The 57,671-nt window shown below is 34.1% G+C and carries 57 protein-coding genes (2 of these 57 running past the window's edge); 28 read left to right on the forward strand and 29 right to left on the reverse strand.

Features of this window, described 5'->3' with window-relative positions:
- Nucleotides 1–824: the final stretch of an ATP-dependent helicase gene (locus tag RC62_RS03615; protein WP_082421208.1), read on the forward strand. 1,579 nt of this gene lie to the left of the window's left edge; the window shows 824 of its 2,403 coding nt (coding positions 1,580–2,403); its start codon lies beyond the left edge, outside the window; its stop codon occupies nt 822–824.
- Between the two features lie 14 nt (nt 825–838).
- Here the strand turns inward: RC62_RS03615 and RC62_RS03620 are convergent, their stop codons facing one another.
- From RC62_RS03620 to RC62_RS03650, 7 genes are all read right to left on the reverse strand, one after another.
- A complete protein-coding gene (locus RC62_RS03620; RefSeq protein ID WP_082421209.1) occupies nt 839–2,296 on the reverse strand; it encodes an MFS transporter in 1,458 nt (485 codons plus the stop codon).
- Nucleotides 2,297–2,359: 63 nt separating this feature from the next.
- On the reverse strand, nt 2,360–2,884 hold the full coding sequence (locus RC62_RS03625) for a PPC domain-containing DNA-binding protein (RefSeq protein WP_055092690.1): 525 nt from the start codon (nt 2,882–2,884) through the stop codon (nt 2,360–2,362).
- A 54-nt stretch (nt 2,885–2,938) separates the two neighbouring features.
- Nucleotides 2,939–5,176, reverse strand: a complete 2,238-nt coding sequence (locus RC62_RS03630) for a xanthine dehydrogenase family protein molybdopterin-binding subunit (RefSeq protein WP_055092692.1) — start codon at nt 5,174–5,176, stop codon at nt 2,939–2,941.
- 26 nt (nt 5,177–5,202) lie between these two features.
- Complete coding sequence (locus tag RC62_RS03635; protein WP_055092694.1) at nt 5,203–6,222, reverse strand: FAD binding domain-containing protein; 1,020 nt, start codon at nt 6,220–6,222, stop codon at nt 5,203–5,205.
- Nucleotides 6,215–6,700, reverse strand: a complete 486-nt coding sequence (locus RC62_RS03640; RefSeq protein ID WP_055092696.1) for a (2Fe-2S)-binding protein — start codon at nt 6,698–6,700, stop codon at nt 6,215–6,217. Before RC62_RS03640 ends, RC62_RS03635 begins: the two co-directional genes overlap by 8 nt.
- A gap of 249 nt (nt 6,701–6,949) precedes the next feature.
- A complete protein-coding gene (locus RC62_RS03645; protein WP_055092697.1) occupies nt 6,950–9,070 on the reverse strand; it encodes a cation:proton antiporter in 2,121 nt (706 codons plus the stop codon).
- Nucleotides 9,071–9,073: 3 nt separating this feature from the next.
- On the reverse strand, nt 9,074–9,649 hold the full coding sequence (locus tag RC62_RS03650; RefSeq protein ID WP_055092699.1) for a hypothetical protein: 576 nt from the start codon (nt 9,647–9,649) through the stop codon (nt 9,074–9,076).
- 333 nt (nt 9,650–9,982) lie between these two features.
- Between RC62_RS03650 and RC62_RS03655 the strand changes: the two genes are divergently transcribed.
- The 4 genes from RC62_RS03655 to RC62_RS03670 all read left to right on the forward strand — a co-directional run bounded on the left by RC62_RS03655 (nt 9,983) and on the right by RC62_RS03670 (nt 13,929).
- Complete coding sequence (locus RC62_RS03655) at nt 9,983–11,443, forward strand: FAD-dependent oxidoreductase (protein ID WP_055092701.1); 1,461 nt, start codon at nt 9,983–9,985, stop codon at nt 11,441–11,443.
- 185 nt (nt 11,444–11,628) lie between these two features.
- A complete protein-coding gene (locus tag RC62_RS03660; protein ID WP_055092703.1) occupies nt 11,629–12,435 on the forward strand; it encodes an AraC family transcriptional regulator in 807 nt (268 codons plus the stop codon).
- 59 nt (nt 12,436–12,494) lie between these two features.
- Nucleotides 12,495–13,301 (forward strand): inositol monophosphatase family protein, encoded by an 807-nt coding sequence (locus tag RC62_RS03665; protein ID WP_055092705.1) that lies wholly within the window; start codon nt 12,495–12,497, stop codon nt 13,299–13,301.
- A gap of 1 nt (nt 13,302) precedes the next feature.
- Nucleotides 13,303–13,929, forward strand: a complete 627-nt coding sequence (locus tag RC62_RS03670) for an NAD(P)-dependent oxidoreductase (RefSeq protein ID WP_055092707.1) — start codon at nt 13,303–13,305, stop codon at nt 13,927–13,929.
- 79 nt (nt 13,930–14,008) lie between these two features.
- On the opposite strand, the gene RC62_RS03675 is transcribed toward RC62_RS03670, so the two are convergent.
- From RC62_RS03675 to RC62_RS03690, 4 genes are all read right to left on the reverse strand, one after another.
- The gene (locus RC62_RS03675; protein ID WP_055092709.1) at nt 14,009–15,403 is read right to left on the reverse strand and encodes an aldehyde dehydrogenase family protein; all 1,395 of its coding nucleotides are present in this window, start codon (nt 15,401–15,403) and stop codon (nt 14,009–14,011) included.
- A gap of 148 nt (nt 15,404–15,551) precedes the next feature.
- Nucleotides 15,552–15,854 carry a putative quinol monooxygenase gene (locus RC62_RS03680; protein WP_055092711.1) on the reverse strand — a complete coding sequence of 101 codons (303 nt, stop codon included), beginning with the start codon at nt 15,852–15,854 and terminating at the stop codon, nt 15,552–15,554.
- Between the two features lie 95 nt (nt 15,855–15,949).
- Nucleotides 15,950–16,741, reverse strand: coding sequence for a type 1 glutamine amidotransferase domain-containing protein (locus RC62_RS03685; RefSeq protein ID WP_209435085.1), 792 nt, complete (start codon nt 16,739–16,741; stop codon nt 15,950–15,952).
- A gap of 128 nt (nt 16,742–16,869) precedes the next feature.
- Nucleotides 16,870–17,439, reverse strand: a complete 570-nt coding sequence (locus RC62_RS03690; RefSeq protein ID WP_055092713.1) for a Crp/Fnr family transcriptional regulator — start codon at nt 17,437–17,439, stop codon at nt 16,870–16,872.
- Nucleotides 17,440–17,608: 169 nt separating this feature from the next.
- Here RC62_RS03690 and RC62_RS03695 point away from each other — a divergent pair, with 169 nt between their 5' ends.
- Together RC62_RS03695 and RC62_RS03700 are read left to right on the forward strand one after the other, a co-directional pair.
- The gene (locus tag RC62_RS03695; protein WP_055092715.1) at nt 17,609–18,481 is read left to right on the forward strand and encodes an AraC family transcriptional regulator; all 873 of its coding nucleotides are present in this window, start codon (nt 17,609–17,611) and stop codon (nt 18,479–18,481) included.
- Between the two features lie 78 nt (nt 18,482–18,559).
- Nucleotides 18,560–19,678 (forward strand): FAD-dependent monooxygenase, encoded by a 1,119-nt coding sequence (locus RC62_RS03700; protein WP_055092717.1) that lies wholly within the window; start codon nt 18,560–18,562, stop codon nt 19,676–19,678.
- Between the two features lie 90 nt (nt 19,679–19,768).
- On the opposite strand, the gene RC62_RS03705 is transcribed toward RC62_RS03700, so the two are convergent.
- The 3 genes from RC62_RS03705 to RC62_RS03715 form a co-directional block, all read right to left on the reverse strand.
- Nucleotides 19,769–20,767 carry a VOC family protein gene (locus RC62_RS03705; protein WP_055092719.1) on the reverse strand — a complete coding sequence of 333 codons (999 nt, stop codon included), beginning with the start codon at nt 20,765–20,767 and terminating at the stop codon, nt 19,769–19,771.
- A gap of 45 nt (nt 20,768–20,812) precedes the next feature.
- Nucleotides 20,813–21,670, reverse strand: a complete 858-nt coding sequence (locus tag RC62_RS03710; RefSeq protein ID WP_055092962.1) for an SDR family oxidoreductase — start codon at nt 21,668–21,670, stop codon at nt 20,813–20,815.
- A gap of 163 nt (nt 21,671–21,833) precedes the next feature.
- Complete coding sequence (locus tag RC62_RS03715; RefSeq protein ID WP_055092721.1) at nt 21,834–22,412, reverse strand: Crp/Fnr family transcriptional regulator; 579 nt, start codon at nt 22,410–22,412, stop codon at nt 21,834–21,836.
- A gap of 228 nt (nt 22,413–22,640) precedes the next feature.
- Between RC62_RS03715 and RC62_RS03720 the strand changes: the two genes are divergently transcribed.
- The 6 genes from RC62_RS03720 to RC62_RS03735 all read left to right on the forward strand — a co-directional run bounded on the left by RC62_RS03720 (nt 22,641) and on the right by RC62_RS03735 (nt 24,918).
- Entirely contained in the window at nt 22,641–22,883 is a 243-nt protein-coding gene (locus RC62_RS03720; RefSeq protein WP_055092723.1) for a hypothetical protein, read from the forward strand.
- Nucleotides 22,884–23,049: 166 nt separating this feature from the next.
- Complete coding sequence (locus RC62_RS22820) at nt 23,050–23,190, forward strand: hypothetical protein (RefSeq protein WP_157472335.1); 141 nt, start codon at nt 23,050–23,052, stop codon at nt 23,188–23,190.
- Between the two features lie 24 nt (nt 23,191–23,214).
- Nucleotides 23,215–23,379: a hypothetical protein gene (locus tag RC62_RS22825; RefSeq protein WP_157472338.1), complete on the forward strand. Its 165-nt coding sequence runs from the start codon at nt 23,215–23,217 to the stop codon at nt 23,377–23,379.
- A 137-nt stretch (nt 23,380–23,516) separates the two neighbouring features.
- Nucleotides 23,517–23,789 (forward strand): hypothetical protein, encoded by a 273-nt coding sequence (locus RC62_RS03725; RefSeq protein ID WP_055092725.1) that lies wholly within the window; start codon nt 23,517–23,519, stop codon nt 23,787–23,789.
- A 334-nt stretch (nt 23,790–24,123) separates the two neighbouring features.
- Nucleotides 24,124–24,333 carry a hypothetical protein gene (locus tag RC62_RS03730; RefSeq protein WP_055092727.1) on the forward strand — a complete coding sequence of 70 codons (210 nt, stop codon included), beginning with the start codon at nt 24,124–24,126 and terminating at the stop codon, nt 24,331–24,333.
- A 210-nt stretch (nt 24,334–24,543) separates the two neighbouring features.
- On the forward strand, nt 24,544–24,918 hold the full coding sequence (locus RC62_RS03735) for a response regulator (RefSeq protein WP_055092729.1): 375 nt from the start codon (nt 24,544–24,546) through the stop codon (nt 24,916–24,918).
- Between the two features lie 46 nt (nt 24,919–24,964).
- On the opposite strand, the gene RC62_RS03740 is transcribed toward RC62_RS03735, so the two are convergent.
- On the reverse strand, nt 24,965–25,201 hold the full coding sequence (locus RC62_RS03740; RefSeq protein ID WP_055092731.1) for a hypothetical protein: 237 nt from the start codon (nt 25,199–25,201) through the stop codon (nt 24,965–24,967).
- Between the two features lie 170 nt (nt 25,202–25,371).
- Between RC62_RS03740 and RC62_RS03745 the strand changes: the two genes are divergently transcribed.
- Both RC62_RS03745 and RC62_RS03750 read left to right on the forward strand, forming a co-directional pair.
- The gene (locus RC62_RS03745; RefSeq protein ID WP_055092733.1) at nt 25,372–28,656 is read left to right on the forward strand and encodes a chemotaxis protein CheB; all 3,285 of its coding nucleotides are present in this window, start codon (nt 25,372–25,374) and stop codon (nt 28,654–28,656) included.
- 24 nt (nt 28,657–28,680) lie between these two features.
- Nucleotides 28,681–29,124 (forward strand): hypothetical protein, encoded by a 444-nt coding sequence (locus tag RC62_RS03750; protein ID WP_157472341.1) that lies wholly within the window; start codon nt 28,681–28,683, stop codon nt 29,122–29,124.
- A 93-nt stretch (nt 29,125–29,217) separates the two neighbouring features.
- On the opposite strand, the gene RC62_RS03755 is transcribed toward RC62_RS03750, so the two are convergent.
- From RC62_RS03755 to RC62_RS03775, 5 genes are all read right to left on the reverse strand, one after another.
- Complete coding sequence (locus tag RC62_RS03755) at nt 29,218–30,057, reverse strand: DUF4249 family protein (RefSeq protein WP_055092737.1); 840 nt, start codon at nt 30,055–30,057, stop codon at nt 29,218–29,220.
- Between the two features lie 4 nt (nt 30,058–30,061).
- On the reverse strand, nt 30,062–32,680 hold the full coding sequence (locus RC62_RS03760; protein WP_055092738.1) for a TonB-dependent receptor: 2,619 nt from the start codon (nt 32,678–32,680) through the stop codon (nt 30,062–30,064).
- A gap of 102 nt (nt 32,681–32,782) precedes the next feature.
- The gene (locus RC62_RS03765; RefSeq protein ID WP_245176773.1) at nt 32,783–33,652 is read right to left on the reverse strand and encodes a FecR family protein; all 870 of its coding nucleotides are present in this window, start codon (nt 33,650–33,652) and stop codon (nt 32,783–32,785) included.
- The gene (locus RC62_RS03770; protein ID WP_055092740.1) at nt 33,637–33,846 is read right to left on the reverse strand and encodes a hypothetical protein; all 210 of its coding nucleotides are present in this window, start codon (nt 33,844–33,846) and stop codon (nt 33,637–33,639) included. Before RC62_RS03770 ends, RC62_RS03765 begins: the two co-directional genes overlap by 16 nt.
- A 46-nt stretch (nt 33,847–33,892) precedes the next feature.
- Nucleotides 33,893–34,414, reverse strand: a complete 522-nt coding sequence (locus RC62_RS03775; RefSeq protein ID WP_055092743.1) for an RNA polymerase sigma factor — start codon at nt 34,412–34,414, stop codon at nt 33,893–33,895.
- Nucleotides 34,415–34,744: 330 nt separating this feature from the next.
- Between RC62_RS03775 and RC62_RS03780 the strand changes: the two genes are divergently transcribed.
- Nucleotides 34,745–35,533 carry a hypothetical protein gene (locus tag RC62_RS03780; protein ID WP_157472345.1) on the forward strand — a complete coding sequence of 263 codons (789 nt, stop codon included), beginning with the start codon at nt 34,745–34,747 and terminating at the stop codon, nt 35,531–35,533.
- A gap of 65 nt (nt 35,534–35,598) precedes the next feature.
- Here the strand turns inward: RC62_RS03780 and RC62_RS03785 are convergent, their stop codons facing one another.
- Nucleotides 35,599–36,234: a GNAT family N-acetyltransferase gene (locus RC62_RS03785; RefSeq protein WP_245176774.1), complete on the reverse strand. Its 636-nt coding sequence runs from the start codon at nt 36,232–36,234 to the stop codon at nt 35,599–35,601.
- Nucleotides 36,235–36,658: 424 nt separating this feature from the next.
- Between RC62_RS03785 and RC62_RS03790 the strand changes: the two genes are divergently transcribed.
- Nucleotides 36,659–37,996 (forward strand): lytic transglycosylase domain-containing protein, encoded by a 1,338-nt coding sequence (locus RC62_RS03790; RefSeq protein ID WP_055092747.1) that lies wholly within the window; start codon nt 36,659–36,661, stop codon nt 37,994–37,996.
- Nucleotides 37,997–38,164: 168 nt separating this feature from the next.
- Here the strand turns inward: RC62_RS03790 and RC62_RS03795 are convergent, their stop codons facing one another.
- Together RC62_RS03795 and RC62_RS03800 are read right to left on the reverse strand one after the other, a co-directional pair.
- The gene (locus RC62_RS03795; protein ID WP_055092968.1) at nt 38,165–39,193 is read right to left on the reverse strand and encodes a rod shape-determining protein; all 1,029 of its coding nucleotides are present in this window, start codon (nt 39,191–39,193) and stop codon (nt 38,165–38,167) included.
- Between the two features lie 289 nt (nt 39,194–39,482).
- Nucleotides 39,483–41,717, reverse strand: coding sequence for a DUF6055 domain-containing protein (locus RC62_RS03800; protein WP_055092750.1), 2,235 nt, complete (start codon nt 41,715–41,717; stop codon nt 39,483–39,485).
- 529 nt (nt 41,718–42,246) lie between these two features.
- On the opposite strand from RC62_RS03800, the gene RC62_RS03805 reads away from it, so the two are divergent.
- The 3 genes from RC62_RS03805 to RC62_RS03815 all read left to right on the forward strand — a co-directional run bounded on the left by RC62_RS03805 (nt 42,247) and on the right by RC62_RS03815 (nt 45,553).
- Nucleotides 42,247–42,630 (forward strand): hypothetical protein, encoded by a 384-nt coding sequence (locus tag RC62_RS03805; RefSeq protein WP_055092752.1) that lies wholly within the window; start codon nt 42,247–42,249, stop codon nt 42,628–42,630.
- Between the two features lie 217 nt (nt 42,631–42,847).
- The gene (locus tag RC62_RS03810; RefSeq protein WP_055092754.1) at nt 42,848–43,585 is read left to right on the forward strand and encodes a hypothetical protein; all 738 of its coding nucleotides are present in this window, start codon (nt 42,848–42,850) and stop codon (nt 43,583–43,585) included.
- Between the two features lie 426 nt (nt 43,586–44,011).
- Nucleotides 44,012–45,553, forward strand: coding sequence for a hypothetical protein (locus RC62_RS03815; RefSeq protein ID WP_055092755.1), 1,542 nt, complete (start codon nt 44,012–44,014; stop codon nt 45,551–45,553).
- Between the two features lie 84 nt (nt 45,554–45,637).
- On the opposite strand, the gene RC62_RS03820 is transcribed toward RC62_RS03815, so the two are convergent.
- Nucleotides 45,638–46,021, reverse strand: a complete 384-nt coding sequence (locus tag RC62_RS03820) for a GreA/GreB family elongation factor (protein ID WP_055092757.1) — start codon at nt 46,019–46,021, stop codon at nt 45,638–45,640.
- Nucleotides 46,022–46,531: 510 nt separating this feature from the next.
- The gene (locus RC62_RS03825) at nt 46,532–46,891 is read right to left on the reverse strand and encodes a nuclear transport factor 2 family protein (RefSeq protein ID WP_262494062.1); all 360 of its coding nucleotides are present in this window, start codon (nt 46,889–46,891) and stop codon (nt 46,532–46,534) included.
- Nucleotides 46,892–47,100: 209 nt separating this feature from the next.
- Between RC62_RS03825 and RC62_RS03830 the strand changes: the two genes are divergently transcribed.
- Complete coding sequence (locus RC62_RS03830; RefSeq protein WP_055092759.1) at nt 47,101–47,505, forward strand: winged helix-turn-helix transcriptional regulator; 405 nt, start codon at nt 47,101–47,103, stop codon at nt 47,503–47,505.
- A 90-nt stretch (nt 47,506–47,595) separates the two neighbouring features.
- Here the strand turns inward: RC62_RS03830 and RC62_RS03835 are convergent, their stop codons facing one another.
- Together RC62_RS03835 and RC62_RS03840 are read right to left on the reverse strand one after the other, a co-directional pair.
- Complete coding sequence (locus RC62_RS03835) at nt 47,596–48,696, reverse strand: SDR family oxidoreductase (RefSeq protein WP_055092760.1); 1,101 nt, start codon at nt 48,694–48,696, stop codon at nt 47,596–47,598.
- Between the two features lie 85 nt (nt 48,697–48,781).
- On the reverse strand, nt 48,782–49,366 hold the full coding sequence (locus tag RC62_RS03840) for a Crp/Fnr family transcriptional regulator (RefSeq protein WP_055092762.1): 585 nt from the start codon (nt 49,364–49,366) through the stop codon (nt 48,782–48,784).
- A 228-nt stretch (nt 49,367–49,594) separates the two neighbouring features.
- Between RC62_RS03840 and RC62_RS03845 the strand changes: the two genes are divergently transcribed.
- From RC62_RS03845 to RC62_RS03875, 7 genes are all read left to right on the forward strand, one after another.
- Nucleotides 49,595–50,152 (forward strand): contractile injection system tape measure protein, encoded by a 558-nt coding sequence (locus RC62_RS03845; RefSeq protein WP_055092764.1) that lies wholly within the window; start codon nt 49,595–49,597, stop codon nt 50,150–50,152.
- A 25-nt stretch (nt 50,153–50,177) separates the two neighbouring features.
- On the forward strand, nt 50,178–51,098 hold the full coding sequence (locus RC62_RS03850) for a phytanoyl-CoA dioxygenase family protein (RefSeq protein ID WP_055092766.1): 921 nt from the start codon (nt 50,178–50,180) through the stop codon (nt 51,096–51,098).
- Nucleotides 51,099–51,143: 45 nt separating this feature from the next.
- Nucleotides 51,144–51,500 carry a hypothetical protein gene (locus RC62_RS03855; RefSeq protein ID WP_055092768.1) on the forward strand — a complete coding sequence of 119 codons (357 nt, stop codon included), beginning with the start codon at nt 51,144–51,146 and terminating at the stop codon, nt 51,498–51,500.
- Nucleotides 51,501–51,582: 82 nt separating this feature from the next.
- On the forward strand, nt 51,583–52,593 hold the full coding sequence (locus RC62_RS03860; protein ID WP_055092770.1) for a TQO small subunit DoxD: 1,011 nt from the start codon (nt 51,583–51,585) through the stop codon (nt 52,591–52,593).
- A 379-nt stretch (nt 52,594–52,972) separates the two neighbouring features.
- A complete protein-coding gene (locus RC62_RS03865; protein WP_055092772.1) occupies nt 52,973–54,439 on the forward strand; it encodes a glycoside hydrolase family 130 protein in 1,467 nt (488 codons plus the stop codon).
- A gap of 88 nt (nt 54,440–54,527) precedes the next feature.
- Nucleotides 54,528–54,962 (forward strand): META domain-containing protein, encoded by a 435-nt coding sequence (locus RC62_RS03870; RefSeq protein ID WP_055092774.1) that lies wholly within the window; start codon nt 54,528–54,530, stop codon nt 54,960–54,962.
- A gap of 181 nt (nt 54,963–55,143) precedes the next feature.
- Nucleotides 55,144–55,734 carry a hypothetical protein gene (locus RC62_RS03875; protein ID WP_055092970.1) on the forward strand — a complete coding sequence of 197 codons (591 nt, stop codon included), beginning with the start codon at nt 55,144–55,146 and terminating at the stop codon, nt 55,732–55,734.
- 163 nt (nt 55,735–55,897) lie between these two features.
- Here RC62_RS03875 and RC62_RS03880 read toward each other — a convergent pair whose 3' ends face one another.
- Together RC62_RS03880 and RC62_RS03885 are read right to left on the reverse strand one after the other, a co-directional pair.
- On the reverse strand, nt 55,898–56,344 hold the full coding sequence (locus RC62_RS03880; protein ID WP_245176775.1) for a VOC family protein: 447 nt from the start codon (nt 56,342–56,344) through the stop codon (nt 55,898–55,900).
- A gap of 88 nt (nt 56,345–56,432) precedes the next feature.
- Nucleotides 56,433–57,671: the 3' portion of an aminotransferase class V-fold PLP-dependent enzyme gene (locus RC62_RS03885; protein WP_055092778.1), read on the reverse strand. 243 nt of this gene lie beyond the right edge of the window; only the last 1,239 of its 1,482 coding nucleotides appear in the window; its start codon lies off the right edge, out of view; it ends in the stop codon at nt 56,433–56,435.

The following is a 57,671-nucleotide window of genomic DNA, read 5'->3' on the forward strand; positions in this document are numbered from 1 at the left end:
AAGAATATCTGCAAGAGGTTTCGCTATATACCGATCTCGATACTAATAATGAAAATCAGGACAAGGTAAAATTAATGACGATCCACATCTCAAAAGGGCTCGAATTTCCTTACGTGTTTCTCTGCGGATTCACTGAAGGCGTTTTGCCCAGTGCGATGTCTATAAAAGAAAGACGAAAACGTGCCATAGAAGAAGAAAGAAGGCTTACTTATGTGGCTGTCACGAGAGCCGAAAAAAGATTTTATATCACAGACTCTGAAGGATTTAACTTTACAACCGGTCTTAACAAATATCCTTCACGTTTTCTTTTTGAAATAAGTGAAGAATTCTATATTCGAAAAGGCAAATTAAGTCAGGAAATTATCGACAGCAGCAAACAGCTGTCAAACGCCATAAAAGCTGAAAACAGCACGGCTTTTAATGTTGGTGACTTCGTTATGCACGAAGTATGGAAAAAAGGAAAAGTGATGGAAATCAATGAGGATAAAAACGAATATATCATCGATTTCTTTGAAATTGGCAAGGAGAAACCAATAGATTTTTCTTTTCAGTTTCTACAAAAAATAGCCAATGAACAAGACAATTCTATTGCTGTAGAAATTGACAAACAAAAAGCTGCCAGAGATTTTGAACTTCATTTAGAATCTCAGGAAAATCCTTTTGAGGAACACACAAATGAAAAAGTAAATCCTGAAATACAACCTGCTCAGGAAATTACAATTGTTGATATTGCAAAACCTGAGCAAAAAATTGATTTTGACTCAGAAAGTGAAACAGAAAATTCTTCTGACACTGATAAAAAATGGTGGAAATTTTGGGATTAACAAACTTTTGGTTTTTAATCTGTGTATTCTTCCCCATCGGTTTTACTCAATCTGGAGAATGTAATACTCGAAAAAATAGTAAAAACGGCAAGTGTTATAAAAGTATACTGAAAAGCATGTTTGGTATTCATTTCGAAAATACCGGACTGAAATAACGAAAGTACAAGACTTGCCACAGATACCCCAAAACTTACTGATAACTGCTGCATGATAACCAGCATTGTATTTCCTCCGCTGGCCGTATTTTGATCCAGATCAGATAATGTTATCGTATTCATCGCCGACATTTGTATCGAAGTAAAAATTCCGTAAAAAACCATTAGAACTATATAATAACCAAGCGGCGTATCTTTTTCTACAAATCCCAGTATAATCAAGATTACACCCAGCATAATAGTATTGCTTATCAGTACATTTCTATAGCCCATAAATTTTATAATGCGCACCATAAAAGGTTTAATGGCAACATTTGCCAAAGCTGACGGCAACAACAAAAGCCCTGATACAGAAGCTGAGTAACCAAAACTGGTCTGAAGCATTAAAGGAAGCAATAAAGGAAGTCCGCCAATACCAAGCCTTGTGATCAAACTGCCTGTTAAGCCTATTTTTAGTGTTCTAATATTAAGCAATCGCAAGTCAATAATTGGTTTTTCTGTTCTTTTATAATGAATAAAATAAAACACAGAAAGCAAGCCTGACAAGAATAATAATCCCATAATGAGCATAATATGCATTCGGCCTCTGCCAATAAGCTCCAAAACCATAGTAATAAATATCAGCGCGAGACTAAAATAAATTAATCCCCTAAAATCAAATCTCCCCACGGCATGCTTAAAATTAGGCATAATCCTGTATGCCATAGAAATCCCGATAAAGCCAATAGGTACATTGACTAAAAATATCCAGTGCCAGGAAAAATTATCAGATAGAAATCCGCCCAGACTTGGTCCAACTACCATTCCTAATAATCCAAAAACAGTTATAAAGTTCATGGTTTTTAATAATTCTTTCTTGGGATATTGATATAAAATAGCGAGCCTTGCAACAGGAACCATCATAGAAGCACCAATTGCCTGCACCACTCTGGCAAGGTTAAACGTAGTTAAATCAACAGAAAGCGCACAAAATAGCGAACCGGTAACAAATAAGCCAACTGCAATCATAAACATTGTTCTTGTGCCAAATTTATCTGCCAGCCAGCCTGACAATGGAATAAACATCGCCAGCGTAAGTGTATAAGTAACAATAACCGAATGCATTTGTGTGGGCGAATATGCCATATCACGAGCTATGGACGGAAGTGAGGTATTTAAAATAGTACCATCAAGAGATTGAATGAACATTGCCACAGCGGTAACCCATGGCAGAAGATGCACAGCATTGTTTTCTTTTTGCTCTGTTTTAATAATCTCTGTTATATTGGTTTCTGTTGTATTGGTTTCTGTTGTATTGGTCTCTGTTTTATTTATCATAGTATAAGTAATCGAAAGCGGGAATGAATCACGCTTTTTTCATTTGTTGAAATTCGCGTTTTTCTAATTCAAACAAGGCAGCTGCAGTACATTGGCATTTAAAGGCTGTTCTATTTTTCTTTGAAGTTTTTCCTGATTCACTGTTAGGTATATTTCCATAGAACCAGTTCCTACCTGAAGCGCAAGAATATGTCCGCCATAAGCATCAAATTTTTCATCTGTGGCGATTCCGTGAATATGCAGTGATGGTTTTTCCTGATTCCATGCAATAGAACCCGTCAAATTTCCCATTTCGACTTTATGGAATGTTTTGGGGTTAAATTTCTTTTTGTCAAAGTCATAAAAACCAAAAGTTACTTCTTGTGCAAAACCAATACCGGTAAAGTTTGCCGAAGGAATTTGCTGCTCTTTTGCCAGATTTTCGATTAAAGCAAGTACATTATCTCCTTCTCTTAAAACCATCAAATAACCGTAAGATGTTTTGGTATAACGGCATTTTTCGCTATTTTCTTTTTGTTGCGCGCTCAATAAATTTACTGCCAGACAAAGCAATGCTCCGGCTATTATTTTTTTTGATATTAAAAACATAGGGATTCAATTTTATATAATTAATTAGGATCTTTTCTATAAAGGTTTAGTGTATTATAGAAGTTTATCAAAATGAATTGGTAAATCATTTATGCGTTTTCCCGTGGCATGAAAAATGGCATTTGCAATTGCGGGAGGCATTCCAACCACCCCAATTTCGCCAACACCTTTTACACCAAGATCATTTACAAAAGTATCATTTTCTTCTACAAAAATCACGTTCAGATCCTGAATATCCGCATGAACCGGAATATGATATTCGGCTAAATTGGGGTTCATGTATTTACCAAAGTTATGGTCTGTAATGGTTTCTTCGTGTAATGTTTTGCTGATTCCCCAGATCATCCCTCCCAAAATCTGACTTTCTGCTGTTTTTGGGTTTATAATTTTTCCTGCTGCAACGGCGGTTACAGCTCTTTTAACTTCGATTATACCTAATTCTTCGTCTACCTCAACCTCAACAAAAACAGCACTATGAACTGCTCTGGCTTTTTTGCCGTATCGTAGCGGGTTGGGCATCGAGGTATTCGTTGTTTTAATTTCCTTTCCTCCGTTTGCTGCAAAAATTTCTGCTATGCTAATTTTGGTTTCAGGATTATTTTTTACGATTATAAAGCCTTCACTAAAAATTACATCTTCAAATTTCATTTCACTTAAAACAGCATTTTTTAGATGTTTTGCTTTTCTAAATAGTTTTTCATTCAATGCTTTACAAGCTGCTTTTACAGCAGGTCCAACTGTTGCCGTAGTAAAAGAACCTCCTTGTATAGGTGCAAATGGCATTTTACTATCGGCGTATAAAAACGTAATATCTTCGAGACGTAATCCCAGTTCATCAGCTGCAATTTGCGTCATTATGGTTTGTGTTCCTGTTCCAATATCTGTAACGGCGCTTTTTATTGCTACCTTTCCGTCACTTGTCATGATCGCCTGAACACGTGCCAGAAGTCTGTTGGCATCCCAAATTCCGGTTGCCATTCCGTAACCCACCAATTTATTACCGCGTTTCATGCTTCGTGGTTCCGGGTTTCTATTGCTCCATCCAAATTTTTTGGCTCCTTCCAGATAGCAATTTCTCAGTTCTTTACTCGAATATTCTTTGTCTGAACTTTTATCTTTCTCAGAATAATTGATCAGCCGTAATTCCAGCGGGTCTATATTTAATTTATAAGCCAGATCATCCATTGTAATTTCAATAGCATGCATTCCTGTGCTTCCGCCGGGCGCACGCATATCAAGCGGAGAATAAACATCTAACGGAACAACCTGGTGTTCGAGCAGTGTATTTTCTGCCGGATACAGCATGTTGGCCCAGTTTACGACAATCTCTACATAATCTTCAAATTGCGACGTCTCTCCTATTGCTTTATGATATATGGCATTTACTTTTCCGTTTTTTTCAGCGCCAAATTTTGTAAACTGCACGGTTGGCGGTCGGTGTCCAAAAGTATACATTTGCGCACGGTCTAAAGTAACCCTGACATTTCGTTTTAGTTTAAGAGATGCCATTACCGCCATAAAAAGCTGGTATTGCGGTCGTAGTCCGGAACCAAAAGCCCCGCCTACAAATGGCGCAATAACCTGAACATTTTTCATTTTTAATCCAAAAACATTTGCTACATACATCTGGGAATTAATTGTTCCCTGCGTTTTGTCGTATATTTTTAATTGGTCTTTTCCTTCATAAATTACGGTCGTTGCAAACATTTCCATTGGATTATGATGTTCTGTTCCGTGTTTAAATTCTCCGGAACTCTGCACAAAAGAATTCTGATAGGCTTCTTCAAAATCTCCTGTAGGTTTGGGCGGAGGCGGTTTAAGCATAGATGCAAGTCCTTTTTTTGTATCTCTGGCTTTATGCAGGTTCGATTGTAAATTTGTTTCAAATTTTTCTTCGGTATAGGCTAACTTAATTTTTGTTGCGGCATATCTTGCCATTTCAAAGGTTGCTGCAACAACCAGCGCAATAGGTTGTCCGTTGTATTTAATGTCATTATCTTTTAATGGTTTAAAAACAGTTCCGGGAGGTGCATCCATATCTGCATATTGAAAATCAAACCATGCTGTCGAAGGTTTGTTTTCGTGGGTAAAAATCTCAATTACTCCTTCCAGGGTTTTCGCTTCTGTTGTATCAATAACCGTTATTTTACCTTTTGTAATGGTGCTGTTTACCACATACCCGTACAACAAATCCTCGGCTTCATATTCTCCTGCATATTTTGCACTTCCTGTTACTTTAAGACGGCCTTCTAAACGACTTATCGGTTTTCCTATTTGGGGTAATTTTGTCATTTTTACAATTTTTATGTGATACTAACTTATAGTGATGGTTTTGCACCCGGACGTTGTGATTCCGGATTTAGCGCCATAAAGCAATTGCGTATAATGGCTCTTTTTGCAAGCTCGATCTTAAACGCATTCTGTTGGTAACCTTTTGCACCTTCAAGCAAAATAGTGGCCGCGGCAGTAAAATTTTCGCGTGTTGGTTCTTTGTCTTTCAAAAAGTCTTCAGCTTCTGTATTTCGCCATGGTTTGTGCGCCACTCCGCCCAATGCAATTCTGGCTTCTTTGATACTTCCGTTTTCAATCTCAAAACCGGTTGCTACAGATACCAGGGCAAACGAATACGAACTTCTGTCCCGGAGTTTTAGATACGAGTAATTTTTCTCAAATCCCTGACGCGGAAGGTCTATACTGGTAATTACTTCTCCATGTTTAAGATTATTATCGATATTGGGAGTATCGCCCGGAAGTCTGTGAAATTCGGCGAAAGCCAGATTTCTTTCACCGTTGGGCCCCATGATATTTACAGTTGCGCTCAAAGCGGCCAAAGCCACACACATGTCTGAAGGAAAAACCGCGATACAGTTTTCACTTTGTCCCAAAATAGCATGAATCCTGTTATAACCCTGAATGGCAGAGCATCCGGATCCGGGATCACGTTTATTGCAAGGCGTATTAATATCATAAAAATAATAACATCTGGTGCGCTGCATCAAATTACCGCCATTGGTGGCCATATTCCTGATTTGCGCAGATGCACCGGCTAATATCGCTCTTGATAATAATGGATAACGCTCTTCTATAATGGGATCATAAGCGGTGTCTGCATTTGTATGTAAAGCACCAAGTCTTATGCCGCCATTGTCAAGACGTATTATAGAATTATTTTCGCTGACCGGGTTTATATCTACGAGTTTATCGGCTTTGGTAATAAAATATTTCAGGAGATCATTTATATTGGTTCCTCCTGCCACTATTTTATTTCTAATATCGCCATCGAGTTCTGAGATTGCTTCCTGTACATTGGAAACTTTTGTATATGAAAAATTATTCATGACAGCCTCCTTCCTTCACTTCCATAATGGCATTTATAATTCCTCTATTAGCACCGCATCTGCAAAGATTACCGCTCATTAATTCCTGAACTTCTTCTCTTGTCTGTGCTTTTCCTTCTTTTAGCATGCCAATAGCACTGCAAATTTGGCCGGGCGTACAATAACCGCACTGAAAAGCGTCATGTTCTATAAAAGCTTTTTGGATTGGATGCAGGTTTTCGCCATCAGCAACTCCTTCTATGGTGGTGATTGCTGACCCGTCTTTCATAACAGCAAGCGTTAAGCAGCTTAGTATTCTTTTGCCGTCAACGAGAACTGTGCAGGCACCACATTGTCCGTGATCGCATCCTTTTTTTGTCCCTGTAAGATGAAGCTCTTCCCGAAGAACATCGAGCAAAGAAACCCACGGTAAAATTTGTATTTGATAATTCGTGTCATTAACATTTAATGTTATGGCATGCGTTTCTTTTGGTTCCATATGATGACTTTTTTTATCCTAATAAAGAGCTTTTTACTGATAAATTCGATAAACTAAATTTACCGAATAACCATATGGGAAGACTTACAGTATTTTTTATTCTTATTACACAAATCCAACGCTACATTTTAGAGAAGTAAGCGTTGAGAAAAAGAGCTTTGCAATTTATCTAATAAAGCAAAATGTCTTTCATAAAAAAACTCCAAAATCAAATGACTTTGGAGTTGCTTTAAAAAAATAGTTGCGTTTTTATTTGAAAATTTTACCAATAATTTTTCCTATATCGGCAAAATCATCCAGATTACTTACCGCTCTTTTTTCGGTTTCGGTATTGTCAATTTTAGAGAACGGATAAATCAATATGTAATTGTTGCTGCTAAGATTTTCATTTAACATCTCGGGTACTTTCTGCATCTGCGGAAAATAAGAATGCATTCCTCGGTCTGCCATTAAAATAACCAGACCTTCATCTTCTTCTAAGCTACTTGCGGTATTTTGTGCTTCCTGCCAGGAAGTAACGGTATTAAAAACGGCTTCGATACTGGCTTTTTTAGCAATACTTTTTAATATAGCCACTGTTTTTTCATTTGCATAAAAATTCATTTTAGCTCCGGAATTTTTTCCAATATTCCATACCCTCAATAAAGAATGAAAAAATCCGGGCTCGCGCTCTGCATTTGCAGGAATAAGGACCACATATTTTTTTATGGTAGCAACTGGCTGAACGGCATGATATATAATAACATTGATTTGCTTGTTATGCAAATAGCCATTATAAAGGTTGTAAATAAAAGAAGATGAAAATCCTTTTTCTTCTTCGAGTCCTATAATCAAATCGGTAATATTCTGCTCTTTTACAACATTGTTTATACCTGCAATTACGTCATTATCGTGACGGGTTATAGGATTTAGTGTAATATCTGCAGCAGCGGCCATATTTACAGCAGCACTAAGTAGCCTTTCGGCATTTTTTGCAGAAGATTCACTCTTATCTTCATTAATCACATTAAGGGCAAAAAGCTTGTCTTTATTGGTTTGATTTTTAATAAGAAGTCCCAGATTAACCATTTTCTCGACGGTATGTTCATGATTAACAGCCAGCAGAATATTTTCGTCTTCATCGCCCGCTCCTGCTACTGTTTCTTCTTTATCTGCATCAGCAATTCTTTGTGCGCTTGCCATAGAAACAAATGATGAAATGGTACACGAAATCAGTATCAGTAAAATACTTCCGTTAAGGACATGCTCATTTAAAAGTCGGATAGGTTCCCCTGTTTCACTTTCAGAGAGGATAATATTATACCCCACCATTACAGATGCCAGTGTGGCTGCTGCAGATGCTGCACTCATTCCAAAAATAAGCCTGCCTTCATCATCTGTAAAACCAAAAGTTTTTTTGGTAAAAACAGCTGCAGCATATTTTCCGCCTATAGAAGCTACGAGCATAACTGCTGCTACACCAAGTGTTTCCCAACTCTGAATAAAAGCATTAAAATCAATCAGCATACCTACGCTAATTAGAAAAAAGGGAATAAAAATGGCGTTTCCCACAAATTCTACACGATTCATAAGCGATGACGTATGCGGAATAAGCCTGTTTAAGGCAAGACCGGCAAAGAATGCCCCAATAATCGCTTCAATTCCGGCGAGTTCTGCCAGTAAAGCTGCGAGATATATCATAACAATTACAAAAATGTATTGAGATATCTTGTCTTCGACATTCTTAAAAAACCAGCGTGCTATGATAGGAAATACCAATAAAACTATCAAAGCAAATACCACCATTGATAAGGACAGTTTAACCCAGAATGATGTTCCTACTTCTCCCTGTGACATTCCTACTACAACCGCCAATACTACCAGTGAGAGTACATCTGTAATCATTGTACCGCCTACAGTAATATTTACGGCTAATTTTTTAGCTATTCCCAGTTTGCTTACCATAGGATAGACAATAAGGGTATGTGACGAAAAAAGACTGGCAAACAATACTGCCGTCAAAAGGGAAAAATGCAATACATAATATCCTCCTATCAGTCCCAGGACAAATGGTACGATGAAGGTATATAATGAAAAAGTAATACTCTTCCATTTATTTTTTTTAAAGTCGCCCATATCAATTTCCAGTCCGGCTAAAAACATGATGTACAAAAGCCCTGTTGTACCGGTTACGACGACACTGCTGTCTCTGGCAAGAACATTAAACCCGTTGGGGCCAATTACTGCTCCGGCAATAATAAGTCCTAAAAGATGCGGCACTTTTATCTTATTTAATAAAAGCGGAATACATAAGATTATGATTAATTCGATAAGAAATTTTAACAGCGGATCCTCAATTGGAAGGCTGACGTGTTGTATACTTAATAACATACCTTATTTTTTTTGAGGAAGTGTAAGTTCTACTGAGAATCTCGCAGTACAGTTATCTTGTCCTGTTATGGTTTGTGTTCCTTTAATAACATTGCTTTTGATATCGTCAAGGACCACATTCATTTTTACTTTATTTTTTGAAAGACTGTCACTGCTGAATTCCAGCATTATTTTGTCCTCCATATATTTTGCTTTAAAAACACGTACCAGTTTGGTATTGTTTAGGACATTGGTATAAATTCCGGTAGAATCTGATACAAATTGCCAGGATTCATTGCGTTGATCGCCTATTACATATTGATTACAATTTGATTCTCTGCACAACATTTTACTGTTCCATATGCCACGAAGATTTTCCGGCCATTCTTTTACAGATACTTTTTTATCCTCTTCAGAATGCTTTTGTGACAGGATACTGTCCCGCATTAGTAGCAACGATTGATAATCTGCCTCTTTTTCTGCAAATTGTTCTTCTTTTAAAATGATGGCCTTCTCTCTGTTTTGAAGTTCAAGTTCTTTTTTATTTTCACATGAAATAAAAATGCCTGTGAGAATTAAAAGCAGCGATATCTTTTTCATAAATTTTTTTTTGGGTATACAATTTAGCCAAAATATACTGGGATACCAAAAAAAGAGGTATAAAACCCGCATAAAATAACCAAAAGGCAAAAATACAAACCTGATTTTTCATTGAGTTCTAACTCTTTTTAGGTAAAATTATAAGGTAGTTTTGTACTGGTAATCTTTTGTCTTAAATTTGCGCGACTTCAAAAAAGGCAAAATGCTGAAAAATATAAAGCTCTCACATCAAATTCTGTAGAAGTACTAAAATCAGTCTTACCGATTTTAGATCGGGCATGAATTGTATCGTCTAATTTTTCTATAAAGTGAAGTCAGGATCAAATAAAAAAAATGGAAGTAAAAAAAGGTGGAAATGAAGACGGAAGCTGGACTATTTGTGAGGAATGTCAGGGGCGTGGTAAAAAGAGCCGCAGACTCAGCAAGAAAGTTCGGCTTAACTACCAGATAGCTTTAGATCAATTCGAAAAAATGCAAGGCGAAGGAATAGCTCCGGTTCGTCCTAAAAGTCCTTTGTATTCATGCCAGAACTGTAACGGATCAGGATTAACTCATTCTTCCGAAAGTCCTGTGGCAGATCATGAAAATTATCCTCACGTTGCTATTATTGGCGGCGGCATAGGAGGCGTTGCCCTGGCTGTTGCCTGTTTGCACCGCGGAATTCCTTTTACGCTATTCGAACGTGACACGCACTTTGATGCCCGATCGCAAGGTTACGGACTCACCTTGCAGCAAGCCAGTAAAGCGATCGAAGGACTAGGTATTTTTTCATTGAAAGATGGCGTGGTTTCTACACGACATTTGGTTCATACCACAGAAGGAAAAGTGATTGGGGAATGGGGAATCAGAAAATGGATGCAATCTGATTTAAAAACAACTGCAAAACGTACAAATATTCACATCGCACGACAATCTTTGCGTTTAGCCTTACTGGAAGAATTAGGAGGACACGATAAAGTACAATGGGATCATCAGTTAATAGACTTTAAACAAAATGATGCTGAAGAAATTGTACTGCAATTTCAGGTAAACGGAGCAATAAAAAGCTGTAAAGCTGATCTTGTAGTTGGTGCTGATGGAATTCGCAGTTCTGTTCGCAGACTATTGATTGGTGAAGATAATACTCCTTTGCGTTATCTGGGCTGTATTGTAATATTGGGTATTTGTCCTTTAAGTGTTCTCGAAAATCTCAATAGTCCGTTACTGGATTCGGCTACAGTTTTTCAAACTGCCAATGGTAACGAACGTATTTATATAATGCCTTACACATCAGACTCGGTAATGTGGCAGCTTAGCTTTCCTATGTCAGAAAAAGAAGCGAAGGCTCTTAGCGCTCAGGGAACTCAGTCGCTTAAGGAAGAAGCGTGCCGCAGAACGCAATGGCACGATCCCGTGCCGCAAATTGTGGCCGCAACTCAGGAAGCCCAAATTTCCGGATATCCTGTATATGACCGCGAATTACCAACGCCGGAATTGTTGAATAAAAGCGGAAAAGTAACCCTGATTGGTGATGCAGCGCACCCAATGAGCCCGTTTAAAGGGCAAGGTGCAAATCAGGCACTGCTGGATGCACTTACACTCGCCCGCGGAATTTCGAAAGGCTGCAGACCTTTATCACAATGGAGAGAAAGCGGAATAAGAGAAAGTGTACTGAATGAGTTTGAAACAAAAATGCTGGAACGAAGTGCTGTAAAAGTAAAAGATTCAGCAGATGCAGCTCAATTCCTTCATTCAGAAATTGTACTTTATGAAGGCGATGAACCACGCGGACGCTGTTTAAAGAATAAAGAATAATTTTAATTTTATATCTTTAAAAAGAACCGGAAATGATATCCTGACAAATCTTATTGATAACAATTTGAAATTTTAATCTCTATTTTTGTACTAACCTAAGTGTTGTAATCCTGAAAAATCAAAACCAAAATATTAAGCAATTCGAACTTCCATCTTCTGCAAAGTCGGGAATCATCATTGTTAATATGGAGGATAAAAAAGAAGGGAATCACGATATCTCAAAGCCACACAGGGATAACCATTGTCAATTAATGCTCGCTATAAGCGGAAAGTTTAAATTAAACATTGATTTTGAGATTATCGAATTTACGGAACCTGCATTGCTTTGCATTTTTCCTGAAGAAGTACATCACATTATCGAAGTAAAAGATCCAAAAGGATGGATGATTAGTTTTGATCCGTCGCTGGTTAACAAAGAAGTGCTCCAGCTTTTAGAAAATAAAATCAATAACCCGTTTTTACCTCAGCAAGAATCTGCTTTTTTCAAACAGCTTGTTATGGTGATGGATCTTATTGAAAAAGTACAGTTGGAAAACCCGAATATCTACAGTCAAAAAACGATTCATTCCTTGTTAAACGCGCTTTTAAGTCTGATTGCCGGAGAAATTATTTCGCATTTACCACTTGAGAAAGAAAAAGAAAATCGCGGTATTATCATTAAGGAAAATTTTATAAAACTCACAAAAGAGCATTATAAAACCTGGAAACAGCCGGCACAATACGCATCGGCACTTTCTATCTCGACTTCACATCTAAACGATACTGTAAAATCAGTAACCGGAAGCCCTGTTTCTGTTCATATTCAGGAAGCATCGATTATGGAAGCTAAAAGGTTATTGTACTTTACAGATAATACAGTCAGGGAAATTGCTTATGAAGTTGGTTATGATGAGCCTGTTTATTTTGGAAAACTCTTTAAAAAAGTAACCAACCTTACTCCTCTTGAATTTCGGAAAAAATTCCGTGATCAGGACTATCCTTCCCTTCATTAAAACTATCATTCAGGACGCCCCTGTTACTAAATTTGCATTGTAATTAATACTATAATGATATGCAAAACAAAATCAACAATACAATCATACTCGATGCAGTACGAAAAGTGGGCGATGTCTTTTTGAAAGACTACAAGAAAAATTCCATACCACAAACTATGGATGAACTTTTAAAACAATTAGAAGATATCGATACCTTGTGTCTTACTTCTTTAAAAGAGGATTTATCTTCTGAATTTCCAAATACGCCGTGGCATATTGGAGATGAATTTGATACCAATTCACAAAGAAATCCCGCAGAACTTGAAGAATATTGGCTTTGTGATGCGATGGATGGCGCGATACAATATCTTCAGCATATTGCAGGATGGACAATAAATCTGGTACTTATACGCCATGGAAAACCTTTCTTTTCTATAATTTATGATCCCTTGGCCAATGAAATGTTTTGGGCAAAAGATGGTGAAGGTGCCTTTATGAATAATGAACCTCTAACAATTAGTCGAAAAACAGATCCGGCGGTTATGCTTGCTGTTTTTGATTACGGACATCAGGATAAATCCAATAATAACCTGAATGAGAAAATTGGTGCTACAGTAACTAAACTGCTGGGGAATTTTGGGATTGTTAGAAATTACGGTCCACACGGATTACAGTTGGCATATGTTGGCGCAGGAAGAATTGATATGTTTGTTCAGGAAGATATCGATACGTATAACTGGATTGCAGGTTTGCTGATCGCCAAAGAAGCCGGTGCCGAAATCCTGACAACAACCGGAACTTCATGGAAATGGGGAAGCGAGAGCTTGCTGGCAGGACAAAAAAGGAGTATTGAAAAATATTTGCAAATTAAATCTTCAAACTAAAATGAATATAGCAATTATAGGCGCCGGAGCAGGAATTGGATTAGAATCTGTTTTAAAAGCACTCAAAAACGGACATATTGTAACGGCGTTATCTACCAATACAGACAAGATCCCGAATCATCCTAACTTAATCAAAATAAACGGCAGTGCCACATCGCCAATAGATTTAAAAAATGCCATTAAAGGTTCTGATGCTGTGCTTATAACTGTGGGCACAAAAAATAAAAAAGCCACTACCCTATTTTCTGATATTGCGTCTGCATTGCTAAAAGTGGCCGATGAATTAAATTTTTCTTCTCCGGTTTTGGTGATTACAGGTTTTGGATCAGGGGAAAGTAAAGGTTATTTAAGCTTTTTTATGAAAACCGTGATTTCGTTATTCCTTAAAGATCAATACAACAATAAAACCATAATGGAAGAGCTGATCACAAAAAGCAAACTGAAATGGGAAATCGTAAGGCCGGGAATGCTTACAAATAAAGCCGCTACAAACTCTTATAAAGTATTGCCTAAACTGGAGAAAGGTATGAAAGTTGGAAAAATTTCACGGTTAGATGTTGCTCATTATTTAATTAATGAAGCCAAAAATCCAAAAATGCTGCATCAATATGTTGCATTAACGAACTAACTTTATCCAGAAGAAATTGAGAATTTGATTTAACCGCAAAGAATGCAAAATCTTGCATTCTTTGCGGTTATTTTTATTTCTATAACGATTTACTTTTAAAAACCATCATTTTTTCTCTCAACATATCTTCTATTGTATAGGAGATTCCTCCCATTCCTAAACCTGAAGAATCCCTTCCTCCAAAAGGCATCCAGTCTACTCTAAAAGCAGTATTGTCATTTACCATAACGGCAGTCGCATTTAGTTTTTTTGCAGTATCTAAAGCAATATCAACATTTTTTGTAAAAACAGCTGCCTGAAAATGAACTTCTAAAGCATTTGCTCTTTTTATGGCTTGTTCCCTGTCTGTAAAAGAATAAATACAAACCACAGGACCAAAGATCTCACTTGTAGATACTTTTGAATTTTCTGACGGGTTGAACAAAACTGTTGGCTGAAAACAAGTATCAGAAATTCGTTTTCCGCCTGTTATTAATGTTGCTCCTTCTTGTATTGCTTCATTAACCCATTGTTCAACGCGATCGACTTCTTTTGGCGTAATAAGCGAACCTACATCTGTTGTTTTATCAAACGGATTACCAACAATTAGTTTATTGGTTGCCTGTGAAAATTGTTCAATAAAACGATCACAAATTTCCTGATTCACATAAACTTTCTGTACTGAAACGCAAACCTGTCCTGCGTGATAAAAACCCCCTTTTACCAAATCCGGAATCATCTCGCTAAAATCAGCGTCACTTTCTACAATTACCGGTGCCGCGCCGCCATGTTCTAAAGCACATCTGGTTCCGGGAGACAATTTGCTTTTTAGGGACCAGCCTACTTTTGCAGAACCTATAAAAGTTAAAAAATGAATCCTGCGGTCTGTTACTAATAATTCTGCGGTTTCGTTATCACATAAAACCACTTGCAGCCATCCTGCAGGTAATCCGGCTTCTTTTAAAATATCTGCCAGTGCAAGACCTGATAATGGCGTACTGCTTGCAGGTTTAAATATTACAGGACAACCGGCAGCAATAGCAGTTGCAATTTGATGCACCGCTAAATTCAAAGGATGATTAAACGCACTTACGGCAGCAACAACACCTATAGGTTCTTTTGATGTAAAAGCAATCCTGTTTACAGATGCTTCTGTAAGTCCCATTGGTATTTGTTCCCCTTTTATTTGTGAGATGTGTTCTGCAGCTAACTTTACTCCTTTTATGGCTCTAAGTATTTCTGCTTTAGAATCTTTATATGGTTTTCCGCCTTCACTTATGGCAAGATGTATTAATTCCTCGCTTCTGTCATTCATGATCGAAGCTGTTTTTTCTAATATTTCAATTCTTTTATAAGCAGGAATCCAGCCGGATTGATTCTCAAATAAAGTATAAGCTGTATTGAGTATCGTTTCAACATCGTTTTTATTGATCATCGGCAATTCTTTTACCGGACTTTGGTCGTATGGGAATATTATTTGTGTCGTCTTTTCCATAATTATTTTTTATATAAGCTTAAATTTAGTCAAATTATCCCTGATCGCAATGTGAATTCATTCAAAAATCAACAATCAAATCATCCCAAAATCGAACAATCCAATAATTTAATAATCAAATCATCCAAAAATCGAATAATCAAACAATCTAATCTAAAGGAGTTGCCAGGACAATTTCTCTATTTTCTAATAAAGGAACTATTTTACCTAAAACCAATTCCTGAAAATAGGTAGAATTTCTATGCTCTGTAACGGCTGATTCGTTTATATATCCTTCAAATAAGATTAAAGTATCTGCATCTGAATTACTTTGATGAAGGGTATAAAACAGATTTCCTTTTTCTTTTACGCTTTCGGCTTGTACGGTTTTAAGTATATTTAAAACGTTTGTAAGCTGACCTTCTTTAACTTTCCATGTAGCAAAAACATGAACCGGATTTTGATTTTCCATTTTATATTATTTTTTAAATTAAATTAATCAATTATTTATGTTTAGTGAAATCTATTGATCTTCTTACTTAAAAGAAGACCAATAGAATCAGGATATTACTTTTTAGAAGATTCTAAAATTACAATCATTTTCTCTGCCACTCCTTTTGCCGAAGCAGGATTTTGACCTGTAACCAGATTACCATCAGCAATACTATGGGCAGACCAAATTGCTGCGGCATGAAATTTTGCCCCTTGTTTGGTTAAGGCAGTTTCTAATAAAAATGGCACATCTGCAATGGCGTAACCTCTTTCTTCTTCATCTGTAAACGAAGTGATATTTTTATCCTTTACCAGATAGTTTCCGTTGCTTAGTTTTACGTTTAGTAAAGATACGGGACCGTGACAAACTGCGCCTACAACTGCATTGCGTTCGTAGGTTTCTTTAATAACTTTTTTAAGAAGTTCGTTTTCAGGCATATCTACCATTGGTGCAAGTCCGCCCGGAACAAAAATCGCATCATATTTACCCGCATCCACATTTGATAATTTAACTGCTTTTTGCATTGCTTCCCATCCTTTTCCGGTTAGAAAAGCAAGATTATCAGGATCATTTGCCAAATTAAGGGCGTCTAAATAAGGCGTATCACCTGTTAGGCTTGCAAAATCTATTTGGTAATTTGCTTTGTCGAATTCAGCATAAGGATGTGCTACTTCAGGTAAAAATATTCCGGTTCTTCTGTTGTTTGGTCCAATTGCATTGGCATTAGACACAATAATTAAGATTCTCTTGTTCATTTTTGTTTCTTTTTTAAGGGTTGTTTGTTTTTGTGATGTGCTTTCTTTTTGGTTTTGTGCATACGAAGAAAAAAAGGCAAGTGCCATTGTTACGATCATAAGTTTTTTCATTGCTATAATTTTTTAGTTGTTATGAATTATTTACAAGGCAAATTTATGTCGGTACTCCACCTCAATACGAGGATCAAAGTCACAAAAAAAGTGTGATGGAAATCACACTTTAAGAATTAAACAGCTATTTATTTATTGTTGGAGTAAAGCCTGCTAAGGGTTTCACGGCTTACACCAAGATATTCTGCGATATATTTTTTTGGAATTTTTTGCATGAGATTGGGATAAAGGTCTGCAAATTCTTTATATCGCTGCTGCGGATTATTAGAAAGCAATGAGATTACCCTTTGCTGAAGCGCCATATACCCTTTGGTAAGTTTTACTCTAAAAAAGTGTTCCATTTTATGCAGTGTAACCGAGAGTTTTTCCCTTCCGTCAAGTGTCAGGCACAAAACTTCTCCAGCCTCCATGCAAACCACATACATATTTGCGGGCTTTTGATTGAAATAGGATATATAATCAGACATCCACCAGTTTTCTGTAGCAAATTGTACAATGTGTTCTTTGCCGTCTTCGTCCAGATAAAAAACCCTGAAAATACCGCTCATAATGATGTACTCATACTTGGCATCATCTCCTTGCTGAATAAGATATTGATTCTTTAATACCTTTCTGATGGTGAAAAATGGCTTGATCGACTCAAACTCTTCATCACTGACAGGTATAATTTCTTCAATATGTTTTCTAAGCTTTTCCATAGGTTATTTTTACATTTTCAAAGATAAAAGATTTAATTATTCTTTAATAACATCGGGAATATTTAAAATAGTCACTGTATTTTCTATAGGCTGGTTCATCACGAATACAGCGATGCGGTGCAGGATTAAAATTGCATTTTATTAACTTTGTAATCTGAACTGAAAACTAATGCGTAAAAAAACACAATCTATTCCTGTAAATCGTATGACAGAGGATATGGATGCAGGCATTGCCATTGAAAGGCTATGCTTTGAGGATTTAAGCATTGCTGAAAAAGCTTTCTTTGAAGAGGAAAATGAAGCACACAGACATGATCGTCATTCCTTTTTTTTACTTGAACAAGGAAATGTTGCTATCGAAATTGATTTTAAAAAGTATACAATAGAACCATCTTCTGTAATCTACATTCATCCCGATCAGGTTCATTATACTACCACAGCCAAAAATGTAATTGTAAGCAGTTGGGCAATCAATAATGAAAACCTGAATCCTGAATACCTGAAATTACTAAAAGATATTACTCCCGCAAAACCTTTATCGTTAGACAAAGAAACATTCTCTATTATGTCAGAAGCAGTTTCACTGGGTATAAGGATTTCTGGACGTAAAAATGATAAATTATATTCTTCTTTATTAAAAGACAGTTGTAATTCGTTAGTTGCACTGGTGATTTCGCAATATTTAAAACAGGATCAGTCTACAGCTAAAATTTCAAGGTTTGAGAACGTTACAAATGACTTCAGAGAAATGTTGGAAAGCAATTATACTTTAATTAAACGTCCTGCTGAATACAGTAAAAAATTAAACATCTCTACTCCTTATTTAAATGAATGCGTCAAAAATACAACAGGTCTTTCTGTTTCGCATCACATTCAGGAACGCATTATTTTAGAGGCAAAACGGCTTCTTTACCACTCTGATAAATCGGTAAAAGAAATTGCGTCAGTATTAGGTTATGATGACTATGCTTATTTTTCGCGTTTGTTTACCAAAGTTGTCGGAATGACCGCATTAACTTTTCGAAGCAAAAACCACGATTAGTCCAATACTTACTTTGATTGGCTATTTTATGTTCCTGGCATACCATGTTCCTTTGCATTAAACATAAAATGAAATAAAATGGAAACATTAAAAAATAAAAAAGTGCTAGTTTCAGGTGCTAGTTTTGCGGGACTTTCAATTGCTTACTGGATGAATAAACTAGGATACAAAGTAACCGTTGTTGAAATTGCAAAAGATCTTAAAATGGGCGGAACTCCTGTTGACATACGTGGAAACACTGTTGAGATTGTAAAACGAATGGGGATTTTTGAGCAGATAAAAGCAAACAGACTTAATCCCAGAACAATAGAATTTAAAAATGCCAGTAATATTACAGAAGGTTCCATGGCACATGATGCGGAAGAAATTTTAAGTGATGAAAGCGAAATTGAAAGGGATTTATTATTGAAAATTTTATTTGACACTATAAAAAATGAGGTCAGATTTATTTTCAACGATACTATTACAGCATTAAAGGAAACAAATGAAAGTATAGAAGTTTCGTTTAAAAATGGTTCTCAGGATTCATTTGACTTTGTTTTTGGCTGTGACGGAATACACTCGGCAGTACGAAAATTATGGTTTGGTGACGAAAGTAAATACCTCCATTTTCTTCAACAATACTTTTCTATTACTATTGTAAACAAACTATTGATTAAGGAAGATACGGCACATTTGTATAATGTACCCGGAAAAGCCATCATGCTTAATGCGTACAATAATAAAACGGATATAATTCTTTGTTTCCGTTCAGAAAAAGAAATTGAGTACAACTATCGTAACGAAGAACAACAAAGAGAAATCATTCTTGAAAAATTTATTGGAGAAGGCTGGCGAACAGATGAATTATTGAAAGAAGTACAACAATCAAAAACTTTTTATTTCGATAAATTCTGCCAGATAAAAATGCCTTCATGGACAAAAGGGCGCGTTGCATTAGTAGGCGATTCAGCTTATTGTACTTCTCCTGCCGCAGGAATGGGCGGATCTCTGGCAATTGACGGAGCGGCTGCATTGGCTGATGCTTTTCAAAATCATAACCAAAATTTTGAACTGGCATTTCAGGAATACAACGAGAAATTTCGTCCGTTTATTGAGGAAGTTCAGGCAAATGCAGTAAACTTTGGGCTAAAAATGCTCATACCGGGGACTGAAGAGGAAATTCGCGAAAGAAATACACAAACAGAACATTTATAGAAAGTTTTTAAATTCAAAAAGCCCTAAATCAGTTGGCTTAGGGCTTTTTGAATTTTTGTTTTTTATTATTGTTTAACAGAGCTTCAGGATTTATTTTGCATCTACAAACACATATAGTTTTTGAACTTTACCATTTTCAATCACAAATAAATCCATTCCGGTTACGGTTTCTGGTTTTGCTTTTGAACCAAATTGCCAGTAAAGACGTGCAACATTATGATTTGTTTCAATAGATTTAGCCGTAAATTTAAAATCCGGATTTTTTTGCTGCAATCCAATAATGAACGAACTTATTTCGTCGTTTCCTACTGCTATAAAATTTCGGTCAACCATTTCTATATCTGCTGCATAAATTTGGTTTAATAATGATACGCGTTTTGTCTGCTCTTTTTCATTCCAGACTTCAAGATGTTTTTCGATTAATGCTTTGTTCTTAGCCGAATCAAAATCAGTTGCATTTGCTTTATATGCAATTGCATTTTTTGGCGACCATAACAGGGTTTTGGGATTCGATTTTTCATATCCTTTTCCGTCGGGATAAGAAACTAGTTCCATTTTAGAGCCCCACGGTGTTTCAAAATATACCCATGATTCTCCAGCTGTATCTCCTGAAGGTGTCAAGAAAGGTTCTCCCAGTATTTTTACCCCTTTGCTTTTAAGATATTTAACGGCTGCCTGAATATCTACTGTATAAAAAGCAATATGCGATGCGCCAATATCATCTGCGTCAGGATGAACGCGTCTGCCTTTATTATCTGCGTATTGAAATACCTCGATACTGGCACCGGTTCCGGCATTTATCATTTTTATAGTAACTGCTCCGGTTGCGGGATTAATATGGTTGAGCTCTTTCCAGGCTGCATCAAGCGGTATAGGACCAAGTTGTGTTATGGGCGTAAATCCCAATACATTGCTAAAAAAATCAACCGCGATATTAAGGTCCGGAACATTTATTCCTACATGATCAATTCCTATAATTCCTGCGTTGTTTTGTGCCACTGCTTTTTGTGAAGTAGAAAAAAATAAAACCAGATTGAACAACGCAATTGCTGAAGTTTGTAATTGATTTGATTTATAATTTGTTTTCATTGTATGTGTTTTTTTTATATTATTGAATCGTGATTTTAAAAAGAATTAATTACTGTAAGCTGCTAACCATTTTGCCTTAATTGCTGCACGTGCCTGAATAAATTCTTTATCTGTTCCTTGTGCAATCGCATCTAATGGAAAACGTAATGGTCGTTCTCCTTTTTTCATGGTAACCAACTCAAGGATTCCATCGGCAATGGTTTGCGGATTCATATCGTACTGGGCCATTTTGCCAAATAATGCAGCTCCCAATGCGTTAAATTTATCAGCCGCAGCAGCACCATATTGATCTATTATTTCCTGTTTATCTGCATGTATACCAGCTTTTGAGCCATTATTCATTTCTGTAGGATATACACCGGGTTGAATGCTTACGTTTTCAATTCCGTAATCGGCAAGTTCATCCTGTAAACCTTCAGTAAAACTTTCTACCACAAGTTTTGATGCGATATAAGGAATCATAAATGGCAATGTATGCCCACTGGCGCCTGTAGTAATGTTAATGATTAGTCCATTTTTAGCTGCTCTCATAGAAGGAAGAACAGCCTGATAAGTGCGAAGTACGCTGTAAACATTTACATCAAACATTTTACGCATCTGATCGATAGAATACCCTTCGAGTAAACCAAAACCGCTTACTGCAGCATTATTGATAAGGACATCAATTTTGCCATATTTAGCAAGTACTTTTTCAAAAGCATTACTTACAGATGTGTCGTCTGTAATATCAATATCGACTACTTCAATATTGGGCAATGCTGTCATTTCTTTTGCTGCGTCTGCATTTTTATCTTTTGTATTGCGCATTCCTGCAATTACTGAATGGCCTGCATTTGCTAATGTTATAGCCGTAAGTTTACCAAAGCCTGTACTTGTACCTGTAATGAAAATTGTTTTTGACATGATTTCTAATTTTAAATGTTTATAATGTTTGTTTCTTTTGAACATTACAAAGTTGCGCAGATTACAAAACTTGTACATTGATTAGAAATAAGTAAAAACTTGATATAGATCAAGCCTTTTTCATACAGCATAAAAAAAGGAGCTTAGAAGCTCCTTTTTATGATTATTTTTTTGCGGTTTGTTTCCGTATGCGGCTTAATGTCTCCGGCGTCATGCCCAGATACGATGCTATCATTGTTTGTGGAATGCGCGAAGCAAACCCCGGATATTTATGTATAAAATTCAAATATTTTTCTTCTGCCGTAAAACTTAATGAGGACTGAATTCGGTTTTGTGCTGCTATAAAACTTTTCTGCAAAATTGTATTCACCATAGTATTAAAGGCTGGTATTTCCTGACAAAGCAATTCAAAATTATCATGGGTAAACAATACAAGTTCACTATCTTCAATAGCATCTATATTAAAGCGTGAAGGCTGCTGAAACATTAAACTTTCCCTGTCGCCTGTCCACCAGTTTTCTACACTAAAACTATTAATATGTTCACTTCCTTTTTCATCTACAGAATAAGTACGCAGACAACCTTGTGTAATAAATGCATCATATTTCCAAATGTCTCCTTCCTGAAGCAGGTATTGTCTTTTACGAAGCTTTTTTATAATAGCAAATGACTTTATATAATCTGACTCTGATAATGTCAGCGTTGTTTTATCATCAAGATATTTTTGAAATATTTCATACATAGATTGTAAAATTATATAAAAGTTCTCTAATTATCCTTTTCATATTAGGCAATCTTAACCTGATTTTCTGTAATAATCTGTAAATTATATAATTTCTGATTGTTTAAATGTAAATTTTTCTATATATAACTTACTTATATTTAATTCTTTACCCATTCTTAAACAGTAAAAACTTTAGAAATAAACAACTTTTTTCAACTTTAAAAAGTAACTTAAAAATAATACATTATGAATTATGAAGAAAAAGAAAATCATAATCGATATGGTAAAGATTTTCAAGAAACTAAGAAAAAAATGAGAACTGATGATTTAAATTCTTCTTCCTTATATCATTCTATAACTACCGGAGGTGAACATGAACTTTGCCAATATTTTAGAAATAAGTGTAGTTCTTTAAAATGGGATGACGAAGATTTATTTAAGACTAAAAACGACGATAATTTTGATCGTAAAGATAAATGTGATTTATAAGTATAGTTTATTTGCATCATAATATTTCTGTTGTATAGTACTCCGTTTTTCTATAAAAAATTATCGCAGTCAGATGGTAATTATATAATAATCAAGCATTAATTATATAAAAAAATATTTTGTCCCTAAATTATTTTTGGTTAAATAACATTAAAAAATGAACATTATGGACACAAGAAAATCAAATCCTACTGTCGGAAAAAAACATGACGACCAGGACAAAAAAGCTGATGGTTCTAGAAATGTAACGCACAAATCAGTTCACAATTCCGAAAAAACAGGAAACAGAAAAGATGCGAAGAAATAATAATTTAAAATTATGAATCGCATCATGATATTTATTCAAAAAAACATTTTGGATAAATTTAAAAAATCTAAATTATCTGATGAAAACAATACACAAAACGTTGAAGAATTTATACATAATGATCCCAATCATAAAGAAAATACAGATACGGTACATTCAGTAGATAATTTAGATAACAAAAGTGAATAGAATGAAATAGATTGCTGAATCTAAAACTAAATTTCATCAATTCATGTAAGCCCTTTATTCTATAAATTTTGTTGAGGACATTTTATAGAATTTCAATTTATACTTTTATTCAAAAATATAAATGATAATTTTTTATTATGGAAAATACAATAAATACGAATACCCCTGATGAGGCGGTAAAAAACATAAATAACTATTATCCAGCGATTTATTTTCTTTGTGCCGGATTAGGATCTTTAGCGGTTGGATCTGCCTTAAAGATGTTTGGAAAAAATCAAATGGGTTCTGTTATTTCAAAATTTACAATGCCTTTAATAGCTGTTGGTTTGTATAAAACATTAAAAAATATTTCGCCAACAGAAAACACAGAACAAACAAATCAAAATGTGGAACAAATAGAAAAAGAATAATTTAAAAAATTACTTCCTGTATCCCACACCTTCTTTTAGCATTTTAAAACTTACTCTTGATTATCTACTTATAATCAACGGGATATAGGAAGTTTTTTTTATTTATTAATATTTCAATCCCATTTAATAACTCTGTTACATCCTCTTTATTCTATTATCTTTATTCTATTATCTTTCATCTTTCATCTGCCTTTTATCATCTTTCCTCTTTATTCTTTCCTCTTTATTCTTTCCTCTTTATTCTTTCCTCTTTATTCTATCTTCTATTCTCTTCACTCAAAAACATGGAAATTATATAACAAAAAACAAAAATTATATAAATCAGTATTTATTCATGATTTTACATTTACGAAAATTAATTGAAAATAACATTAAGAAAGGAATTATGAAAATGCTAAAAATTAGAATTATTTTGACCATTATTTTAATTACAATTTTAAACGCAAACTGTGCTCCTCACTGCGATGACGAAGATTATGCACGTGATAAAAAAGAGGCTGCACGCTATCAAAAGGATTCACTTCACGTTTCTATAGTGGATTAATTTCTCTACAATTTTTTTTAGGAAAAGCTTGTTGTGCAGATAACAAGCTTTTTTTTACCCCTCATACTTATTAATTATGAAAAAATTCTTATTATTCATTCCTCCTGTATAAGTTTTTGATTTATCATAACAGTATTATGTTATTTGACCACAAGTTTTTCTAAAGAATTAGACTTGCAAATTGTGCTAAGATCAACAATCAAAATCATTATGAAATATAAAAACATTCTACAAATAGATGACGATTATGATGACTGCAATTTCTTTTTAGAGGCACTCGAAGAGGTTTCAGCCGCTGCTTATACAGCGATTCATAATCCGGTTCATGCTTTGCAAAAGCTTATCAACAATGAAATTCGTCCTGACCTTATTTTTCTCGACATTAATATGCCTTTTATGAATGGTATGGAAGTATTGACAGAAATAAAAAAGAGAGAAGTAATAAAAAACATTCCAATAATTATATTTTCAACCTCGATACCTTTAGATATAAAAACTAAAATAAGAGATTTAGGAGCTATAGATTTTTATACGAAGCCCAATGATTTTAAAGTACTGAAAAATCTACTGAAAAATTTGACATAAAAAAACCTGTATAAAACAGGCTTTTTTAAATCTGTATGACAGATTATTACTGCGGAATTGAATCTTTTCCGGTTTTGGTTGTTTTAGTTTTATGCTTTTTAGCCGGATTCGTTTTTGTTGAATCAATTTTATAAGTTGATTTTTTTTCAACTTTTGATTTCTTAGTATGATTAACAATTGTATCAGGCTTAGATTTAGCTTTTTTTGTTGTTTTGGTAGTTTCCTGGGCAAAACTAAATCCTATAACTCCCAACATTACGATTGTAATAAGCATATTTTTCATAGCATTGATTTTTAATTAATTACGTGTTTTAAAATCCTTTATATCGCAAATTTTATAAATACCAAAACGTAAATTTTACATAATTTTACATGAATTTTATATGATTCCCATTTTATAAACATTTATTATTATGAAAGACATTATAACTTTGATTCAAATAATAAAATCTCATGAAACCAACTGACAATCAAGAACCTAAAAAATCTAAACAGGATTTTCCTGTTGTTGGTATCGGCGCGTCTGCCGGAGGATTGGATGCTTTTAAAAAATTATTAAATGCCATACCAGTCAATTCCGGAATGGCGTATGTACTGGTACAGCATTTATCACCGGAACATCACAGCAATTTGGTTGAAATTTTATCACCACATACTACAATACCGGTACATGAAATTATCAATGATATCAATCTGGCTCCAAACCATATTTATATCATACCGGAGAATACGAATTTAATTGCAGAAGACGGAATTCTGAAAATACATCCCAGAACCCGAAACGAAAGAAAAAATGCCTCGATTGATATTTTCTTTGAATCATTGGCACAAGTTCATAAGAGTTTTGCGATTGGTATAATTCTTTCAGGAACAGCTTTTGACGGTACTTTTGGATTAAAAAAAATCAAGGAACTTGGTGGCGTTACAATCGCTCAGGATCCGGATACTGCTGCTTTTAAAGGAATGCCGCAAAGTGCTATTGAAGCAGATACAGTCGATTATGTCCTTGCGCCTGAACTAATACCGCAACAATTAGTTGAGATTCAAAAAAGCTATAAAATCAATCATGCTTACACTGAACAAGATCATGAGCTGAAGAATGAAGAGGAAATACTAAACCAGATTACAAATCTCATTTTATTAAGGACAGGAAATGATTTCAGTAATTATAAACGGCCTACAATAAGACGTCGCATTTCCAGAAGAATGGTTATATCCCGTAAAAATACTTTAGAAGATTATTACTATTATCTTAGAAATGACAAAACTGAACAAGATTTACTTTTTAATGATTTTTTGATTCCAGTTACGTATTTTTTCAGGGATACAAGTGTTTTTGACTCTTTAACCAATTTAGTTTTTCCGCAGCTGATTCACAATCTATCAAACAATAATTTGCGTATTTGGGTTGCAGGATGTGCCACAGGCGAAGAAGCTTATTCGATTGCCATAAGCATTCATGAATTTCTTGCCGAAAAAAACAATAAGGATATAAAGGTTCAGGTTTTTGCTTCGGATATTTCTGAAAAATTTATTTCAAAAGCCAGAACTGCAATTTATTCTGTGCAGGATGTACAACAGGTTTCGACTGCAAGACTGCAAAATTATTTTACAAAACATGACGGATATTATCACGTTAATAAGGTAATACGGGAAATGTGCATTTTTGCGGTGCATAACTTTATAAAAGATCCGCCTTTTGCCCGTATTAATCTAATATCCTGCAGAAATGTACTGATATATCTTAATCCTTTTTTGCAAAGTAAAGTATTGAGTTCTTTTCATTATTCTCTAAAAGAAAAAGGAATTTTATTTCTTGGAAAATCAGAAACTGCCAACAGTGCGCACAGTTTATTTGAACCTATTGGCATAAACGAGAAACTATACATTCGTAAATCTGCCTTTACACGTTATGTGCCTGAGGCTTTTAAGCCACTGAATTTAAGTATAAACAGTGAAATAGAATCGTTTGAAAAAAAGAATGTGCCTGAATCTGATTTTAGAAAAATTGCCTCTGATATTTTATTTTTACAATATACGCCGGCAAGTGTTATTATAAATGAACAGCTTGAAATTGTACATTTTCATGGAGATACGAGTTTCTATTTATTACCATCGCCGGGAAAACCCAATTTTAATATTCTGAAAATGGCACGTGAAGGGATAAGTTTTGAACTTCGGAATGCTATTTTAAAAATGAAAAAGTATAAAAAAAATGTCATTAAAGAGAATCTAATTGTTAAAAACCAGCCTTATACAGCTTCGTTTGAAATCGTTTCGATTCCTGATAACGAAGAGTATTTAATGATTCTTTTTTACAAAAAACCTCTTGCTGCTTTAGAGGGAGTCAAAAACACAAGTAAAAATTCTAATCAAAACCGAATCGTTGAACTGGAAAATGAATTGACCCAGCTTCGTGCAGATATCAAACGCGTAACTGAAGAGCAGCAAACGGCATTTGAAGAGCTACAATCTACAAATGAAGAATTATTAAGCAGCAGTGAAGAGTTGCAGGCGATGAATGAGGAACTGGAAACTTCAACTGAAGAACTGCAATCTAATAATGAGGAATTAATGTGTGTTAATGATGAATTAGTAGACCGGCAGGAACAATTGATCTCGATGAGAAATTATTCTGAATCCATCTTTAAAACGATTCGCGAACCTTTATTGATTATCGACCGGGATTTTTTCGTAAAAAGCGCCAATCCTTCTTTTTACAAATACTTTCAAACGACAGAAAAAGAAACCGAAGGACATTCTTTTTTTGAAATTGGAGATTGCCAATGGGATATTCCGGAGTTTAAAGACTTAATCGTTAAAATGCTGGGAGACAGAGCATCTATTGAAGATTTTCAGGTTCATACACTGTGCAAAGGAATTGGTAAAAAAATCATGATGGTAAATGCTAGACGAATCTTAAATGCAAAACCTGCCGGAATGATTCTTCTGGCACTGGAAGATATTACTGATGTAGTTACTGCAAATGAACAGCTTACAATTAAAAATCAGGAATTACAAAAATACAACGAACAGCTTGAAACGTTTAGCTCTGCTGCAAGTCATGACTTACAGGAACCACTTCGTAAAATTCATATATTTTGCCAGCGAATTATCGATAATGAAAAAAACCTGTCAGAAACAAGCAAGCACAATCTCGACCGTATCTTATTTGCGGTAACGAATATGAGTCAGTTAATTGCTGATCTTATCGACTATACCCGAATAAACTTTGTAGAAAAAGAATATAAAAAAACAGATTTGAATGTGCTCTTAAAAAAAACAATGTCTGATATCAAAGATATTGTTTTAGAAAAAAATGCTGTAATTGAAATTGCCCCATTTCCACAATTAAAGGTAATACCATATCAAATACAACAGCTTTTTACCAACTTGATTCTCAATGCTGTTAAATATACCAAAGAAGGTGTGATACCTGAGATTAAAATTGAAACTCAAAAACCTTCAGTTGATGAAATACTGGAGATTGGAGGAAACAAGGATACTAATTATATCCGAATTTCTATTAGTGATAACGGGATTGGTTTTGATCAGGAATTTGATGCTAAAATTTTTGAACCTTTTTATCGCCTGCACAGCAACAACCAATATCATGGCAGTGGACTTGGATTAACTTTAGTCAAAAAAATTATTGACAATCATCACGGATTTATTACTGTGAGAAGCAAGGTAAATGAAGGAACTGTATTTTTTATTTATTTGCCCATGCAGCTATAAAATAATCAACGTAAAATGGATCATATGGAGACAATAGAAACAAGCAATTTTAGTAAACTTATTGGAATTTGGGTAACTAAAGGAACTGTTTTACCGGATCATGCAGAACTAATTGGTATTGATACTTATGAATATATTTTGAACGGAAACTACATTCTGCATAAAGCTGATGTAAAAATGGGAAATGAAAGAAGTCAGACTTTTGAAATTATTTCTCTTGCCAATACTTCTCTTGCCAATACTACAAAAAGGGCGAAAATGCAATACTATAATACTAAAGGCAAAAGTGGTTCTATGACTGGTTATCTAACTAAAAATATTTTTAAAATTAGAAGTACCACTATGAAATTTGAAGGCAAATTTAATGATGAAAGTACCGAATTAATTGGAAAATGGTTCCTCAAAGAAAACGACAAATGGATTAACTTCATTGATCTTAAACTTAAAAAGCAAAAGGAATCCGTGTAGAAAAATGCCTCAATTTGTCAGATAAAAAAAATACACCTGACATACTTTATTTATATGCCAGATGTAGTTACAAATCAACCTTCAATTAAATTCTTATTTTACTGTATACAAGATATGGTTTGATTCACAAAGCCTGAAATAACCTAATGCAAAATTGTTAGTATCAGTAGTATTGATAATATTTCCTCTTATATTGCCCGTTACTGCACCAAAAGGGTTGGAATTTGCTGCTTCTAAAATTAAATTCATATAATTATAAAAGTTTTTAGAAATACCACGATGCGTTATATCAAGAATTTTTCCCGGCTTTAAATCCGTATCCGTAAATTTTTCATTTATTTCATTGCCGTTAACAAATTCATCACTTGTAACCGTGTATTCCGGATAAGGCATAAAATCAGCTTTATAATCTGTCAGGTAATAATTAGCCTGATCGGCCGGATCTTTATAATAAAATGTGACCACAAGAAGGTCCGGTCCTGTTATATCAGCCATAAATTCCTGGTCTATTTTTTCAATTGGGGTCACAGAAGTTAATTTTTCAGTAGCTGTTAAACTTTGACCATCAACATCTACAAATAATTTGTATTCCATATTAAGTACAGGAACAAAATTATTACAGACATATAAACCAGGCTCAGATTCGTTGAACCTGAAAACGGTTCCATCATTATTTTCAACTCTTACCTGCGCTCCTGAAACTTTTGGTGTATCAGGACTGTAATAAGCGGCCATTCTGCTTATTTTTATCGTTTGCTTGCTGCCGTCCGTTCCTTTTTCCCAAATTATCTCAGCGTCGATCACTATTTTAGGATCTCCAGTTTCTAAATCAAGTTCAACAAGCTTGTCACAGGATAAAAAAAGCAAAACAGAAAGAAGACTAAATAAAGTAAATGCTCTATTTTTAAAATTGTATTTTTTTAATCTCAACATAGTATTAAAATTTAAAATTATAAGAAACTCCGGGAACTAATCCGTAAATAGACAGCTGTCTGGACTCATTTGCTCCTGTATTATCATTTTGAGAAAACGTCATCGATGCAGCATTTTGCCTGTTGTAAAGGTTATAAATGCTAAATACCCAATAGCTTTGCCATCCTTTCTTTTTATCCGGTTTAGGCGTGTAAGTTGCACCAACATCCAAATGATGATATGCAGGAAGTCTGTTCGAATTTCTTAAGGTATAATTTGGTATATTTCTTCCGCCAAATTCATAATAACCGTTTGGATATGTTACCGGCTGACCTGATTGTAAGGTGAAATTAGCATTAAAGGACCATTTAGGATTAAAATCATAATTTGCAGTAATATTTAAATTATGCAATTTATCATATCCTGATAAATACCAATCTCCATTGGCAATACCTGGCTCTTCAGCTGTTCTTCCTGGTGTTTTTTGTTCAGCTTTAGATAACGTATACGAAATCCATCCTGTAAAACGACCGGTATTTTTTCTGAATAATAATTCCATACCATATGATCTGGCTTTTCCTGTCAGGATATCCTGTTCAATATTATTGTTCCCCAATAGATTTGCCCCATCAATATAATCGATACGGTTTTTTATATTTTTATAAAATAATTCTCCTTCAAAAGAATACTCACGTTCCATAAAATTTTTGAAATATCCTACTGCATATTGATCCAGCATTTGTGGTTTTGTAAAAGGACCACTTGGCGTCCAGATGGTCATAGGCAACGGCGCACGCGTGTTAGACAACATATGAATGTATTGCGCCATCCTGTTGTAGCTTGCTTTTACTGAAGTTTCATCATTAAAAGCATATGATAATGCCAATCGAGGTTCAAAATTGTTAAAACTGCTGATCGTTTTTCCTTTTCCGTAATATTTACTTCCGGTTGGTGTCGCTTCTTCATAAATATGATATAACGGATTATACACAACTGATTCTCCATTTTCGTACGTGCTGATCGTTTCGTTACCCAAACGATAAAACGTGCTGTAACGAAGTCCGTAACGAAGATTCAGTTTTTCTGTAACCTGATTTTCAACATCCAGATATGCAGAAGTTTCCAAAGCATATTTTTTATCCAATTGATTATAATTAAACTGAGAATCTACACCATAAGGCTGTACAGTTCCCGGATTAAAATCATAATATAAACCATCAATACCGTAGTTAAGTTTAAAATTGTCTGATATCGTATGATTCCAGTTGTACTTTAAACCATAATTGCTGATTTTACTGTCCCATTCAAATTTTTGAAATGGTATTTGCAGATTAAATTTATAATCACTGTAAAAAACAGAAAGGTTCGTATTTAACTTGTCTGAAAATTTATGTTTCCAGCTAAGTGTCCCCATAGTATTACCGTACGTACTGGCAAAGAAATTATTAATATCGAATAAATCATTTCCCATATATCCGGAAAAAGCAATTGTATTATTTGCTCCCAAACGATAATTGAACTTGGCATTAATATCATAAAACATAACTGAACTCTTAATGTCAGTAAGTTTTAAAAATAGATGCGCATAAGAAGCACGTCCTGCAATAATAAACGAACCAACATCTTTTTTTAAAGGACCTTGCACCAAAAGTCGGCTTGATATAAGACCAATACCACCATTTACTTTATAATCCGTAAGATCTCCGGTTTGCTGGCTAACATCAAGAACGGAGGAAACGCGCCCACCAAATTTAGACGGAATCCCGCCTTTATACAACTCTAATCCGCTGACAACATCTGCATTAAAAATAGAGAAAAATCCAAACATATGAGAATCCCCGTATACCGGAGCGCCATCTAAAAGAATCAAATTTTGATCAGCCGCACCACCACGAACATTAAAACCGGATGAAGCTTCGCCTGCATTCGTAACTCCGGGCAATGTCAGCAATGATTTTAAAGGATCCGGCTCACCCATCGCGGTTGGCAGTCTTTTAATCTCGGCCATCGAAAGCTTATTTACACTCATTTGAGTATTCTTAACATCAACGGCTTTGCTTGTGGTTATAATTACCTGCTCTAATTCCTGACTGTCAGAATCCATGATAAAATTGATCCTTGCATCATCCGTAATTTCAATTTGTCTTTCTTTATTGTTTAGTCCAATATAACTAATCAAAACAGTATAAGTTCCTTTATCCAATTCTATAGAAAACATTCCGTTTTTGTCTGTTGTAGTGCCCGTACCGGTTTCCTTGATGTAAACATTTGCACCAATAACTTCTTCTCTATTGTCGTCCAGAACCTGTCCGGTTAACCTGCTTTTTTTTTTAGCTGTAGCAGTTTTAGACCCTTTTTTCTTCACAAAGATATTATTCCCTACTATCGAGAATTGAATAGATGCGTTTGTATTTAGTTCATTTACAAGATCTTCTATTTTGATATTTTTATAGGTATGCTTTTTTGTAAAGTATTTTTGATCTGTATTTATTTGATCTGTAAAAGCAAATTTAAAGTCGGTTTGATTTTCAATTTGTTTAAAAAATTCTTTTAATGTTACCGTTTGATCTACCGTTACGGTAATGTTCTGGGAGAACACAGACAAACTGAATAAAAAAAAGCATGCTGAAATTATATGCTTCATGAAATTTTGTATTTTTGATTATTATTGATTGTGATAGTTTTATACTATCCTGAATATGGGAAGGATGTTTAGTTTCGCGGCTAGGACATCCTTTTCTTTTCTTTATTGAAAAGTAATTTGTTTTAAATTTTCATTTACTTCATAATTAAGGTTATACATTTCTGATATTAATTGTATTATCGTTTTTAGATCTTCTTTTTTATTTATTCTCACCGTAATTCTCTGGTTATAATATTCCTGCGGAATTGTCACGTGATAGCCATAATTGGTCTCAATATAAGTGCTTAAAACACTTAATTTTTCATTCTCAAAATCTATAAACCTGCTAAAATCAGCTACTAAAGCTATTTTATTATAATAGGTGAATTTTTCGCCCGGTTTTAATATCCAGCTTTTATTCTGGTCTTTTACCGTCATTTCTACACTTCCTTCATAAAGTGCTACAGTGACTTCTTTACGATTATTTTCTGCAACGGTAAATGAAGTTCCTAATACAGTAGTTGTCGTTTCATTGCAAAAAACCTGAAACGGATGTTTTTTGTCTTTTTTAACTTTAAAATAAGCTTCTCCGTTAACTTCAACTTTTCTATTGACAGCAAAATTATTGGCATAACTAATTTTAGAATTCGGGCTCAATGCCACATTTGAACTATCCGGCAAAGCAACATACTTAACTATTGAAGTCGTATTTTCAATTACATTTTCTGTAAGCTTAATCTCTGTACTTAAAGGAGAATTATTAAAATATAATCCAGTCCCAACAAGAGCAAAAATCAATACGGCCGCAGCGGCATAATAACGCCATGGTTTAAACTTCTTCTTTTTTGAAGAGAATGCTTTTGATTGAAATTCTTGCCATGAAAGCTCCTTCTCACTATCTGAGTGAGAAATGGGAGTTTCGCCCCAGATTTTTTTTAACTCTTCTTCTATTTTCTTTTCGTCCATATCTTTTGATACTAAAGTTTTTGACAATGAAATCCCTGTTTATTAAAAACACCGTAAACCATTTCTTTAATATCACGGTTGGTTTCGATTTTTAGAATACGATCATTATTATCCAAATCAAAATTCATGATACAATCAGAAATAATAAACTGCAGAAGCACTACAATAAAGTTTGCATCTTCCTTGGTTGTAACATCAGTTTTATAAGACTCAATATGCATTTTATGTTTCTGTTTATTAGTATAACAAACGAGAACACAAAAGTTCCTAATGCTCTTCGATTTTTTTTCGAATAAATTTACTGGCAAGATAAATATGATTGGCAATTGTCTTTTCAGAAAGATCTGTTATTGCTGCAATCTCCTTATAGCTAAGGTTTTCCAGTTTATGTAAAGTAAATATTTTTTGTTGCTGCTCCGGAAGAAGATTAATGAAATTATGGAGTTTTTCTTTTCTTTCTTCAAAAATTATTGTTTCTGTATCCTCAGGTTCCATTTTTTCGAACTCCGGATCAAGCTGAATTATTCTATTTTCCCTGTTCACATGATTTAGAATTATATTCTTGCAAATGGTAAACAATTGTTTATCGAATAAAACCTCTTCATTAAGTAATTCCCTTTTGTTGTAAAGTCTTAAAAAAGTTTCCTGAACAAAGTCTTGTGGGGTCAGAACAGTAAAATCAAATCGTCTGGCAATGTTTATCAGTTTATCGTAGTACTTGAGATAAGCTTCCTTGAAAGCTGACTCATTACCTTTTTTTAAACTTAAAATAAACTTCTTGTTGTCCATAAACGTTAATACGATGATTAGTCTTAACTTAAATTACTTAATAATATTGTATTTTAAATTAGTCGTTAAAACGTAGACTTAGTTACCTTTTTTTGATAAAAATTTAAGAGGCAAAGAACAGAAATTTTATTCAAAGATAACCGAACTTAAAAAATATAGTCTGAAAAAATGACATTTTCATCTTTAACATTTCGATTAAAACAGGTTTGTTTTTGATTTTTTAAGTACCAAAACTTAATTCTTTTTTTGCTATTTTTGATTCAGTTAAAAAGACACGAAACCTATCAAAAAGAGCGCGTTAAAACCGGAAACATTTTTAAAAACCTGCAAATGAAACAGAAATTTTTACTATTATTTATTTTAATGGCACTTTTAATTTCGTGCAAAGATACTTCAGGACAAAAAAATAATTCTGTAAAGACAGACAACACAAAACAAGAAACAAAAAATACTGAAGCTAAAGGTGAAGATTCATCAAAAACAGCTGTTTATTTTATAAAGACAAAAAAAATACCTGCTACAAATGAACTTAGAAAATGTATTAAAGAAGAAATTGAAAGTGTAGAAAGTATTGATTTTACTGGTGATAAAATTGCTGATTATATTTGTAAAACGGCAATAGACACGTTAGGAATTGGAAATGAATACTGGATTTCATCTGAATACAAAACAATAAAAAAAGTAAAATATTATGGCGATGGTTTTCATTATCGCTGGTTTATAAATTTAGATAATGACCCTGAACCTGAAATGTTTGAAACAAACGGAGACGAAGATGGCGCGGACTACACTATTACGGATCAAAATTTAACAACAGGAAAAGACAGGACATTACTTTATATTAATCCGGTTATAATTGAAAATAATAAAAAATATTGGGGTTATTCATGGGATGTAAAAAATATAACAGCACGAAAAAACGGAACTGATATTGAATTATTCTGCTCTTTAAACCATCAAATAATCAGGGATGGAAATGAAGAATATGATCCTGAATTTCAAAAAATAATGCCGGTACTTTTTTTTACCGGACATCACACGCAAGAAAGCGGAAACCTCAACATAAAAGATGAAAAATGGTTAACATTACAGGAAATTATCAAACAAACTAAAAGATAATTTGGTAACATATAAAATTCAAATCCCATTTATAACAAATGGGATTTTTTATTTTTTCTTCTTTTTTATTTTTGTGTTTTAGGCTTATAAAGCATTGCTGTACACAAGCAGTTTTTTCTTTCTTTACTGATTAATATTGGGCAATTGATACACGATTTACAGTTGTCCCAGAAAAGTTCATCGGTGGTTAATTCAGAATAAGTCACAGGTTCAAAACCAAGTTCGTGGTTCATTTTCATTACGGCCAGACCAGTAGTAAGACTGAAGATACTGGCGTCAGGATATTTTTGACGGCTTAGTTCAAAAATTTTTCTCTTAATGTTTTTTGCAAGTCCTGTATGTCTGAATTGTGGCGCAACAATCAATCCGGAATTAGAAACATATTTACCGTTATTCCAGGAAGAGATAAAAGAAAAGCCTGCCCATCTCCCATCTGATGAAAAAGCAATAATCGCATCACCATTTTTCATTTTTTCTTCAAGTAATTCAACAGGTCGAGCAGAAATACCTGTTCCACGAGCTGTAGCAGATGATAATGTGACTTCGCAAATTTCTTTTAGCCAGGAAATATGGTTTATATTGGCAATTTCAATCGTAAAATCAGTTGATTCTTCCAGTGTTTTATTTTTGATTAATAAGGTTGTTTTTTCTGAAAATGAAACAGGTCTATAAAAATCTTTAGCAAGTTGTTGGGTTTTCATTAGTTTACAGTACTTCCGGTTTTATTATTAATAAATATCCAGGGTTCGGAATACAAAAGCATATTTTCAAATTACATACCAAACCATTGCAGATCCCAGCTTATAGGTATTACAACCTTCTATACTGGCATTTTTGGACAATAATTACTATTTCTCACCTTTTACGATTCTTATCAAAATGATACGATTTTATCATTTTGATGCAGTTTATAAAATATAGTTTTTCGCTGAAAATCCAGATAAGAAAATAGCTGTTTGCCTTTATATTTTCTAAAAGTATCGAAAAACAAAAACCTGATAATGATAGTTTTACAACTTATACTGGTCATTATAAGAAACAATGAATACTATTTTTGCATCGGTCTGATAAAAAGCTTTTTACATAAGCAATCAATTAGGCATCAATACATTAACTTTTTGAAATATGATAAATAAAAAAATCACTCGTTACTTTTATATCTTGTTTTTAATTCCGTTTTTTTCACAGGCAGTTGCCCAAAACAAAGGAATCAAAGCAATAGAGAAAAAGAATGTTTACCTGGATTCTATAAAAAAGACATTTGTCAAAAATAATATGACAGCACGTGTTGATAGTTTATGGATGAGTGAATTAACGAGTTTAAACAATTTTAATGCTCTTTCTTCTGATATTGAAAATAGTACAACAGATAAAAAAGTTGACTTAGAACTACCTACAGAAGTACTGAAAGCGAGACTGGCTGCAATGAATGCTAAATCTCCTTTTAATATTGAATACAATCCACAACTTGAAAATGTTATCAAGTCGTTTCTTAAATATCGAAAAAAATCATTTGGACGATTAATGGCTATTTCTGAATATTATTTCCCACTATTTGAAGAAGCATTAACAAAGGAAAATATTCCGTTGGAAATAAAATATCTTGCCGTAGTTGAATCTGCATTAAATCCAAAAGCAGTTTCAAAAATGGGCGCTACCGGACTTTGGCAATTTATGTTTCATACCGGAAAACAATATAAACTAAAAATAGATTCGTATGTTGATGAGCGTCATGATCCTTTAAAATCAACTGAAGCTGCGGCGAAATATATGACAAGTATGTATAAAGCTTTTGGTGACTGGGACCTGGTTTTAGCCGCTTACAATTCAGGGCCCGGAAATGTTTCTAAAGCAATTAACCGTTCAGGCGGACAAAAAAATTACTGGAACATCAGGAAACAACTTCCTAAGGAAACACAAGGTTATATTCCTGCTTTTCTTGCTACGATGTATCTTTATGAATACCATGCTGAACACGGTATTAAGCCCGAAAAAGCATTAGTAAAACATTTTGCTACCGATACGATAATGATTAAAAAGAAAATGAGTTTTAAACAAATTTCTGATTTGATTGATATTCCAATAGCACAACTCGAATTGTTAAACCCATCTTATAAGCTAAATGTTATTCCGGTTTATGACAATCAAAACCATTATTTGAGACTGCCTCAGGATAAAGTGGCGGTTTTTACTTTAAACGAAGATAAAATTTACGCCTATGCAGCACATCAATCCGGATTGCGTGAAAAACCAATTTATACTTCTACAGCTGTTGCTGCAAAAACTACAAGTTCTAAAAAAACCGCAACGTTTGAAAAAACAAAGTATTACACCATAAAAAAAGGAGATACTTTGGGCAGTATTGCAAGAAAATATGCTGTTTCTGTCTCTGACTTAAAAAAGTGGAACAAGATAAACGGAGATTTACTTGCACTGGGCAAAAACTTGAAAGTAACAAACTAGCATACATACAGGAATCTGTAGTCAAATTTCTTTTGTGCAAACTTTTCCCCAAAAGCGTGCATGAATTTAAACAATCTGATTATAACGAGTTCCATAAATAAACCCGACAGTCTGATATTCTCAGAATAAACTGTCGGGTTTGCTATTTTCTAAAATTTGGTAATGCGTTTATTTTACTAATACACTTCGATATCTTGGTATATCTTTTAAGACAATACCGGTTCCTCTAACCACAGCTCTCAACGGATCTTCGGCAATATAAACGGGTAAATCTGTCTTTTGTGAAATTCTTTTATCGAGACCACGAAGCATTGCTCCTCCTCCTGCCAGATAAAGTCCTGTATTATAAATATCTGCAGCAAGTTCCGGCGGTGTCATCGAAAGCGTTACCATAATAGCATCTTCAATTCGAAGGATAGATTTATCGAGTGCTCTTGCAATTTCCCTAAAAGTAATCCTCACCTCTTTAGGTTTGCCCGTAAGCAAATCCCTTCCGCGAACCATAATATCTTCCGGTGGATATTCCAGTTCTTCAGTAGCAGCACCAACCTCAATTTTTATCATTTCTGCAGAAGCATCCCCAATATACAAATTGTGCTGTGTACGCATGTAAAACAGGATATCATTGGTAAAAACATCGCCTGCAATTTTTATGGATTTATCACAAATAATTCCGCCAAGGGCAATTACCGCAATCTCTGTAGTTCCACCTCCAATATCTACGATGATGTTTCCTTTTGGCAGCATCACATCCAGACCAATACCAATAGCCGCGGCCATAGGTTCATGAATTAAAAATACTTCTTTACCATTTACACGTTCACAAGACTCTTTTACTGCTCGCATTTCAACCTCCGTAATTCCACTGGGGATACATACCACCATTCGTAATGCAGGAGTAAAAAAATTTTTCTTTAGTTCTGGTATGTTTTTTATAAACCAGCTGATCATTTTTTCTGATGCATCAAAATCTGCAATAACCCCATCTTTAAGAGGTCGGATGGTTTTAATATTTTCGTGTGTTTTACCTTGCATTAAACTTGCCTCTTTACCAACGGCAATAATTTTTCCGTTTCTAATATCCCTGGCTACAATCGAAGGACTGTCTACTACTATTTTTCCGTCATAAATTATTAAAGTATTCGCAGTTCCCAAATCCATAGCTATTTCCACTATCATAAAATCAAATAAGCCCATAATATAGTTTTGTTTAAGAACGTTGATTATTGTTGTTTTATTCTCTGCAAATAACAAAAATCGAATGTAGCTATAAAAATCTCTTATTTGTCACAATATTTAAGTTATTGTATATCAGCATACAAAATCTATTAAGTACTAACCTTTTTTGAATAAAAAAACAATCCTAAATTTTTCTTAAAGAAAATATGAGGGGATTATATGTTTCGTAATTTAAAAATAATGTAATCAAAAAAAAGCCCTTTCAAAATACAATTGAAAGGGCTGATTTTTTTAATTTATTATATTGCTATTGCTTAATAAATGATTTATTTACTATAGTATTTCCGGTCTGGATACGTAATAAATAAACTCCTTTTACTAAATGGCTGCAATTGAACGGAATATCAATTCTGCCAATTTCATAAGTCTGGTTGGCGATCACATTTAATTTGCGTCCGTTAATATCAAATAATGAAATCGTAACCTTTTGCAAATCAGTCTGCATAAACGAAATGTTTATGTTTCCTGATGTTGGGTTAGGGTAAACACTCAAATCAACCTCTGAATCCAGAATTGAGTTCACAGAACTTAATGTTGCTGTTGTTGTACAAGTTGGCGTGCTACTAAAAGCCATCGTTGCTGCCGGGAAATTTGTAAAAGCAGGATTTATATCAATATTAGAAACATCGTTAGCACCTTTACCATCACATTCTGCCCTGCCGTTTCTCCAATAAGGAAACTGAAGATAAACACCTGCCGTAGAACAGCTTCCTATTTCTGCGTCACCGCCCACAACAACTGATCCTCCAAAATTTCCGGCAAACAACATAGCATTTCCTTTAATATTTGCTGTATTTGCAACAGAACCACCTTCCATCCAGGCATTTCCTTCTACAATAGCATTACTTGATAAAGTAGCATTATATACACATGCATTGTCCCTTACAATTGCGCTACCGCTTATAGTACCTCCATCAACCATTGCATATCCATCGATACGCGCATTTCCTGAAATCGTACCGCGTCTTACAATTGCATATGGTCCAACGTAAACAGATGCTGCAACACTGGCACTATTAGATACCCATCCTCCGCCGTTGCTATGAATGCGTCCATTTGTTTTAAGGAATTTTCTAAAATCAGCCGCTGGTTGAAAACCTTCAGGATTGGCATTTGCAATTTTTAGTTCATAAGGATATCTTCTTTGTTTAGGATAACCCACATCCATATTATAGTTCACATGCACTTTTGGAGCCGAAAATACAACTAGAAAAATCCCTGATTCGGTAGTTGTATTAAGATCAAATGATGCTTCACCATCTGTGTTATACATTGGACTGTAACGAGATACGGTGCCATCTGCTTTTGTAGTAACAAAACCATAACGCCAGCCAGCCTGTGTTGGGTTTACTTCAGTATGACCTTTAAATTTTATACTTACTTTTTTTTGAGTTCCCGCACAAGTTGGGTATAAAGGGATTATATTCATTCCGTAATCCTGTGGTGCCCAGTCATTGTTTGTATAATATTGATCTGTGGTACCTTCGACTTTTGTAAGTAATGTATATTGCCTGCTAGTATATCGAGGCATATTATTTTTTATAAGAGTGTGTGTATTTCGAATTGTTTTTCCAAAATTACTCGTTGCATTTATCTGAGAATTCCATTGAATAGGATAATCAAATGCAGGTTGTCTTTGTGCATATCCCCACAGATAATCGTTGAGCTGTTCCTGAGTAAATCCTTTAAGCCTTTTGATGGTTTCAAGAGGATGTTCCTGATTTTTAGATTCAGCCCACATTCTTCTCGTAAAATCAAAACCTTCTTTTTCCTGTACATAATACATCAAATGAAAATTAGTGTAATGATGACGATTAGAAGACCACATAAAATGTCTGGTTTGTATCCATCTTGTTAAGGTTCCGTCTATTTCTGCCCATTGCGGATAAGCCTGAGCACGCATAAAATTAGCATGGCCTTCGTAAAACGGACTTGCCCAGTCATAACCGGCAAAAGCAGTTCCGTTGCCCGGATTTTCCTGAATACTCATCATCATTTGAAGCGTGTGAGCAAACTCATGTGATAATGCACCGCCATCTTTAGTTGCCTGAGGATGCACAAACATGGCGCCAATAGTATTACTAAAAGAACTGGCTTGCGCAAAGGCCTCCAAACGCGGATCTGTAGAGTTCCAGGTATTCATCATCATAATAATGATTTTGTACTTACCAAAATTTGTTGTTGGCGCATTATTGATAAATTTCAAATCATTTATGTATCGCTTAAAACTGTGTTCAAGAGTATCTGCAACAGATTTAGGCGTAAATCGCAATGTAGCATCAGCATATGCTGCAGGATTAGTACCTACCTTATCGCCCCAATAGAGCACAAAATTTGTCGACTCGTATTTTCTTGTATTCGAGACATTGTTATAAAATTCATTGTTGGGGTTACTCCATTCCGTAGGTGTGAACAGCGTTTTTTGTCCAATTGCAATATAACTGCAAAGAAAAAGGACGACTTGTAAGAAAAGTTTTTTCATATATTAACTTATTTGGGGGTTACGTATTTATTAAAAATCTTTTTACTGCATAATTAAGACACTTATAATATCCCTCTCCTGCCTTGCAAACTAACCTGCAAATACAATCCCCACCTGATAAATTAAAACCGTCTCTAATTAGTAATCAAAAACACTTATGAATGTTGCTTTAAAACAATCCAAAAAAATTTAAATGTAAATGCAACATTTAAAAATAAAAGTTGCGAATATACGTATTAATATGAATAATAAAAGAAAAATAAATCGACTAAGTGCAAATTAATACGATGAAATGTAAATTTTAAAAAAATACAAGTATTTAGAACCGCATATTTATTGCTAAATAGTACAGATATTTTACCTACTAATTATGCAACTCTAAATTATTTTTCTGTAATAAAAACCACAGACCTCTTAAGTAAATTTGTAAAATACACGCCTGTAAAAAGTAACTTTAGATTCATATATCATAAAAAAGAGATGATGGATTACTGGAAATAAATATAGAATTAACTAAAAAAATAGCGTTATGGAAAAGCAAAACAACAACGAATATGGTCATACAGACCCTGATTTTATTGATCAAAATACGCTAGTTGACGGAAATAACATTCAAAGCGAAGATCAATATACACACAAAGCACCTACAGAACAAACAACTGAATTTGGAGAAAGTGATCCTGATTATATAGACCAGAATACACTGGTAGATACTGATAATTATGCCAGGGACGAAGATCCTTACCAATATAAGGAAGGATATATTGAAGATCTTAAAAACCTGGGAAATGATTTTGAAAACAATTCAAATAGCAGTTCAGAAAAAACTGAAGATCAGCATAAAAACGTTTCTAAAGATTCAGTGAACAGCAGTGATAAAAAGGATAATAAAACTGACGAAGATCAGGAATAACCATATTATCATAAATTCAATATAAAAAAGGCATACTTTGAGTATGCCTTTTTTGTATCTAAAAAGCAGTACTATTAGCTATACTTTCTATAATTTGTCTTTTTCTAAAACTCTTAAGAAACTTAAAATCCTTACATTTACGCCGTGGTCGACCAAATTATGTTGTGCAACAAAGCGATTATAGCAACATTAAGTCAATTAATTTTAAGCAGTCAAGATGGAAAAACATACTGTATCAGTAGCATCGTTACCCTTAGATGATAATACAATACCGAATAGTAAAATAAAAAAAGCTGATTTATTACCGGATCCGGAATCTCAGCTTGATTCTATGGAAAAGAAAGAAAAACCTATCTGGGATTCGAGCATTCCGTTTAGAGATTTGACAAATGCTACAACTAAAAAAGAAAGTATTGGCCGACTAATTGATAAACTTGATGTTGAAAAAAACCTGAGATATCAAAGAACTGTAGAAGACACGTATTGCAATGTATATTCGTATGACTATTGCTATTTTTCTAAAGTCTATCTTCCTACGGTTTGGTGGACACCGGAATCTCTTGAAAAAGTTTTAGAAGAACAAGAAGTTGAGCCTGTTTTTGAGCAAACGGTAGACCGCATTTATTCCAGTGCCATACACGATTGGTTCTTAGAATGGGGAGTTAGTTTTGGCTGGAAAAGAATGTTTACTGTAGATGAAATTCAAAATAAAGTAAATACAAATGGCGGAATTGGAATAATTTGCGCCAAAAGAAGAGAAAAAGGACTTTCCGGGCATATTGTTCCCGTTGTTCCTGAAACTAATTTGTATAAGGCATACCGTGAGAATGGCGTAGTGGTTTATCCCTTGCAATCACAGGCCGGAAAGCTAAATTATAACTATTTTGCAGAGGTTAGAAAAGACTGGTGGAATGACGAATTATATTCTTCACACGTGTTTTATTATCACGAATAAAAATACAATTATCGGAATTGTATAAACATTCAAAAAAAAATATTGATTATCAACAAGTTAACCACTTGGAAATAACATAATAAAAAACTACTTTTGCAACTTAGAAAAAACAGGAACAGCAAAAGTGGTGATTTAGCTATTCTCATGCTTAAATTATTGATACAAAAGTGATTAATAACGCTAGTAATTTTATAAGCCTTTTATAAAATTTTACTTCTTAATTGAACTTTCAGTCGATAAAAGTGCAAAAAATCTAAAATATAAATTCCTATATTTTTAAAAGTAAACGAAAACTTTTATAATGGAGGCAAAATATGCTTAATCCGTTATAGGTTTCCTGTCTCTTATTTTAACAGATTGGATTTTGTATTTCCGAATAAAAATAACTTTAGAATTAAATAACCTTAAAAAAGAAAGTAAGTATAAATGAAAGACAATCAGACAAAAAAATATTATTGGGGAATAGGATTGGAAAACGAAACCTACATGCAATTTGAAGAATCCCTAATAGTTTCTGGTGAGTTTATACAAGAAAAAATTGGTTTTGAGAAATACAGTATTGATTATAGAAAGTGTTATAAACCGGAAAGCTTAGCTCCTATTTTGAAAAAAGCTTTTGATATTAACGAAAACTATAAAGTAAGCCGAATGATGAACAGTCATTCGCTGGAAAAACTGGATATCAACTATCAACACAAAACAATCGCGCCCATAAAACCATTAATTGATACCGAAACTGGTGAGGTAAGCGCGCAACCTACTGAAAATCCTGAATATTTAGGAAAATCAATCATGGAACTTTTCCTTGAAGATCAGCCTTATAATATTCAAAGCATGATTACCCAAAGAAACAAAACAATGGGTTCTGTACATTTTGATGGTGATTCTATCGAGTTTGTAACCAAATATTTTGAAAACAGAACAATCGCCGAATCCTGCAAAGAACTTAAGGCTACGAAAAAATTATTCCTTGATAAAATCAATGAATCATCCGTTTTAAACGGAAAATTAAATTTTCCGGATTACAACAACGGGCTTAATATGTTCATGACCAATCAGGAAAACCTGGTTTTGTTCAATAACGGAACGTACCATTTTCACATTACTTTACCATCATTAACAGAAGACAGCAGGATTGTAGATTATAATGAATTTGAAAAAACACATGCCAATGCTATTTATTTGCTGCAATGGTTTGAACCTTTCTTTATTGCAACTCTTGGTAGTCCGGATATTATGGGCGTAATAAGCGATAAATACAGTCTGGATAAAAAATTCACTCTTGGATCTATGCGTAACGCCATGTCACGATATATAGGTGTAGGAACTTATAATAAGGCAATGCCAAAAGGCAAAATCCTTACTTATAATGTAGATGATTTTAGAAAATTACTGAAATTCGGAAAAGAAGAAAATATTTGGTGGCGAGATCAGATCGAAGCAGATATGGAGTATGAAATGCTTTCTGAATTAGGTCTTGACTTTAATCAGGAAAAAATGTACCAAAGTGGTTTTGAATTCAGAAGCTTTGATGAGTTTCCGGCAGAATACCTTAATGATGTACTTTTTTCTATTATCCTAATTTGTGAGCATTCTTTGAATCTTCCAGATGTACAATGGGCGCATGACAGCAAAGCCTGGAATAATCTTGTTTTTAAAACTTTAAAAATGGGATATTCTACAGAGATTAATGCGGAAGAAAAACAGGAGGTTTTAGATTTATTGCAACTATTAAATCCGTCACACGCTAATTACAATACACTTAAATCAGAATTTGAAGCGATCGTTTTATTAGATGAATTTTTCTTTAAAATTCTGGCCGTTTTACATGATATGTATAAAGACAACAATATTTGTCTTGATGCTATGTACGGACAAAAAACAAGTTTTCCGCCTAAATGGGATAACTTTAATAAATATCAAACCGAAAGACATTTACAGCAAATAGGTTCTTTCTGTGACAATTAAAAAAATAAAAAACGAGTTTTCATAAAAACAAAACATCCCATAAAGAAACTTTCTTTATGGGATGTTTTTAATTTAAGAAGTATCTTAAGCTACTTCTTCTACTTTTAGTATTTCAAGTTTTAGATTTCCTTTTTTAGCAGGCCATTCTACAACATTACCTTCTTTATATCCTACCATTGCTATACCTTCATCAGAAAGGATAGAAATTCTATTTTTGCTTACTTTATTTTTTTCAGGACCTACAAACACAACCGTTTTTTCTTCATTGGTTGCACAATCTTTATAAGTTACTCTTCGATTTACAGAAACAATATCTTCCGGTAAATCTCTTCTTAATACCTGTGTGGCTTTTTTAAGTTCATGAAGCAATAATACTTCTTCTTCTACTGTAACTTTTTTTCTTCTTACGTGATCTTTAATTAAATCGTATATTCCTGTTGTTAAAATGATATTTTGTACTTGTGACATAACTTTCTGTTTGCTTCTCCTATTTCATAGTTAAGATAATAACTCTTCATTGAATCGTTTATAGCTCTTTTGTAATTTTGATTGCAATGATATCCTATCCCAATGAAAATTGAAGATTAAAATAAATGAGCGGTCTGGATGAAAGAATCCCTGTCTAGAGTTTTGACAGGGCTTAATAAATAAACTCCTTAGAGCTTTTTAAGAAAGTATCGTCATGCAGATACAATAACGTGCCCATAAGGCGCATCAAGTGATTATTTGTTAAATAAAAATTTGAAATAGTCATTATTATATTCGCTTTTAATATTGCGCAATATAGCCCTTTTTTACTGAAAGAAAAACCCCTAAAAAATACAAGCATAACATTATAAGACAAAATATATTAGAGTTTATAAATCGAAAAATAAAAAGGACGATCTTTAAAAGACCCTCCTTTGTTTATTAATTCAAGTATCAAATAGTGTAATTAGAATATTTTAAAATTATCTGATTATCTAATTGCCTAATGATCTAATTACCAACTACTCTGGATTCTACAATTATAAAATAACCTGTACGCTCTTTTATAAGCCATTTCCCCTTTTCATTTACATATTTATCGACGTATTTAACGCTGTAATCTGTTAGAATATCTTTACCTTCAGATTCTCTTATCATTTTTATCTGAGAAAAAGAAACACCACTTGCTGTATCTCCGTCTATTTCAACGTTATGTTGTCCGTTTAGTGTAAAATAAGTCTTTATCTGAGCAGCGTGTCCGCTAAATTCTTTTTCCAGATTATCTCTTCCGGAAACATTTGCTGCTAAAAAGTCATTCATATAAACCTGATACACGATATCCGGTGTAAAAACGCTCATTTGTTCAGCAATCCTTTTTTCGTCGCCTTAAACTTGCATATGCATCTATTAGTAGTCTTAATTCTTCTTTTGTTCTTAAAATTTCTAGTGTCATAATTTTGTATTTAATATTCGGAAAATCTTTGTTGTAAATGATTTACAGATTCAAAATTAATTTATATTTGCTTACATTTTATTACTAGTTACTAAAAGGTTATCAGGTAATTTTTTAAAACCCATACATGAAAAACGAAATAGAAAAACCGGAAATGACCAAAGAATTCTCTACAGAATGCACCTCAATGCTGGCAGCTGTAAGTGATGCTTTGTATGCTATTGGCGGTAAGTGGAAGCTAATGATTATAATAGCGATGGCAAGAGGAAATAATAGATTTAGTGAACTGCAAAGACAAGTTACCGGAATTTCTGCGCGGGTTTTGTCGAGTGAACTTAAGGAACTGGAATTGAATGGTTTTATCATTAAAAAAGTTTCTGTAGGATATCCCGTTCTAATAGAATACGAACTGCTCCCCTACAGCCACACTCTCGAAGAACTTGTGGGAGCTATGACAAGATGGGGAATTCAGCATCGTCAAAAAATCAGAAGTGATCGTTCAGGTGATGTTTCATCAGTATCTAAAATTTAATTTTATTATAAAAACAAAAGGACGGTTTTTAAAAAACCGTCCTTTTGTTTAAATTATCTAATTTTTTAATTACCCAATTATCTAATTAATTTAAGGTATTATTTTATCATTTCTTAATTGAGCAAACAATTCAAAAAAGGAATCTTTGGTATCTTTATAAGTCGCAAAACCCAATTTTCTGCTTCGCGACATATCTGTCATAACTTCTAAAGGACGGCCTAAATCAAGATCTGTATGCCATGCAGATGCCAACTGTGCTAATTCACCTTCTATTAATTGGTGTTGATTGGCAATTGATTTCCAGATCAAATTTTTTTCATTCAATACTGTTTCAAGTGGTTTTATGGTTCCATTATATCCTTCAAATTCTATTTGAAACCATTCGGCTATTTTTGGCCACAGCCATTTCCATCTAAAAACATCTCCGTTTGTTATATTAAAAGCTTCGTTATGTGCATCAGGATTTGTTGCAGCCCAGATAATCTGATCTGCCAGAACTTTAGCGTCAGTTACATCAGATATGCCATTCCATTGTGCCTCAGAACCCGGCCATATAAACGGAGTTCCCTCCTGCTTGCAAATACTGGCATAAACAGCTAATGTTGTCCCCATGTTCATGGCATTACCAATGGTTTTACCAATCAATGTGTGAGGTCTGTGTATGTTCCAGGTAAAACCATCTCTGGCAGCGGCTTCATATACTTCATCTTCCTGTGCATAATAAAAATTAGGCAGGTTTAAACGAGGTTGCTCTTCTCTTAAAGGCGTTTCAGGTAAAGTTCCTGCTGTAGCATAAGCATCAAAAGGTCCTAAATAATGCTTTAAACCTGTAACCAATGAAACATGCTGTACAGATTTTTTAGGAGCTAATACGTTTAATAAATTTCGAATCAAAGCACTATTCACCCTGATATTTTCCTCTTCGGTATCATTTCGCATCCATGTTGTAAAAAAAACATGTGTAGGCAAAACATCAATTAACGCAGTTTTTAATGATTCAGTATTAAGTAAATCTGCAGCAATGAGCTTTAAACCTTTACTATCTTTTTTCGGATTTCGGGAAAGTCCATAAACAGTCCATCCTTTTTCCAGAAGTTTTTCTGCAAGATTACTTCCTGCAATACCGGTTGCGCCAACTACTAAAGCTATATTTCCGGCTCTTTCTTGTATTGGTGATTTTTGAGAATTCATAAGTACTTTATTTTTTTCAAAATTACTTTACAAACCATATTCAGAAAGATGACCTGAAACAAGAAATTCACTTGATCCAAATCAATTATTTGGGGTCAAAAATTATATTCTTTTTAAGACGGCTCAGGGTTTCCGGAGAAAGTCCAAGATATGAAGCCAATAAATTTTGTGGTATGCGCTTCATTAAATCTGGATTATTCTCTGTAATATGTCTGTATTTTTCTTCGGCAGTATGTGTATGCGAGCTTATCAGCCTTCTCTCTTTTGTGATTAGGCTATTTTGAAAAAGCAGACGAAAATACCGGTCCATTACAGGAACTTGTAGTGTTAGGTTATCAAAATCTTCTCTCGTAATCAGTAAAACTTCTGAATCCTCCATTGCATCAATACTGTAAAAGGAAATTCCTCCGCTAAAAAAACTGCTCATATCTGATGTCCACCAACCTTCAGGCGAAAACTGATTGATATGTTCATTGCCTTTATCATCAACATTATAAGCTTTTAAAAGTCCTTTCGAAACAAATGTCAGATAATTACAAACATGACCTTCAACAACCACAAATTGTTTTTTCTTTATTTTTTTAGGTTTAAAAAAAGTCTTGATGAGTTCTTTTTCAGCTTGTGTTAACGGGACTTTCTCTTCGAGATGTTTAAAAATTATATCGTACATTTTAAAATATTTACTTTATAAATTATGACGTATTACAAAGGTATACTATTTATTTTTCAACTTTCCTGATCCATAATTAACAATAGCAACATACGGTTTGAGTTCTCTAATAAATCAATTCGACAGAAGATTCAATAAAACTGAAGATCAGGTATAAATACTTATAACGTGTGAACAAAAGATCCTTATTTTTATACTATTTATACATTCTAACTCACACACGCTAAAATGAAAAAATCTCCTGAGAATAAACCAGTAAAAGTATTGGTAAATGGCGAAATTTCAAGTAAAAATAAGATAAATAATGCAGGAATCGTACTTCTAAATAGTTATATTACTATGCTCTTTGAAAGACTTCAACTAACTCACGATAAAAAGTTTACCAGTTTAGAAAATCAAAAAAATGCTGTACAGTATTTACAATATGTTGTGACCGGATCAACTGAAACTGAAGAGGTGAATTTAATGCTCAATAAAATATTGTGCGGTTTGTCTCCTACCGATAGTGTACCCGAAAAGATTGAACCTTCAAACGAAAATAAAAACCTTATAGAGGGATTAATTCAAGCAATGGTTTCTTACTGGACAGCAATTGGCCAATCTTCTATTAAAGGTTTTAGGAGCAATTGGCTTATTAGGGACGGCTTACTTTCAGAATTAGATGATAAATGGGAACTTGTATTAGAACGCAAGGCTTATGATGTGTTAATAAGCAGATCGCCATTTTCTTTTTCAGTTATAAAATATCCATGGATGAATAAACCTTTGTATGTAACATGGGTTTAATAAAAACTATAAACCACTAACAGTTATGCATTTGACTATTCTTGAAAAACTATGGAAACGCGCTTTGTTTCCCTCAGATCTTCCTGCCAAAAATGATACACAAAGCTGGAACGAAGAAATTAAGGCCTTGTATTTATTAGGAATTGGTATGGAGGAAACACTACAGTTTTTATACTTTGAAAAACCTGATTTTGAAACTTTTAAAACCTGGATCAATACGAAACAGAAAAACAAGAATACTATAACTGAAGAACCTGTAGATCAAGTACTCTCAGAAAAAGATCTCGATTTTTGGACTAAAAACGGGTACATCATTATAAAAAATGCCATTTCAAAAAAAGATTGCGAAGAGACACAACAAGCTATTTGGGCTTATCTGGAAATGGATCCTGACAAAAAAGAAACCTGGTACAAAAGACATAACGACCAAAAAGGATTAATGCTCAATTTTTCTGATCATGAAACCTTAAATAAAAACAGGCTTTCGCCAAAGATAAAAAAAGCATATGAACAGCTTTATAATTCATCCCGGATATATAAAACGATAGACAAAGTAAGCTTTAACCCTCCTGAAACTGATGAATTTACTTTTTTAGGAAGTCCGCTTCATTGGGACACCAGTTTAAAACAACCTATAATTTTTGGGCTTCAGGGACTACTCTATCTTACTGATTGTGGTGCTGATGATGGCGCTTTTCATTGTGTTCCGGGTTTTCATAATACTATAAATCATTGGCTCAATAATCTTGATCCGGATGAAAATCCCAGAGATAAAGCTGTTAAAACCCTGAAACCTGAACCAATATTGGGCAATGCAGGAGATTTTATCATATGGGACAATAGATTACCACATTGTGCGACACCAAACAAAGGCGAAAAACCAAGAATGGTTCAATACCTTACTTATTTGCCGGATGATTATAATACAGCCGGGGAATGGCTTTGATTGTAGTATTTTTTTGTTACATTTAAAATTCTAAAAAAAAGTATAATGCAATATGGCATAAGAAATATCTTCTCAAGAACAATCATCATCATGATGTTGTTTTTTGTATGCCTGCCCTGTACTGCTAAAAGAGAAATTAAACTCGTTTTGGATATCCCGATAAACGAATTAAAAAACAACACAAATAACGATCAGTCAGTTGTTTGTTTTACAGCGATTGATAAAACCGCTAAAAAGACTTTAGGTTCACTTCATGATCACGATTTAAAAAATTATCCTTCACGATTTACTGTTTTTCAGCACCCTCGTTTTACGCTTAAAATTCCCATAACATCGATTTGGGAGAAAAAGAGCTTCAAAATTATTCCGGTTTATTTATTACACGAGCAATATTTGATTTGATTTTTTGATTGCAAGCAACATACACTTCAATATTATTTTATTGAAGTTTTTACGTATTTACTATCATTAAATTTAAATCACAATGAACAATCAAACCTATTTATATGGCGGAATGTTTACTACGACATTGCGCTGGGTAGCTGGCTGGACTTATTTTTCTGCTTTTTGGAGAAGGCTAATTTTAGAGAATAAATTAAATCCTGATGAAGCGGGATATATCGGAGAAAAATTCAATCATTTTCTTCCTAATGCATTGGGTATAAAACCTATTATAGAACATCTTGTTTCTAATCCGGAAAGTCTTTGGTGGGCAATGGTTTCATTTACTGTTATCGAAGGAATTGTTGGACTTCTATTTATGTTTGGTCTTTTTACCAGATTAATGAGTATAGGCGTTTTTGGTCTGGCATTTGGTATTTTACTGGGTTCCGGCTGGCTTGGAACAACTTGCCTTGACGAATGGCAAATTGGAATTCTGGGTGTCGCGGCGGGGTTTACAATTTTTATGTCAGGCGGTGGAAAATATTCTATGGACGAGTATTTTATTAGAAAAAACAAATCCTTTACTGCTAAAAAATGGTTCAGACTTCTGGGGTCCGGAGTTTTACCTCTAAAAGACAATATTGCAAACAAACTTGTACTGGCAGGATCTGTATTTATCCTGGCGCTAACTCTATTTACCAATCAATATTTTCATGGAGGTGTGTATGGCAAATTGCATAATCTTTCTGTAAAACCGCATGTTACTATCAGCAATGCTTTCATTCAAAATAACACCTTAAGTTTTACAGTATTCAGGGATGAAGGAGCTGATGTTTATGGTTCTTTTCTTATTGGTATTAAATTAATAGACCAACAGGGAAACATTATTTTTGAACAAAATCAGGCACAACTCTCACATCTTGCAAAAGAACAAATCAAAAACGATTATGTTGCCAGAGTAAAACCCGGAAAACACAGTCTGATTTTGCCTTTGGGCGCTAAAGCCACATTAAATTTCAAGATTGCTTCTATCAGGAATACAACAGATAAATATATTCTGGAACTAATTGATATTAGCGGGGAAAAGTGGACACAAGAAATTACTTTATAACATTTATCTTACATATGTAATTTTAAAATAAATTCTTCAGGATTAAACATAAAAGTGCTAAATAAAAGATTTAGCACTTTTTTGCGTTATAAAATATTTTACTATAATTTGAGTATATCGGTCATTATCGCTTTTTTCATAGCAAGTCAAATATTGGCTTTAAGTGATTAATGATCTTTAATTACAGCTATCAAGCATTCATTAAGAAGTAAAAAGTGAACTAAAATTTTAAAAATAAAGTTTTTTTTAGTTAACAAAATCATTAACTTGTATAGAAATAGAGACAATATTTGATATTAATATTGTTTCAAACAGGTACAATTTAATCCGTTTTTAACCTGAAATAACTTTTCTAAAAAACACAAAAAACATACAAATTATGCGAGTATCAGTCATCCGTAAAAACATAAAATTCACACCAGATTCAAAAAGAGTTGTTGCACGATATTTTATGAATGGCGAAGAACGGACCCAACAAATGGTGGGCAGGATAATGATGCTGGATGAAAAGCAGGTATTAGAAACATTAGAGCAAACACTTCGTGAATTTGCAAGACGCCATCGAAATATTTCGGCTATATTTTTCAGGCACTGCGAAAAAATCAGAGATGTAATCGAAGCCATGCAAATCGATTACGAAGCCATTTCGCTGGATCGAAAAATGCTGATAGGATCTTATTGCACTATGGAATACGCGATAGAATCTGCTGCCATTTTCAACCCTTCGATTGTAGAAGATTTTGATCAGTCAGGTCTTGAAGCAGGAGAAAAACGCGTAATCATTTCGTTTCGTGCAACCGGAGAAGGTCACATTTCCTCGATAGTTTTTAGAAGAGGTATTCTGGATAAAGACAACAACCTGCAGATAATGAAAATTGGTCATAATATAGATAAGGCTGAGATTGAGCATAAAACCCTATTCAATAAAGAGCGTTTTTTATTGAAATTATCTGAAATGCACACGCAGGACAAATATATTGCCCAAATCATGCAGGACTTGCCGGAAGAATTTGAATTTGCCGTATTAAAAAGCATGGTCAGTACAGCCTTAAGTGATCCGTCAATACGCCAGGAAAGAAGAACCGCGTTAGAAGAAATAATCTGGCTGGCTGATTCTTTTTATGATTTGCAATTCAAGCACGACTCAGATATTACGGAACGTGTTATATTTCCGATATCAGAATCTGAAAGCCGCGGTATCGAAGATGCACGATTTGTACGTTTTATCGATGACGATGACTCAAATCGTGTAATGGCAACTTACACCGCTTATAACGGACATACTATTTTACCTAAACTAATTTCGACCGAAGATTTTTATACCTTTAGAGTAATGCCGCTTCATGGTATTGGTGCACAGAATAAAAATCTGGCATTGTTTCCTAGAAAAATAAAGGGCAAATATGCTATGTTGGCAAGAATCGATGGTGTAAATAATTATATTATGTACTCTGAAAGAGTTACACAATGGAACAATCCGATACTTTTACAGGAACCACGTTATACTTGGGAACTGACTCAGATAGGAAACTGCGGATCGCCACTCTGGACCACAGAAGGCTGGCTTGTAATTACCCACGGTGTAGGTACAATGCGACGTTATTGCATAGGTGCTTCATTATTTGATCTTGATGATCCGTCTAAAGAAATCGGGAGACTTAAAGAACCCCTGCTTTCGCCACTTGAAGACGAACGTGAAGGATATGTACCAAATGTAGTGTATTCCTGCGGTGCAATTATTCATAACAATAGCCTTATATTACCTTATGCGGTATCTGATTATTCGTCTACTTATGCTGTTGTCGATATGGTAGAATTGATAGATGCCCTGAAAAAAAGTAAATAATTAATCTTATAAAGTCTCAAAAAAAACTACTTTTTATCAGTTGAATTCTGATAAAAATCTTTAAATTTATGTTCAAAAATCTTATTTTATGAAAAATTACATACTACTATTCGTTTCTGTTTTAACACTCTCTTTTAATTCTTGTAATACAATGAAAGATACTGCAAAAACTGATGATCTCTATAATACATCCTGGGAATTAGAATATATTTCTGGTCCGCGTATCGCTTTTGAAGGTTTATATCCGGATAAAAAACCCTATATCAAGTTTGATAAAGAAAAAGGAGAAGTCTACGGAAATGCTGGTTGCAATGGGTATAGTGCACCATTTACCATAAAAGGACAATCTCTTACTTTTGGTGAACAAGGCCCGGCAACCATGATGTTCTGTGAAGGTGGCGGGGAACAAACATTTGTACAGACAATTAAAAAAATCGACAGTTATTCTATTGACAAAGACGGGAAACTTAATTTGAATATGAAAGATATTCCAATGATGCGATTTAAAAAAGTAAATAAATAAAAAACTGATTTTATCAGGATTTAAACCCGACAGTCGCGAAGTATCGAGATTGTCGGGTTTATTTTTAATACATAAATAATTCCCAATAAAGGCAATAAATCCTTTAATTAAATGTTTTATAAAGAGACGTTAATGCTTATTGTTTTAACGACTCATTTGTTTTATTAATATGAAAAAAAGTATGAAAAAAATATTGTTTCTGGTCACTATATTAAGCATCTCTCTACAAGGATATTCGCAAAAAGAACTTAAAGACAAATACAAACCAATTCCGGCTAAAAATTCTGAAATAAAAGAACCCCTGCCGCCAACTGAAACTCCGCCAAATGATACGCCTCCTGTAAAAGAACCTACAGTTATAAAAATTAGTCCGGATGATCTGTATAAAAATAATAGCCTGTATAAAAAAGAAGCCAATGTTGAAGGTATTTTTTACAGAAGAAATGAATATCTGGGTGCTTTTGTAACCAATACAGCCGTTTCTACAGTTCGTTATCGTGATGCCGCTTTCGTAGATGGCGACAAAATAAGAGTATTTCTAAATGATAAGGTTATTGAACCGGAAGTAAATTTAGTGGGAGAATTTCAGGGATTTAAAATAACATTAGTTCCCGGAATCAATAAAATCGATTTTGAAGCGTTAAACGAAGGTTCAGCTTCGCCTAATACGGCAGAATTCCAGGTTTATGATGATAAAGGAGCTGTTATTGAAGCCAGCCAGTGGAATGTGGGTACAGGATACAAAGCCACTATTATTTTATATAAGGAATAATTTAAAACCTGCATGATCTAAAAAAGTAAGTCCAATTTAACCCGAATTGGACTTTTTTTTTACAATCTATTTTATAAAAATAAAACCCCGTCCTGATCAGGAACGGGGTTAAATAGAGGATAACTCCTCTTATTGATTTCTGTAGTAACGTTTTTTCAACTCTTTAAAAAACAACAGATTCCAGAAATTCAATAACTTCTCCATTCGGGCTGTACACCAGACTATTACTAACTATTACCGATTTTTTACGGTCTTTAAGTTCCAGAGTTTCTTTTTGTGATAATGGTTTTGCGCCATTTTCTATTGCTTCATCATATGCTTTTTTGGCATCAATAACCGTAAAACAAATATGCAAAAGTGAATTTTCGACATATGGATCACCTTGCTTTCTTTTACGCCCCTGAGTAGGAAAATCAGCATTGTTATCGCATATTTCTATATAACAATCAAATGCTTTATTTTTTAGCATAACACATTTTTCTAAATTGAATTCCGGTAAACTCCAGCCGTGTACAACTTCAAAATTGAGTGTTTCGTAAAATTGTACTGTTCTTTGAAAATCATGTGCTTTAATCGCAAAATGATGAAAACCTATTATATTATTATTCATTCTGATTCTTTTGTTGTAAAATGTTTATTCGGAAAATTAATTAAGATATCGCTTCTCTGGAGCTTTGATAAAACTAAGCCGGGTAAATTTATTCCAGTATAAACCATTCCTTTACGTTTTCTTCTATAGTTTCTTTTGCCAGAAGATTTTCATATTCGTTTGTAGCAATATTATGCTGGTAATTTTTTTGCCATTCTTTATAATTTGCTGCTACTTGTTTTATGGCATCACAAATAAATATAAGTTCCTCATTTGTCATTATCGGATGTAAAGATAAACGAACCCATCCCGGTTTGTTGGTTTGGTTCTTCTGAAGCAGTTCATTTGTTATTTCTTGTGATTTAATCTTATCAATATCAAACAAATAATGTGCATAAGTACTCGCGCAGGACCATCCGCCACGAACCTGGATTCCGAAACGATCGTTTAATAATCTCACGATTAAATTATAATGAATATCATCAATCAAAAAAGAAACACTCCCTATTCGATCTGTTTTAAGATCGCCTAAAATCGATAAACCCGGAATCTTTTGAAACTCGGCATAACAAAGATCCAGTAATTCTTTTTCTCTTTTATGAATGTTTGCAACTCCCATTTGCTCTTTGAGTTTCAGGGATAAAGCTGTTCTTATTACTTGCAAAAAACCAGGAGTTCCGCCGTCTTCCCTGACTTCGATACTATCACTGTAATGATATCCTCCCCACGGATTCGTACTTTTTACATTTCCTCCGCCGGGATTATCAGGAAAATTAGATTTATAGAGTTTCTCGTTAAAAACCAGAATACCGCAAGTTCCGGGTCCGCCTAAAAATTTATGTGGCGAAAAGAAAATTGCATCCAATTGTTCGTCCGGATCTTCCGGATGCATATCGATTTGAACATATGGTGCCGAAGCTGCAAAATCAACAAAGCAATAACCACCATTCTTATGCATGATCTTCGCCAGTTCATGATACGGAGTTATAATTCCCGTGACATTTGAACATCCTGTAAACGAACCAATTTTTATCGTTCTGTCTGCATATTTTTTAAGAGCTTCAATAAGTTTTTTCGGGTCTGTCAAATTATTTTCATCAGGTTGTAAAACCACAACATCAGCATTCGATTCGTACCACGAAACCTGATTAGAATGATGCTCCATATGCGTTATAAAAACTACAGGTTTATCATTATCATTTGTATTATTAGCATGACGCAACCCTATAATACGCTGCAATTTTGATAAAGCAGCCGTCATTCCGGTTCCTGTTGCTACTAAAACATCAGCTTCATTTGCGTTTACATGTTTTTTGATTACTGCTCTGGCGTGATTATATGCATAAGT

Source organism: Flavobacterium aquidurense (assembly GCF_001404985.1).
Taxonomy (GTDB): Bacteria; Bacteroidota; Bacteroidia; order Flavobacteriales; family Flavobacteriaceae; genus Flavobacterium; species Flavobacterium aquidurense_B.

Bases quoted from the DNA above. Each gene is read 5' to 3' on its own strand.
- RC62_RS03830 (WP_055092759.1), top strand. From the start codon at position 47,101: ATGAAAAACGAAATAGAAAAACCGGAAATGACCAAAGAATTCTCTACA.
- RC62_RS03755 (WP_055092737.1), bottom strand. From the start codon at position 30,057: ATGTTGAGATTAAAAAAATACAATTTTAAAAATAGAGCATTTACTTTA.
- RC62_RS03640 (WP_055092696.1), bottom strand. From the start codon at position 6,700: ATGGAACCAAAAGAAACGCATGCCATAACATTAAATGTTAATGACACG.
- RC62_RS03690 (WP_055092713.1), bottom strand. From the start codon at position 17,439: ATGGAAAAGCTTAGAAAACATATTGAAGAAATTATACCTGTCAGTGAT.
- RC62_RS03720 (WP_055092723.1), top strand. From the start codon at position 22,641: ATGAATTATGAAGAAAAAGAAAATCATAATCGATATGGTAAAGATTTT.
- RC62_RS03880 (WP_245176775.1), bottom strand. From the start codon at position 56,344: ATGAATAATAATATAATAGGTTTTCATCATTTTGCGATTAAAGCACAT.
- RC62_RS03685 (WP_209435085.1), bottom strand. From the start codon at position 16,741: ATGAAAAAACTTATGATCGTAACAATGGCACTTGCCTTTTTTTCTTCG.
- RC62_RS03695 (WP_055092715.1), top strand. From the start codon at position 17,609: ATGCGTAAAAAAACACAATCTATTCCTGTAAATCGTATGACAGAGGAT.
- RC62_RS03730 (WP_055092727.1), top strand. From the start codon at position 24,124: ATGATTTTACATTTACGAAAATTAATTGAAAATAACATTAAGAAAGGA.
- RC62_RS03870 (WP_055092774.1), top strand. From the start codon at position 54,528: ATGAAAAATTACATACTACTATTCGTTTCTGTTTTAACACTCTCTTTT.
- RC62_RS03635 (WP_055092694.1), bottom strand. From the start codon at position 6,222: ATGAATAATTTTTCATATACAAAAGTTTCCAATGTACAGGAAGCAATC.
- RC62_RS03840 (WP_055092762.1), bottom strand. From the start codon at position 49,366: ATGTACGATATAATTTTTAAACATCTCGAAGAGAAAGTCCCGTTAACA.
- RC62_RS03630 (WP_055092692.1), bottom strand. From the start codon at position 5,176: ATGACAAAATTACCCCAAATAGGAAAACCGATAAGTCGTTTAGAAGGC.
- RC62_RS03710 (WP_055092962.1), bottom strand. From the start codon at position 21,670: ATGTCAAAAACAATTTTCATTACAGGTACAAGTACAGGCTTTGGTAAA.
- RC62_RS03775 (WP_055092743.1), bottom strand. From the start codon at position 34,414: ATGGACAACAAGAAGTTTATTTTAAGTTTAAAAAAAGGTAATGAGTCA.
- RC62_RS03740 (WP_055092731.1), bottom strand. From the start codon at position 25,201: ATGAAAAATATGCTTATTACAATCGTAATGTTGGGAGTTATAGGATTT.
- RC62_RS03620 (WP_082421209.1), bottom strand. From the start codon at position 2,296: ATGATAAATAAAACAGAGACCAATACAACAGAAACCAATACAACAGAA.
- RC62_RS03790 (WP_055092747.1), top strand. From the start codon at position 36,659: ATGATAAATAAAAAAATCACTCGTTACTTTTATATCTTGTTTTTAATT.
- RC62_RS03655 (WP_055092701.1), top strand. From the start codon at position 9,983: ATGGAAGTAAAAAAAGGTGGAAATGAAGACGGAAGCTGGACTATTTGT.
- RC62_RS03770 (WP_055092740.1), bottom strand. From the start codon at position 33,846: ATGCATATTGAGTCTTATAAAACTGATGTTACAACCAAGGAAGATGCA.
- RC62_RS03700 (WP_055092717.1), top strand. From the start codon at position 18,560: ATGGAAACATTAAAAAATAAAAAAGTGCTAGTTTCAGGTGCTAGTTTT.
- RC62_RS03875 (WP_055092970.1), top strand. From the start codon at position 55,144: ATGAAAAAAATATTGTTTCTGGTCACTATATTAAGCATCTCTCTACAA.
- RC62_RS03760 (WP_055092738.1), bottom strand. From the start codon at position 32,680: ATGAAGCATATAATTTCAGCATGCTTTTTTTTATTCAGTTTGTCTGTG.
- RC62_RS03645 (WP_055092697.1), bottom strand. From the start codon at position 9,070: ATGTTATTAAGTATACAACACGTCAGCCTTCCAATTGAGGATCCGCTG.
- RC62_RS22820 (WP_157472335.1), top strand. From the start codon at position 23,050: ATGGACACAAGAAAATCAAATCCTACTGTCGGAAAAAAACATGACGAC.
- RC62_RS03660 (WP_055092703.1), top strand. From the start codon at position 11,629: ATGGAGGATAAAAAAGAAGGGAATCACGATATCTCAAAGCCACACAGG.
- RC62_RS03705 (WP_055092719.1), bottom strand. From the start codon at position 20,767: ATGAAAACAAATTATAAATCAAATCAATTACAAACTTCAGCAATTGCG.
- RC62_RS03835 (WP_055092760.1), bottom strand. From the start codon at position 48,696: ATGAATTCTCAAAAATCACCAATACAAGAAAGAGCCGGAAATATAGCT.
- RC62_RS03785 (WP_245176774.1), bottom strand. From the start codon at position 36,234: ATGAAAACCCAACAACTTGCTAAAGATTTTTATAGACCTGTTTCATTT.
- RC62_RS03850 (WP_055092766.1), top strand. From the start codon at position 50,178: ATGCATTTGACTATTCTTGAAAAACTATGGAAACGCGCTTTGTTTCCC.
- RC62_RS03795 (WP_055092968.1), bottom strand. From the start codon at position 39,193: ATGGGCTTATTTGATTTTATGATAGTGGAAATAGCTATGGATTTGGGA.
- RC62_RS03815 (WP_055092755.1), top strand. From the start codon at position 44,012: ATGAAAGACAATCAGACAAAAAAATATTATTGGGGAATAGGATTGGAA.
- RC62_RS03725 (WP_055092725.1), top strand. From the start codon at position 23,517: ATGGAAAATACAATAAATACGAATACCCCTGATGAGGCGGTAAAAAAC.
- RC62_RS03735 (WP_055092729.1), top strand. From the start codon at position 24,544: ATGAAATATAAAAACATTCTACAAATAGATGACGATTATGATGACTGC.
- RC62_RS03780 (WP_157472345.1), top strand. From the start codon at position 34,745: ATGAAACAGAAATTTTTACTATTATTTATTTTAATGGCACTTTTAATT.
- RC62_RS03665 (WP_055092705.1), top strand. From the start codon at position 12,495: ATGCAAAACAAAATCAACAATACAATCATACTCGATGCAGTACGAAAA.
- RC62_RS03805 (WP_055092752.1), top strand. From the start codon at position 42,247: ATGGAAAAGCAAAACAACAACGAATATGGTCATACAGACCCTGATTTT.
- RC62_RS03745 (WP_055092733.1), top strand. From the start codon at position 25,372: ATGAAACCAACTGACAATCAAGAACCTAAAAAATCTAAACAGGATTTT.
- RC62_RS03810 (WP_055092754.1), top strand. From the start codon at position 42,848: ATGGAAAAACATACTGTATCAGTAGCATCGTTACCCTTAGATGATAAT.
- RC62_RS03650 (WP_055092699.1), bottom strand. From the start codon at position 9,649: ATGAAAAAGATATCGCTGCTTTTAATTCTCACAGGCATTTTTATTTCA.
- RC62_RS03675 (WP_055092709.1), bottom strand. From the start codon at position 15,403: ATGGAAAAGACGACACAAATAATATTCCCATACGACCAAAGTCCGGTA.
- RC62_RS03680 (WP_055092711.1), bottom strand. From the start codon at position 15,854: ATGGAAAATCAAAATCCGGTTCATGTTTTTGCTACATGGAAAGTTAAA.
- RC62_RS03820 (WP_055092757.1), bottom strand. From the start codon at position 46,021: ATGTCACAAGTACAAAATATCATTTTAACAACAGGAATATACGATTTA.
- RC62_RS03750 (WP_157472341.1), top strand. From the start codon at position 28,681: ATGGAGACAATAGAAACAAGCAATTTTAGTAAACTTATTGGAATTTGG.
- RC62_RS03860 (WP_055092770.1), top strand. From the start codon at position 51,583: ATGAACAATCAAACCTATTTATATGGCGGAATGTTTACTACGACATTG.
- RC62_RS03845 (WP_055092764.1), top strand. From the start codon at position 49,595: ATGAAAAAATCTCCTGAGAATAAACCAGTAAAAGTATTGGTAAATGGC.
- RC62_RS03625 (WP_055092690.1), bottom strand. From the start codon at position 2,884: ATGTTTTTAATATCAAAAAAAATAATAGCCGGAGCATTGCTTTGTCTG.
- RC62_RS03800 (WP_055092750.1), bottom strand. From the start codon at position 41,717: ATGAAAAAACTTTTCTTACAAGTCGTCCTTTTTCTTTGCAGTTATATT.
- RC62_RS03715 (WP_055092721.1), bottom strand. From the start codon at position 22,412: ATGTATGAAATATTTCAAAAATATCTTGATGATAAAACAACGCTGACA.
- RC62_RS22825 (WP_157472338.1), top strand. From the start codon at position 23,215: ATGATATTTATTCAAAAAAACATTTTGGATAAATTTAAAAAATCTAAA.
- RC62_RS03865 (WP_055092772.1), top strand. From the start codon at position 52,973: ATGCGAGTATCAGTCATCCGTAAAAACATAAAATTCACACCAGATTCA.
- RC62_RS03670 (WP_055092707.1), top strand. From the start codon at position 13,303: ATGAATATAGCAATTATAGGCGCCGGAGCAGGAATTGGATTAGAATCT.
- RC62_RS03855 (WP_055092768.1), top strand. From the start codon at position 51,144: ATGCAATATGGCATAAGAAATATCTTCTCAAGAACAATCATCATCATG.